Consider the following 57671-nt stretch of genomic DNA (forward strand, 5'->3'; position numbering starts at 1 on the left):
GGCTTGACCGTCTTGTAGAAGGAATCCCCGAACGATAGGGAGGGGAGGAAGTCAAAGCAAAAAGCCACACATTTTTGCATGGCTTTTGTAAAAATACGGTAAGTGTTGATTGAAGTTTACTCTGCGATTTCACCATTCTCATAGCTTGAGATATCGGGGCAAGAACAGATTAAGTTTTTGTCGCCATACACATCATCGATACGGCTCACCGATGGCCAAAATTTATTGTCACGTACATAGGCAAGTGGATAGGCGGCTTCTTCACGGCTGTATGGACGATCCCAGTCACCGGTTACCACTTGCGCGGTGTGTGGTGCGTTCACCAGTGGGTTGTTATCTGCTGGCCACTCGCCGTTTTTAACTTTCATCGCCTCAGCTTTGATTTGAATTAAGGCTGAGATAAAGCGGTCTAGCTCTTCTTTGCTTTCCGACTCAGTCGGCTCAATCATCAAAGTACCTGCCACGGGGAAAGACATCGTTGGCGCATGAAACCCGTAATCCATTAAGCGTTTGGCGATATCAACTTCGGTGATGCCTGTTTCGGCTTTTAGTGGGCGGATATCAATGATACATTCATGGGCGACGCGACCATTTTCACCACTATAAAGTACAGGGTAATGGTCTTTTAATTTCATAGCCGTGTAATTGGCATTTAATAGCGCAGCTTCTGTCGCTTGCACCAAGCCATCACGACCCATCATGGTGATATACATCCATGAGATAGGCAAGATGCTGGCTGAGCCAAACGGGGCAGCCGATACCGCACTCATGCCATCTTGGGCATTGGGTACCGCAGATACGACGTGGTTGGCAATAAAAGGCGCCAAATGTGATTTCATACCGATAGGGCCCATGCCAGGACCGCCGCCGCCGTGTGGAATACAGAAAGTTTTGTGCAAATTCATGTGTAGGACGTCAGCACCGACATCCGCAGGTTGCATCATACTGACCTGCGCGTTCATGTTAGCGCCATCCATATACACTTGACCACCGTGTTGATGAATCAAGTTACAGATATCACGGATACCTTCTTCAAACACACCGTGTGTTGAAGGGTAAGTAATCATCAAGGCGCCCAAATTGTCGCTGTATTTTTCCGCTTTTTCAGTCAAGTCGGCAATATCAACGTTACCACGCTCATCGGTGGCTACCACGACGACTTCCATCCCCATCATTTGCGCCGTGGCAGGATTGGTGCCATGTGCGGAGCGCGGAATCAGACAGATATGACGATTAGGTTGACCTAAGCTTTCATGATAACGACGAATCGCCAATAGCCCCGCGTACTCGCCTGACGCGCCTGAATTTGGCTGCATAGAGATAGCATCAAACCCTGTGATGGCTTTGAGTTGCTCTTGCAAGCCTTCAATCATTTCAATATAGCCGCCCACTTGTTCACGTGGCGCAAATGGGTGCACATTGGCAAATTCATTCCAAGTAATCGGTAGCATTTCGCTAGTGGCGTTAAGTTTCATGGTACAACTACCCAGCGAAATCATACTATGATTCATCGCCAAGTCTTTGTTTTCTAGCTTTTTCAAATAACGCAGCATTTCATGTTCGGTGTGATAACGATTAAAGACAGGATGAGTTAAAATCGCATCGGTACGTAGCAATGACGCTGGCAAAGACAAGCTGATATCATCAGATAATTGAGCGGCTACGCCTGTAAATAACTGCGTGAGTATACCAAAATCCGCTGCGTCACTGGTTTCGTTAAAGGCAATGGCGATATGGTTATCGTCTACTTTGCGCAGGTTATAGCCGATATTGAGGGCATTTTGATAGATTTGCTCAGTTTGACCTTGGGTGTTCACCAACACGGTATCAAAAAACTGCTCATGCACAATCGACATACCAGCTTGTTTGATGGCTTGGGCAAAAGCGCTTGCTAACGCATGAATGCGGGTGGCGATACGTTTGACGCCTTCGGGACCATGATACACCGCATACATCCCAGCCAAATTGGCCAGTAACACTTGCGATGTACAAATATTTGAGTTGGCTTTTTCGCGGCGGATATGTTGTTCACGGGTTTGTAGTGCCATACGCAAGGCTTGTTTACCTTGGGCATCCACTGATACGCCAATGATACGACCTGGGGCAGAGCGCTTGGCACTGTCTTTAAACGCAAAATAGGCCGCGTGTGGACCACCAAAGCCCATCGGCACACCAAAACGCTGGGTGTTGCCGAGTGCCACATCCGCACCCATGCTACCCGGTGATTTGAGAAGTACTAGACTCATCACATCAGCGGCAACGATTGTTTGCGTGCCTTTGGCTTTGACTGCACTGATGATATCAGTTAAATCAACCACATCGCCTTCGCTACCCACGTACTGGAAAATTGCGCCAAAGAAATCGCCATTCTTGGCAACGTCAAAATCACCGACCACTATCTCCCAACCAAAATATTTGGCACGGGTTTTGATGACATCTAAGGTTTGAGGGTAGATACGGCTATCAACAAAAAATTGGTTAGATTTACTTTTACCCACGCGTTTTGCCATCGCCATCGCTTCAGCCGCCGCCGTCGCTTCGTCAAGCAAACTTGCGCCCGCCAATTCAAGACCTGATAAGTCAATACAAACTTGTTGGAAGTTAAGTAATGCCTCTAAGCGACCTTGGGCAATCTCCGCTTGATAAGGGGTGTAAGCCGTGTACCAGCCTGGGTTTTCAAGCACATTACGTTGAATCACCGCAGGTAAGCGAGTCGGATAATAGCCTAAGCCAATATAGCTTTTATTGACCTTGATTTTATCCGCCAACCCACGCAACTTTGCCAAGGCATCATGCTCAGTCATACTGAGGGGCAAATCTAACTCTTTGCTAAGACGTACAGAAGCTGGCACCGTCTGTTCAATAAAGCTTGCCATGCTGTCAGCGCCGACGGCTTGTAGCATTGCTTCTTTTTCATCTTGGCTAATGCCAACATGACGATGAATAAATTCTGATGATTGGAATAAATCAGCAAATGATTGAAAAGACGGTTGACTCATTCAAGTTTCCTTTAGCGTCTGATAAAACATTGAAAAAAATAGCAGGTTTTGCCATGGCTAACATGACAAACATCGGTTGAATGGATAAAAATTACACTTTAACGATATTACACCTTAACGATAAAGCGCTCACGCTCAAAACGGTATTGCTCACTATAGATACCACGCTCGTCGCGCTCACCGGCAGCAATCACCATACAAATATGCTGCTCTTCATTGAGATCAAGCAATTTTTTGAGTTGTGGCTCATCAAATCCCCCCATGGGGCAACTATCAAAGCCGTGTGCACGCAAAGCGAGCATCAAATTCTCAGCTGCCAGTGACGTGCTAATGAGCGCCCAGTTTTTGAGATCGTCAGCATCATAGATGGGGTCAACCATCGCACCTCTGACTTTGCGAGTGGCTTGCGTCAGCGCCCACTTGGCAGGGGTGAACACATTCATCACACCGCGTGTCATGGTCAGCGGAATGAGCTTGCCATAATAGTCTTGTACGGGTTTTGGTACGGGTTTGACAGGAAAATACTTGATATTGTCTTTGGCATGTTGACGCCACGTGTCAGTACGAGCGACCACGACTATCAGCTTATTGGCGGTTTTTGCTGCATTTTGGCTCATACAATAGGTCACAGTTTTTTGGCGTTTTTCTTCTGATTCAATCACAAAAAATTGCCAAGGCTGTAAATTACTTGAGCTAGGCGCTAACATCGCCATATCGAGACAGGCGTTTAGCACCTCATTACTGATGGGCGTTTTGGTAAAGCGTCGTACCGAACGGCGAGTGCTCACCACCTCATAAAAACTGGCTTGTTTTGGGTCAGCAAGCGGGGTAAGTGTTGACATAGCAGCTCTCAAATTAACAAAATAAAGGATGCATTACAGTTAATTGATAGGACAACAGACTAAGGTAATCAAGCGATTACCTTAGTGCTAGACTCTATAACGACGATTGGATAAAAGCGATGCGATAAAAACGATTAAATACTATCTTGGTACTCGTCTGCGTCCATCAAGCCTTGGTAATCATCGGCATTGTCTGGTTTGATTTTAAAGAACCAACCTTCACCATAAGGGTCTTCATTAATGGTTTCTGGGGCATCTACTAAAGCTTCATTGACCGCTAGGATTTCACCAGCGATGGGCGCGTAAACATCCGAGGCAGCTTTCACCGATTCGACCACGGCAATTTCAGCATCCACCTCAACGTGTTCACCCACTTCAGGCAATTCAACATACACGATGTCACCGAGCAAGTCTTGGGCATGGTGAGTAATACCAACGGTGATAGTGCCGTCTTCTTCTTGGCGTAACCATTCATGACTAGCCACATATTTTAAATCTGCTGGAATATTGCTCATAACTATTTTCCTCAAAGCGAAAGTAGGGGTGAAAATAAAAGGCTGTTAGCCAAGCAGTCACACTTGGCGCCTTTTTACTAAACATTTTTAAAAGCCTAGTTTTAAAAGCCTAGTATTTAAAAGCCTAGTATTTAAAAGCTTAGTAATTTAACAAACATAAGTAACAAAAATTTGGTCGATACAATGTATATCGACCAAACTTAAAATAACTTAGCGGTTTAACCCATTCAACAAGTGAATCGGATTAAATAGCATTACACACAAAGTTATAATCACGACCTTGTGAGGTCACGGTTAACGCACCTTGTGCACCTTTAACGCCCCAATCATACATGGTAGTTTTGGTCGCATTTGACAAGGTATAGCGGTTACCCGAGCCTGATACATCTTGTTTTAATACCATCGCCGCTTGGTTTAGACCGAGCATTGGCGAGGTGATTTTTAAATTAGCGACATTGCTGCCGTTTTCTTCACCATAGAATGCCACAACTTCAGTGTTGTTGTCACACTTAAAGGTTTGTGAATTTGCTTGAACTGCCAACACTTGTGACGGACTAGGCTGTGCAACTTGGGTTGAGGTACAGGCCGCCAAGCTTGCCAAAAACGGTACAACAAACAGTAATTTTTTCATGATTTTACCTTCTAAAGTATGATGAATTTATTATCGGTTTTTCAAAGTACGCTGACTAATCATTTGAATATGGTTCATTAATAAGCGCTAAATCCATCATATCATGATAAAATCTTAGTTGAATTGTTTGTTGCCATTTCTAACAAACGGTAACGAAATGATACGTACTGGCGTCGGTGTACCCCGCAAATCAACGGTGGCTGCTGTATCCGTCGTCTTTGGAATACGGGCAATCGCAATCGATTGTTTGAGGCTTGGGCTAAAGGTACCGCTGGTGATTACGCCAGTTTTGCCATTGTCTAGCTTTACCATCATGCCTTCACGCAGTACCCCACGTGACTCTAGCACTAAACCTACTTGCATGACGTCATTACCCTCAGCAATCGCTTGGTCTTGTTTGGCTTGCATAGCCTCACGACCCACAAAATCCCGATCATCTTTTACCGCTAACGTCCACGCCATACCGCATTCATACGGATTGATGGATTCATCCATCTCATGACCATACAAATTCATGCCCGCTTCAAGACGTAATGTATCACGGGCACCTAATCCTGCTGGGGCGATGCCATGGTCTTTGAGTAAGGTAAAAAATGCTGAGGCCTCGGCTTGTGGCAAAATGACTTCAACGCCGTCTTCACCCGTATAACCGGTACGCGCCACAAACCAATCTACGCCTTCAATGTCGGTCAAATCTTTGCCCACAAAGGGTTTTAAGGTAGTTAGGCTATCTGCCCAATTTGGTTTGGCTTGGCTCAGTTTCTGCAGAGCATTGGGGCCTTGTACCGCAAGCATAGCAAGTTCTGGGCGCTCGGTAATGGTGACAGCAAAGTCTTTGGCGATTTTGTCAAACTGTGCCAAATCTTTATCACGGGTGGCAGCATTTGATACAATACGATACTCGGTCTCTGCATCGTTCATCCGGTAAACGATTAAGTCATCAATCACACCGCCGTTTTCGTTTAGCATGGCAGAATAAAGCGCTTTACCGACAAATTTGAGTTTGGCGACATCATTGGCGAGCAGTTTTTGCAGCCAAGCTTTGGCGTCTTTGCCGGCGATGTCAGTCACGACCATATGTGACACGTCAAACATGCCCGCATCCGTACGCACAACGTCATGCTCTTGAATCTGTGAGCCATAATGGATAGGCAATTGCCAACCAGAGAAGTCAACGATTTTGCCGTTGCTATCGATATGGGATTGATAAAAAGGGGTGCGGTTTAAAGGCTTGTCTGTGGCTGACATGGCAAATCCTAGAGTGGATAAAAATCAAATAACGGCTTGATGGTTTATTTGATGTTTTAATAGCGTGGGATAAAACGCTAAAACCAAACATCGCACATCAATAGAGCACTAAAACTAATCCAACTTTATGTCGGTAGCTATCAGCCCTATCTGTCCTGTTACCTGAGATTTTCAATCGGCTTGTCAACTTTTTATAGTCTTATAGTATAGACAGACAAGTCAATCTTTTCCCCTTCGGTGGTATTGCCAAGCAATACACTCTCCAGATTTGTTATATTTTGATGCAGTGCTGAAAATATTGAGAAATTCGCCACTGCCAAAAATTACGATTCCAGTCCTTTTACCTGAGCGATTATAGGGTCTTTACGCCTTCGGTGATGGTTTTGGTATTTCATAATTTGATGAAAAACAAAACAACATTCTCTCCTGAAATCTTCGGCTATTATGCTGGGTTTTTAACTTTTTGACAAGCAAATTTGCACAGATTTTATGACCGCCTGATGTTTTGGCAAGACTGCATTATGAGCATTATTGTGTTATAGCAAATAAAGCCAAAAACAAGTATGATTAAAGCCACTGATTAACATGAAACTTTAAGTATTTGAATAAAGTTAAAGTGTTTAAATAAAGTGCTTAAATAATTTTTGTGGTTTTGGGTTAAATTTTTGTGTGCTGACCCCATTAAAAACACAATAATTTAGCCTTTAACATTTTGAATATCTTTGCATATTAACCCCCAATACCAAAAGTTGTTATTAAAAGTTACTATAAAGGTCAGTGCTAACAGCGCTGAGTAAAAATTGGCTGATTGAGAACTGGTAGATGAGTTGGGTTATTAGCTTATAAAGATGGCATGATAAAAGGAACAAAATAACGATGGACTTGATGAATATTTCGTTGATAGGCATTTTAACCAGTTTGGCCATGGTGGGTACGTTGCCCGATGATAGCAAAACCCAACAGCAAGTGGCGCAAGTGTCGACGCATATTTTGCCAAATATCGCAGGACAGTGGCAGCTGCGACTTGATAAAACCGACGCTGCGCAGCCAAATTGCCAAGAGCGGTATAATTTTGGGCGTGATCAGCAATTTATCGGTTCAAGCGGTCAGGAATTTACGTATGGTAAATACTTGTACGCTGACACAGGGAATGGATTACCAGTACTAGCGATTCAAACCCAATATGATAACAATGCAACAGACTGTTCTGGCAATCGCGTTGACCAGACGGGGGATATTTTGGTTGCTTACGTCAAACAGCAAGGTGAGCAAATGCAGTGGTGCAAGGATAGTAAAGGCACCCAATGTGATATGACATTGCAGCGTGTGTTGCCCTAAATTTTTTTACTTTTTCTCTGTACATCCCATAGCACTTGCAAGAGTTGCCAGTGCTATTATCCTCGTTAAAACTTGCAACTAGTGTCAAATACTTATGATTCCACCTTTTTCAAGTGCCAATTCGCAGCAACGTCTAATTAGTCCGATGGGGCGCTCAGAAGACCAGAATGACAATAATATCCGTCCAGCCTTACTCGCTGAATATATCGGTCAGCCTGTGGTCAAAGAACAAATGGGCGTGTTTATCAACGCGGCATTATCGAGAAAAGAAGCGCTCGACCATACATTGATATTTGGACCGCCTGGACTGGGTAAAACCACACTCGCCAACATTATCGCCCGTGAGATGGGCGGTAATCTGCGCTCAACGTCTGGTCCTGTGCTTGAACGCGCGGGTGATTTGGCAGCAATGCTAACCAATCTAGAGCCGGGTGATGTGCTCTTTATTGATGAGATTCACCGGTTAAGCCCAATGATTGAAGAAATTTTGTATCCTGCGATGGAAGATTTTCAGCTTGATATTATGATTGGCGAAGGACCTGCTGCACGCTCCATAAAGCTTGATTTGCCGCCTTTTACTTTGGTGGCTGCGACCACGCGAGCAGGTTTGTTGACCTCGCCACTGCGTGACCGTTTTGGTATTTTGCAGCGATTGGAGTTTTATAATGTGGAGGACTTAACGACCATTGTCACAAGATCGGCTGGATTACTTAACGTGCCTATGACCAAAGAAGGGGCAGTCGAAGTCGCTAGACGTTCGCGCGGTACACCGCGTATTGCCAATCGGTTGCTACGCCGCGTACGTGATTATGCCCAAGTTAAAGGCGATGGCACCGTCACCGCTGAAATTGCGCATAGCGCACTCGATATGCTCGCAGTTGATAAACGCGGGCTTGATAATCTTGATAGACGTTATCTTGAGATGTTAGAAGAGCGTTTTAATGGCGGACCTGCGGGGGTTGAGTCGATTGCAGCGGCTTTGGCAGAAGATAGAGGCACGCTTGAAGATGTGATTGAGCCGTATCTGATTCAGCAAGGTTATATCGTACGCACCGCACGGGGGCGGATGTTGACTTAATCTTTTGAATTTTTGTAGTGACAAACAAAAACCCCTTACATTGTGTAAGGGGTTTTTTAACGTGTTACAAAAATTATTTAACATAAATTGTTTTTGTAACTGTGTTTGCTGATGGCGCAGGAGTTACAGTTGTGATGCGTATTTCATCGCCAGCTTCACAGTCTTTATAATTTAAAGTATAGCTAACATCACTATTTGCTACTGTGCCATTAGATAAATTTACAATAGAAGGTACAGTTAAGTTTCCATTAGTAAATTCTGCGGTACAAGTTGCAGAGTTGGTGCCACTAGTATTATCTTTGGCGGTCACGCTAATCGATGTACCTGCAGGCATAGAAACTGTTTTTTCACCATTGCCATACATTCTAAAGCTATATATGCTGCTACCTGCTTGTAAGACTCTTACATCCTCTACATAAGTAGGTACATTATTTGCAAGACCTAATACAAACTGATAACGTAATACAGCTTCTAATTGGTTGTCACACTGGTGTGTGACGGTGGATAAGGGATTGACACTTAAAATTTGGGTAACTAAATTTGGTTGACCAAATGAAGAAGTGCCACAAGCTAATGGCGATCCCGTAATTGGACGAATATAAACATACTCACCTAAATCATGAGCGCCATTTTCATTGTCATCACGATAGAAACTGCCAATATTGTGACTTAATGGCTCACCAATATCGAATTTGTTATTTCCATTGCTATCAATATAAGATTTATCACCTTCGACATAAGCTACAACAGACAATCTACCATCACTACGCGGATTTTGAGTAGTAAATGTAGCAGAACAGACACCATCAACGGTTGAGCAGTTAGGTGTAATTTTACCACCTTCAGAAACAAAGCTTACCACCGTACCATCAGGTACTGCATTGCCAACTCTATCAACTAAACGTACCGTTACCTCTGTTGTGTCACCGTCCACGCCAACTGCTAAAGTATTTTTGAGTAGAGAGACACTCATGCCGTTTTGGGTAGCACGCCCTGTCGCAACTGCAACATCTTTAGAGAGTGCAGTGATGGTCGAATTGGTTGCTAAAGTGGCTTTTAACTCAACAGGTCCAGGCAACGCACCAGGATAAAGCGTTACATTAACCTTACCATTACTATCACTTTTTACTGTTTGTGCTGATTGATTGCCAAGTTTAACAAAACTGAAATCGAGTGGAGCATAGGTTTTATTAATGATGACATCTTGGTTAGCGGCAGGTTTACCATTTGAATACACAGTAAATTCGATTTGACCTGATGTTGATGAACCACTATTACTTGCGCCTAGATTCACTGCTCCTGTCGTCGTATAGGCGATAGAGTTGCCGACTATTGGAGTCAAATTAATAGAAGTATTGGCAGAAACACCGGTAGTAGTTGAGACAGTGATAATAACAGACGTGTCTGTACATAGACTACCATCAGCCTTTATAGCAGAGTAAGTAGTGGTTGCTACACCTTCACTATTGGTCATTACTGAATCTTCAGTGAATGTGCCACAATTATTGGTGAAGTTAACAGTGGTATTTGGTTGTACCACACCATTTTCATCAGTCACGATTAAAGAAACATTGGTGGAGCCACCAACTTCTAGTGTAGTATTAGTAGGCACTTCAGTTTTTAACTGTGTAATTTTTAGATTGGTTTTTTGTAATGAAAAGGCGTAAGGTTTGCTAGTTGCAGTGATGCTATTATACGTTGATGTGGCGGTCAGCGTATAAGTACCATTATCATTTATATCTATAGGTTTAACAAAAATAGAAGCGTTACCTTCAGTATCAGTTAATACTGAACTATTAGTGGTACTAAAACTCACGCCGCCACTTGCCGAAAAAGCTACAATAGCTCCAGATATACCCTTACCCGCGGCATCAGTTACTTTGACTTTAGCAGTGGCACCTGTACTAGGAATAAAGTTAGCACTATTCACACCTTCTAAGGAAATCGCACTTATATTGATAGCTGATGTGGGTGTTGAGCCTGTACTATCAGTAGTACCACCGCCGTTTACAGGCGGCGGCAATGTATCATTACCGCCACCACCGCCACAACCAGCGAGGGCAAGTGCGGTCGTCAATGCCGAGAGTTGAAAGGACTTGATTAGGTTGGTAGAGATAGCCATAAAGTTATCCTAGAGAAAGTAAGTAAGGCTGCTAAATAAATCGATAGAGATAAATAGAATCAGAAAAAATTACCAATTTTTCGATGAGCAGAAAATGTTACGTGATTGATGCTAAAATATAATTTTTGATGCTATCTACTTTACTAATTTTGCACAAAAGTTACAACAAATTCTAATCATAATTTGATGAATTTAATCGAATTGAAATTATAAATTATCAACAAGATTTCTAAATTTAACGCTATTTTTTTAGAGGGCGTATAAAGAAGTTGCCCTGCAGCTACGATATTGCTAAAAACTCACTAACCATCCCAATGCCAAAAAATGTAAATTAAGTGACGAAATATGCTGTCAAAAAATCCTTCAACGCCTTTTAATATCATTGACCATATATCGTTATATCATTTTTGGGCAAACACTCTGCCGCCATTGCTACCGATAGTTGCAGATGGGTCGCACATATCAATTTGTTATCTCAAAAAAGTGCTGCCTGAGCTGTTAAAAATCATGCTGTATCAGTTATCGGCAAAAATTCAGCAAAATCCGTCATTAATCCATCAAAATTTGGCGCAGGTAACAGATGAGTATGATTTTGTTTTAGAATTATTGGTTACTTTAGTTACAGAAAATTTCATTGAAAACAGCAGCAATTTTGTAACTCTAAAACAACTGTCTAAAAAAAGCGCATCGATTTTTGAGCAGTTGTTTGATGATGAAACCCAAAAAACCATGATTGCCGGCGTGCTACTGGAAAAAACCCATCTGCCCTCAGATAAGCTGTTAACTATTTGGCAAACCATCACTGCATTGGCGTCGATAAATTTGGCAGATATAATAAGTTCACTACAAAACACCATAGACTCAGGGCAGATTACTGAGTGGCTTGCGATGCAGCCCGTTTTTTTTATGTTGCCAGAAGATACGGGGCTGATGAATGCACTGGGTTTTAGGCGCGCTGTCAGTTTTCAAGCAATGCAGCAACAGCAATTAAAATGGTCAAAAATTCAAAATGTTGCGGACTTGCCTGTCTATCAACAGCATATTATTCAGCAAATGGCTATTTATAAAGCGGCCAATTTTTTTAACATTGCGCCAATAACCATCCCGCATGCTCACTTGAATCAACAGGTGATTTCAACCGGCAACCGCCAAATAAACAAAACCGTGACATCAAACACACAAACAGCCCTTTCGGCCAGCAATATTTTTGCCAAACCGCAAATTCGCAAACCCGCTCATTGGATAGATAAGTTACAAAAAAATTGGATTGCGACCGCCACTGTATTATCTGTCGCCGTTTTTGGCGGAATAGGCGCGTTGGTGAGCGTCAAAGATAAGCCTGCCGCCACCCAACCCTCAGCAAAAATGTCAGTGGCACACCCGGTTTATCACGATGTGGCGATAGTAAAAGTCGCCTCGACACCGAGTACAGTGACCAATGAGATGACTACAGCTGAGCATCGCAAGAAACACGATAAATCTAAGTCATTGGATGAAAAGCCTTCGGTACAATCTGAAAAAGCGCGAGCTATGAAAAAATCTGATAAACAAGAGGAAAGCAAAAAAGCGGAAAGCAAAAAAGACCGCAAAAAAAATATCGACAATGATTTCAAAGCCGATGGTAAGAATGAGGCTAAACAAGACCAAAAGAAAAAAGCTAGCTCATCTAAAGTCGACAGTGGACAATCTGAAAAAACTTCTAGTACCACCAAAAAATCTACGACTAAGGACAAAGCGGTAAAAGAAAAATCGCCAAAAGAAAAAGACAAGTCACCATCATCAAAAACCGCCCCTGACAAAAAATCGGTCAAAAAGCCCGACGATAAGGCTAATAATAAAACAGATAAAAAACCTAGCAATAAATTCAATACAAATTAAGTTGTTTAGCACAACGACATAAATTGACACATTGTTTATGAGTCTGACTAGCTCGAAAATATTTTCATGTCGTTTTTTGCCTAAAACTGCTATGATGCACAAGTTTTTCAACGCTTCAATTATCGGTTTTTGACGTTGTTTTTTTAAGGCACTCTCAAAGCTTTTCGAGGAAATCATGAGCGCAGCGACTGCATCTATCAATACTTTTACTATTACTGCACCTGATGACTGGCATATTCATTTACGGGACGGGCAGGCGCTTGCTACGACGGTGCCACATGCCGCTGCCAATTTTCGCCGCGCCATTTGTATGCCAAATTTGGTGCCACCCGTCAAAACAGCCGCTGATGCTATCGCTTATCGTGAGCGTATTTTGGCGCAAGTGCCCAACGACAGTATCTCCCAGCAATTTGAGCCATTGATGACGCTTTATTTGACCGAGTCACTGACGGCAGAAGACATCGAAGCTGCCGTTGCTTCAGGTGTAGTAAAAGCAGTCAAGTTATATCCTGCAGGTGCGACCACCAATTCTGCGGATGGGGTGAGCCATATCAATCATTGCACCGATGTATTTGCCAAGATGGAAGCGGTGGGTTTGCCGCTGCTTGTGCATGGTGAAGTGACGCACCATCATATTGATATTTTTGACCGTGAAAAACGCTTTATTGATGAAGTGATGGTCAATCTCATTGATAAATTTCCAAAACTAAAAATCGTCTTTGAACACATCACCACCAGTGATGCCGCTGACTTTGTGTTGTCACAGGGCAAAAATGTCGCAGCGACGATTACCCCGCAGCATTTACTGTTTAATCGTAATCACCTGCTGGTGGGCGGCATTAAACCGCATTTTTATTGCTTGCCGATTTTAAAACGCCAAAGTCACCAAAAAGTATTACTTGATGTGGCAACCAGTGGCAATCCCAAATTCTTTATTGGTACCGACTCTGCGCCCCACGCGACGCATACCAAAGAAAATGCTTGCGGTTGTGCAGGCTGTTACAGTGCATCGATTGCGCTGCCTTTGTATGCGCAAGCCTTTGAAAGCGTGGGCAAACTTGATAAGTTAGAAGGTTTTACCAGTATTCACGGGGCAAAATTTTATGGCTTACCTATCAATAGTGATAAAGTGACCTTGGTACGTGAGGCATGGCAAGTCCCCGAGCATTATCCTTATCTTGACGGTAAGGATTTGACCCCGCTGATGGCTGGACAAACGCTGGACTGGAAAGTGATGCCATTTAATTTAGCCGTATGATTGTTCACCCTTTATTTTTCTGTTTTTTCCGCAAGGTAACGTATGACCGCCACAACTGAATCGATGACTATTGCCAACCGTTTTCGCAATTACTTGCCCGTGGTGGTGGATGTAGAGACAGCAGGGTTCAATCCAAAAACCGATGCCTTGCTTGAGATTGCCTGTATTCCAATTTTGATGGATGATACCGGGCGTTTTTACCCAGGTGAGGCGGTCAATGCCCATATTGAGCCGTTTGAAGGGGCAAATCTTGAAGCGCGCGCCCTGCAATTCACCGGTATCAATCCCCACAGCCCGATGCGAAAAGCCATTGCCGAAGATGAAAAAACCGCCATTCGCCGTATTTTTAAATATTTAAAAACGGTGCGTCAATCGACCCAATGTACCAAATGTATTTTGGTGGGGCATAATGCGCATTTTGACCTGAGCTTTTTAAATGCTTTAATTGAGCGTACCAATAGCAAAAATCAAAGCCAATTTCACCAGTTCTCCGTGTTAGATACCGTCACCTTATCCGCGCTTGCGTTTGGGCAAACGGTACTGGCGAGAGCGTGCAAACTCGCTGGACTAGAATTTGATGGTAATGAAGCGCATTCTGCCTTATATGACACCCAAAAAACGGCTGAATTGTTTTGTTATATCTTAAACAATTATCCGCTGCTGACGCCAAACTTAGCGAGCGATGAGCCTAATGATGAGGAGCGTGATGAGCGTCAGGATAGCGATGATGAGGGTGCACTAGTGTCATCTGATGACCCAAATGATGGCTAAATTTTTTGGTAGTTATTGAGATATTTAATCTTGTTTAATCCCAAATCACGTCATTCATCCAAATCTTTAAACTTTAACTGCGACAAATATCAGTATCATTAACACAATCAGCGCCGCAGTTGCAAGCACCATTTTTTTGCCATAGCTAGTATCTTCGCGTTGGGTTTGCTTGAGTAATGACAGGGTGGCAATACCTTGCGAAATGCGAATAGCGTCAGGGTGACCATGTGCCGCAGCCAGCTCTAGCCAGTATTTGCCCATCTCGCTATCTTGCTCGACCCCATGTCCTGCATAGTAGAGTTTACTGAGTAATTTCTCTGCCCGATTGTCATGTTGTGAGGCTGCTTGTTGCAACAGTAGCAAGGCTTGTTGGGAGTTTTGAGAAATCTTGAGTAAGTGATTGCCTTCAAATAGCCACAGCGCTCGACGCAGTAATGCATCCGCAAGACCATTCTTGGCAAATTCATCAATCACTTGTACGGCTGTTGCCAAATTATCTGCTGATATAGGGTTTTCCCCTACATTTTCTGCTGGGACATTTTCTTCGAGTACATCATTTTCTAATAAATTGTTTTCTAATACGTTGCTTTCTAATAAATTGCTTTCTAATAAATTGCCACTTGATTGCGCTGTTTGAATCAGCGCAACCGCTTTTTCATACATTGCTCGGTTTTGCTCAGTCATGTCTGAATCAAGCCATTGAATGGTCTGCAAATCCTGTGTAAGCTCGCCAAAAATCGCATGTTTGTTGACCACTGCCTGTGATTCGGCAATGGATTTTCGCTGATTGAGCAGTCCTTCATGCAGTGTGGGGTTGAGTAGCGCGGCTTCAACTTCTGCCTGATAGCGCGCGATTTCATGTGCTTGGCGTTGCTGTTCTTGTTGTTGTTTTTGCTGTTCAATCTGTTTGGCTTGGGCCCTTGCTTGCGCAATGACTTGGCGATTTGAGCGTGTTTTTGGTGGGATTTTGCTGGTTAGCGATTGAGAAGCAAGGGGGTTTTTGAGCGAAGTGGGCGCCGCCGATGACGCCGTTTGTTGAGACATGTGCACAGGTTTATCAGTAGCAGGGGTGACATTCTCTGATACCGCTTCATGATAATTGCGCTTATCCATCATATTGGGTGCATCAATCACCGGGGTGATTTGCATTACTGTTTGGCTAAAATCTGGCACCTCGGCAAAGTCAAACCGATAAATTTGCGGCAATGCCACACCGTCATCGGCTGTCATCTCATTGGGATATTTACGATCAATCAGCGGATTGTCTTCATCGGTGATAAATTTGGGATGAGAGAAGCGAGATGCAATCATGGTGTTGGATAAATGTTGATAATGATGTCATTATAGAGGACAAATCACCGAAAGTAAAAAAGCCAAAACCATAAAAGACGATAATAAAGGACAGCATCACTGTCCTTTATTATTGTCTTTTTTCACTGTCCTTTTAATGGCAATTTAACGCTGACTTGTAACAGCGCTATTTTACAGTTGCTATTTTGCAGGTGTTATAGTGCAATTATTGTGCAATGGTTACGGGCGTTTTTGATTGTAATTCTTCAAACGTGACACCGTCTGCTAGCTCAACCAGTTTTAAACCGTTATCGGTCACATCCATGATGGCTAAATCAGAGATGATACGATTCACCACTTTTTTGCCTGTCAGGGGGAGCGTACATTCAGCCAATACTTTTGGCTCGCCATGTTTGTTGGTATGTTCCATCAATACAATCACGCGTTGAACGCCTGCGACCAAGTCCATCGCGCCGCCCATGCCTTTAACCATCTTGCCAGGAATCATCCAATTGGCAAGATCGCCACTGTCTGAAACTTCCATCGCCCCTAAGATGGCAAGGTTGACTTTACCGCCACGAATCATGGCAAATGATTGTGAGCTTGAAAAAAAGCTCGCACCCGTCGCTGTGGTGACGGTTTGTTTGCCCGCATTGATTAGATCTGGGTCAACTTTATCAGGTGTTGGGAATTCATCAATCCCAAGCAGCCCATTTTCTGATTGTAGCCAAACGTTGACGCCTTCTGGAATATAGTTCGCCACTAAGGTTGGCAAACCGATACCTAGATTGACATAAAAGCCGTCCTGTAGTTCTTTAGCGGCTCTTTGTGCCATTTGTTCACGAGTCCATGCCATGGTAATCTCCTTATATCCTAGTTTGTCTGTTCTTTGGTCGTCACTTTTTCGATGCGTTTTTCTGGGTTGGCATTGACCACGATGCGATGCACATAAATACCCGGCAAATGAATTTGGTCAGGGTCTAGCTCGCCAGTTTCCACCAATTGCTCAACTTCGACAATGGTGACTTTACCTGCCGTGGCGACATCTGGGTTAAAGTTTCGCGCCGTTTTGTTGAACATTAAGTTGCCCGCTTTATCCGCTTTTTGGGCTTTGACCAGTGCCACATCAGCGACTAATGAGCGCTCAAGGATATATTGACGACCGTCAAATTCACGTTCTTCTTTACCTTCAGCAATTTGGGTGCCTACGCCAGTGGCGGTAAAGAACGCAGGGATGCCCGCACCCCCTGCACGCAATTTTTCTGCCAGCGTCCCTTGTGGGGTCAATTCCACTTCCAATTCACCCGATAAAAACTGACGTTCGAATTCTTTGTTTTCACCCACATACGACGCAATCATTTTTTTGACTTGGCGAGTCTCTAGCAATAATCCTAAACCAAAACCATCGACACCAGCGTTATTGCTGATACAGGTCAAATCTTTAACGCCGCTATCTCGCAAGGCTTCAATTAAAGCTTCGGGAATACCACACAGACCAAAACCACCAACCGCAATCGTTTGTCCATCTTTGATGACGCCTTCAAGTGCCGCAGCTGCACTGTCATATACTTTGCTGGTCATACATTCACTCCTTGTCGCTAACCAATGTTGTTAATATCATTTATCAAAAATAAAAATCACGCTCAAACCTAAAAATTCCAAAACGAAACAGATTGTATCATTATAGAATTTATATAACAAATTTTGTCTTAAGTAAATCACATTGCATGAATTTTTGCAAAAAGTAAACCCAGTTTTTCGCAAAAATAGGGCATAAAAAAAGGCATACTAGGGATGCCTTAAATTTATCAATGTTTAACAGTCAATTTTTTATCCATTGTCTAGTCATCATTGGCAGAGCGGGTGATGCGTTTGGCGTTCGAGTTGACCGTTTTGGCTTGTCCGTCAATGGTCGTGCCAAATTTACCACTGTTGTTATTTTTGCCACCAAAGCCCCCAAATGGACTTTGTCCGCCCATACCGCCAAATGGATTTTGACTGCCAAACGGGTTTTGTCCACCCATACCGCCAAGACCCCCTAAGCCACCCATTTTTGAGGGATCCATACCGCCCATTTTGCTTGCCATCATTTGCATCAATTTTTCTGGGTTTTTAGTGGCATAGTCTTTGGCAAAGGCTTTAAACTTATTTTGTACCGCAGGTAATAACACCACAAGTGCCGCAATATCACTTAAAATACCGGGCAATACCAACAAGATACCTGCCACCGCAAAAGCAATCGCTTTCACCACGGAATTTTCATTGGGACGCATGGCAGGGTTAAGCATGGCGGCTTGGGCTTGTCCAGCCATCGGTTTTAAGGTGGCTATACCTTTTTTAATGAGTGCGGCACCCACAAAGCCAGCCACGACAAACCACAAAAACACCCACCAACCACTGACAAATTGTGCGATTAGATACCAAACCAGCATCTCAATAATCAACCAGACAATGGCAATCCCAACTATATTTCCCATGAAAATACGATTCCTAAATTGTGAATAAACTATAAAGAACAAACGATGAATCATTAACCAATGTAATAATGATGGGGGTAATGCATAAAACTATCAAATAGTTTTTTGAAATTCAGCAATTTTTTCGTTAAATTTTTGATAAATGCTATAATTTGACGGCATTTTTAGCTTCGACGTTTTTAGCTTCGACTGCATTTTTAGCAAAGTTGTTTTGTGGGTATTTTTTTTATGAGCATGTTTTACGAGCATCTTTTATGAGCATCTTTATTGGTATTGACCCAGGCTCACGTCTGACAGGGTATGGCATCATTCGGTTGAGTGGGGATAAACTTGAACATTTGGATGCAGGCACGATTCATGCTTACAGCCAAGGGGAAACCATGCCCGAGCGGCTCAAGCGGATATTTGATGGGATTAGCCGTATCGTTGAGCATTATCAAAAATACACCAATGAACCCATGACCGCTGCCATCGAGCAAGTATTTATGGCATCAAACCCCGATACCGCGCTCAAGCTTGGGCAGGCGCGGGGTGCAGCGATTGCCGCTATGGTTGCCAAAGATTTGCAAGTAGCTGAATATACCGCACGGCAAATCAAACAAGCGGTATGTGGCTATGGCGCGGCAGACAAAGAGCAGATTCAGCTTATGGTCATGCGTTTGTTGAGCCTTGAGATACAGCCGCAAGCGGATGCGGCAGATGGCTTGGCGTGTGCGATTTGTCATGCCTATCATAGTCAGACACTGAATAAATTGCTCGGTGGGGCAGCGGTAATTGCTGGACAAAGCGCAGGTGGACGCTCAAAGAAAAAAGGGCGCTGGCGATTGACCGAAGTTGATTTGGGTAATTTAGGTTAAAATGCAGGTTAAAAGTTAGGTTAAAAAGCAGTGGGGTTCGCCAATCTCAAGAAAATTTTTATATCCAACAAGGCTTTTGACGGGTTTAGACTTCTTTGTCAGCATAAAAATCGCTACAATGGCATCTTTTGAAAATTGAACACAAGAAGTACCTCATGAGCCAACTAGCTACTGCAACCTTATTGATCAAATGCCAAGACCGCGCAGGCATTGTGCAAGCTGTATCCGAATTTTTTTATCGTTATGGCGCCAATATTATCAGCCTTGACCAATACTCGACTGAGCCCGAAGGCGGTCAATATTTTATGCGCCTTGAAATGGCTATCAATGATTTAGACAATATCATCGATAATATGAAAGGCAGTTTTGAGCATACCGTCGCTCGCATCTATCAAATGGAATGGAAACTATTTGACAACAGTAAACGTAAAAAAGTGGCGATTTTGGTGTCCAAATATGACCATGCACTCCTTGATTTGCTATGGCGCTGGCAACAAGGGCAACTAGATTGTGAGATTACCTGTGTCGTCAGTAATCACCATGATTTGCGCCAAGCGGTAGAAAATTTTGGTGTGCCATTTCATCAAGTGACTGTGAGCAAAGACAACAAAGTACAAGCAGAAGCCGAAATTCAAGCGCTGGTAAAAGACTGTGATTTGTTGGTGCTGGCGCGCTATATGCAGATTTTATCGGCTGAATTTACCGCCGCTTGGCACATGAAAATTATCAATATTCACCACTCATTTTTGCCAGCCTTTGTCGGCGCCGATCCATACCGCCAAGCCTATGAAAAAGGCGTCAAACTGATTGGTGCCACCGCGCATTATGTCACAGCCGACCTTGACCAAGGACCAATTATTGAGCAAGACGTGCACCGTGTCAGCCATCGCCACCATGTGGCAGAATTGCGGGCGATTGGGCAAGATGTCGAGCGTAGCGTGCTGACCCGTGCCGTGCGTTGGCATCTACAAAACCGTGTGATTGTTACAGGCAATAAAACGGTGGTATTTAACTAATTTTTCATCCGTTATTTGCTATCATTGCAGTTTATCTTGTTATATGAGGGCGTAGGTTTTACGCCCTTCTCATGACTATAAAAATAATTGACTATAAAAATAATCTACCTGTGGTAGTCCTATGCCGTTATCAAAGTCGCCAGCGCCACCATCCCACACTCATTTGACTCATTATAAAACCTTAGGCTTACTGCTCACCTTATATTTGGCTCAAGGCTTGCCCGCAGGATTTATCACCCAAGCCTTGCCAGCGATTTTACGTGAATACAAAGTCTCATTAGTTGCCATTGGTTGGTCAGGGCTGATTTTGGTACCTTGGGGGCTTAAATTCCTGTGGGCTACTGTCGTGGACGGCTATTATTCACAAAAAATCGGACGCGCCAAAAGCTGGATTTTGCCGATGCAAGGGCTATCGATTGTCATACTGATTGCGGTGGCATTTTTTGAACCGCATAATTTGGCACAAACCCCTTCGGTGATGACATTGTATGGGATGTTATTTACCTTAAGCCTCATTGGGGCGACACACGATGTGGCGACCGATGGGCTAGCAACCCGTTTGCTTAAAGCGGCTATGGCGCCCAAAGAACCGCTGACCCATGATATGCCTGTGCCTAATCTTGATTCGGTGAATCAAACGACCAATCACCATCATCGCCAAAGCCAAGGCAATGCCGTACAAGTCATCGGCTATCGGCTGGGGCTGATTATCGGTGGCGGTGTTTTACTGATGCTGTTAGAACAATGGGGCTGGCGTAATAGTTTTCTTGCCATGGCGGCTTTGGTGGCAATGAATACCGTGCCCATTGTGTTTTTTAAAGAGCACGCCAACACCTCGGTTATACCTTCCAAAAAACAAGTACAGGCAGAAAAATCTGGCAGTTTGAAGGCGCTAAAAAATTACCTGAGCCACCATTATCAATATTTTTGGTCATCGCGGGAGATGCTGGCTTGGCTAGGGGTGTTATTGACCTATAAAATTGCTGATGGCATTTCAAGCGGTATGGTCAAACCGATGATGGTTGATGTTGGACTCAACTTGCAGCAAATTGGCTTTTGGGCAACTATTTTGGGCTCGGCTGCCTCAGTCGCTGGGGCAGGGGTCGCCACAATTTTGATGAAACGACTCACTCGCTTTACGTCACTGCTATATTTTAATCTTGCTCAAGCGCTGACCACAGGGTTGTATGGGTTGGTAGCTTATGGGTTTTATCATCAGTTACTGACTGATTTTTTGTGGCTCTATGTCGTCAATGCACTGGAGCATTTTTGTGCATCGTTGGCGCTGATTGCGATGCTCACAACCATTATGCATTATTCACGCCCTGCCAATGCGGGGAGTGATTTTACCGTGCAGGTTTGTCTGTTGACGGTGTTGGGCGGCTCAGCGCATTTTGCCAGCGGCTATATGGCACATTTTTTGGGCTATCAATGGCATTTTTTGGTGAGTATGCTGATTGGCTTTGTGTGCCTTGCACCAATAATTTACTGGCATAAATTACAAAATAATGAGAAATAATTTCATTTTTAATTGAATTTTAATATTTTTGACCATATTATCTATTTATATGATAAATTAGAAAATATAGATAGAGCGGAGGGGATATGGCGAAAACATTTTGGCTGAACCAAAAATATAATATCAATTTACCCATTTGGACGTTATTGTCGCCAAGTATTGCCGCTTTAGTGCTTGCGGTGCATTTGATTTGGCATCCCTCGGGTATCATCATGAATACCGTGACGGCGATTTTTTTGATGGGGTCAGTTTTTGCTGCCGTACATCACGCTGAGGTGATTGCTCACAAAGTGGGGGAGCCTTTTGGTACGTTGGTTTTGGCATTGGCGGTCACCGTGATTGAAGTGGCACTTATTTTGGCACTCATGAGTAGTAGCACACCCACCGATGCCGCGGTGCTTGCCCGTGATACGGTATTTGCAGCAGTGATGCTGATTTGTAACGGGATTATTGGTATTTGCCTGTTGATTGGTGGTATCAAAAATTACGTACAGCGTTATAGTTTGCATGGCAGTAAAGCGGCAATTAGTGTGTTATTGGCGATTGCATTAATCGTATTTATTTTACCCAATTTTACCACCTCTGCCGCAGGCGGTTTTATGATTGGCGCTCAGCTGCTGTTTGTAGCGATCTGCTGTTTGATTTTGTATGCCGCATTTATCTTTACCCAAACCATTCGTCACCGAGATTATTTTATTGCTGATGGGCAAGAAGACCTGCATCACAGTGATAATGCGCTAACCATGGCGATGAGTGTGGGATTTCTGTTTTTCAGTTTGGTGACGGTCGTAGGTCTTGCTAAAATGTTGTCGCCTGCGATGGAAGCGGCGCTGCTGGCGATGGGTATGCCAAAAATTGTGTTAGGGATTATCATTGCTGCCTTGGTACTGTTGCCTGAATCTATTGCTGCGGTAAAAGCTGCCTACAACAACCAGCTGCAAAACAGTTTAAATTTGGGGCTAGGCTCTGCTTTGGCGTCTATTTCGTTGACAATTCCTGTTATCGCGCTTTATTCAATCTTCACAGCAACGCCCGTCATGTTTGGGTTGTCTGCTAAAGAAGGGCTAATGCTAGTCATTACGCTGATGATAACCATCAATACTTTAAGTACCGGGCGCACCACTTTTTTACATGGCATCATCCATTTGGTCATGTTAGGCACTTTTGTGTTTTTCTCCATTATCCCCTAAAGGAATAAATGGCATAGAAAATTGGCGTAATAAATGACGTAGTAAATGAAAGACTACTTGCAATCAGTAACATTCCTTTACTAAATACTTATGCTCATCAATTTAAGTTTTTGCTAATCTAGAGGGCAACTAGAATAACGCCATCATTAACACGATTATCGTTGTAGTGATTTGAGGTCGTTCTAGTCATTTGAGGTGTTGAAACGATCATTTAAGAGTTTCAACGAACCATACATTAAAAATTGTGCATTAAAATATTACAATATAAGGAAAAACAAATGGGACTATTTAGTTTTGCAAAAGACATCGGTGATAAAATCTTTCATCGTAACAAAGACGCTGCGCCAGCATCGACACCTGCATCAAATGTTGCACCAACCGCAGCGCCTGCGGCTTCTACTGAGCCATCTGCACAAGAGATCGCAAACTTATTGATTCAGCGCATCCAACAAAATGCCAAAATTGACAATCTATCAGTCAACTATGACGGTAACACTGACAAAGTAACTATTAATGGTTCTGCTGCTAACCAAGCAGAGCGCGAAAAAGCCATTCTAGCGGCAGGTAATGTACAGTATGTTGCACAAGTGGAAGACAACATCACGGTTGCGACGCAAGAGCCAGAATCTCGTATGTACACAGTGAAATCAGGCGATACGCTGTCAAAAATTTCAAAAGAAGTGTATGGCGATACCAACCAATACAACAAAATCTTTGAAGCCAACAAACCATTACTCTCTGACCCAAACAAAATCTATCCAGGTCAAGTGCTTCGTATCCCAGCTTAATTTTTACCTTAAGCCTTTTAAAAAACCAGTGACTCCTGTCGCTGGTTTTTTTATAAAAAAATTTGCATATCGATAAATAAAGTTTTAAGGATAAACCATGAAAAACCAAAAACAATTAATTAAATTGGGCGAGCAACTGGAGAAAAATCCGTCAATCGCTCAATCCAATTTGGCTGTTAAACCCCGTAATTACTTGGCGTTAAATCCGCTTTTGCAAAAAGGCGGACTGCATGAAAAAGACGATGTCGAAATCGCCCGCAAAAAACAGCGGCGACAAACCAAGCAGGATTTGCGAAAACAAGTTTGGCGACAGGAAGCGTAATAACCAAACACCCCAGATTTTGGGGTGTTTAGTTGACGCCTATACAATATAAACTTATTCAAATACCACGTCTGCGCCATCGGCTATCGTGCCATACAGACTTAGCGCATCCCAATTGGTCAAACGCACACAACCGTGTGATTTTTGCGCGCTGATTAACTCAGGCTCAGGCGAGCCATGAATACCATAACTCCGTTTTGATAACCCAATCCAAGCACGCCCCACAGGGTTGTTGGGTCCTGGTGGTAGCCACTTTTCTTTGGAAGAAAAATCAGTATTATAGGTGGGGTTTAATACCCGATTTTTAACTTTTAAGGTGCCAGAGGGTGAGGGGGTGTAATTAGAGCCGACTGTTGTCGGGTAGCTTGCAACAAGCTCACCACTAGCAGCATAGGCGTACAAGATATTTTTCTTTTTATCGCTCACAACCTTAGTCACTTCCGTCATATTGGGCTGATAAGGATTGTAGACGGTGATAATATTACCTGCTTTGAGTGGCGTGGTGGGGTTTAATCGACTTACCAGCTTTTGGCTCATATGGAACTTTTCAGCTACTGCTTCACGCGCTGATTTGTATTGCATGTCTCTGGGCACTTTGGTAATCACCAAATCATCGCGCGTTAGCTGATAATTGATAAAAATCGGCTGCTTATTTAACGTCTCGTTGCTGGTTAACGCTGACCAAGTGGCTTCATTCATCGTGGTGGTTACGGGCAGATTGTGTTTTTGCTGAAAAATCTGCATCGCTTTGATGGTATTTTTATTCATTATTCCTGTCAGTGCACCCACACTATGCCCATGCCAGTTAAGCAGGGCTTGGGTCTTAAATACCAGCAGTTCATCAGGTTTAATGGACACTTGTTTTGATGGTAACGCGTCTTTGTTAGCCACGGATGACGGATTGTCATTAGCCGATTGTTTGAGCGCAGCATAGTCAATAGTTGATTGAAAACCCGTCACAGATGGGGTCGCTGAGGCAGGCGGGGTTGATGCGGCTTGTGACGCCACCACCGCAGAGGCAGGCATGGTTTTTAATTCAATAGCGCCTTTGGGTGACCAACTCACTTGGTTTACTTGCTGGGCAACCATCGGTAAATTATCAGTGGTATAGGCAATCTCTGGCAAGGCTTGTTTCAGTCGTTGCTGCACCAAGCTTGCGCCAATAAACTGTTGACTGACATTGGCTTTTAGCGTTGGGGCAGGCGAAGAGGCAGCGACACTTGCGGTTGTACTGGCTGCAGTACTAGTACTAGCTATAGTACTTGCTGTCGCAACTGTGGGTACATCCATCGCTTGATTGGGTGACTGTTGACAGGCAGATAAACTGATAGCAAGCAGTAGGCTTGTAAAGCAAGGTAAGATTTTATGATAAGAAGACATAGTCATTGAATTTTAAGAAAAATTTAGCAAGTGAGGATGGAAGGTCATCGAGGTTTTAGAGAAACGATAATGGCATACTATAATAAAACTCGGTTGAAGATAAGCAGGATTTTACAAATTTTTCAAAAAAATGTTGGCAAAAAATGCTATAAAAAAAGGCAGGTTAGACCAGCTAACACTACCTTTGATGCAGGGTAAAAATTAGGATAATCAAAGATTATAAGTTAGCGATGACCGCATCACCCATGTCTGAACAAGAAACCAGCGTGGTGCCTTGTTCAAAGATATCGCCTGTGCGTAACCCTTGCTGCAATACTTTTTGCACTGCTTGCTCAACTTGCGTGGCACGGGTTTCATCATTGAGGCTATAACGTAACAGCATCGCCAATGACAAAATGGTTGCCAACGGGTTGGCTTTATTTTGACCTGCGATATCAGGGGCAGAACCATGCGATGGTTCATATAGCCCTTTGCCTGTGTCATTTAAGCTCGCGGATGGTAGCATACCAATAGAGCCAGTCAGCATCGAGGCTTGATCTGATAAAATATCGCCAAAAATATTGCCAGTGGCAATCACATCAAACTGTTTTGGGGCTTTAACCAGCTGCATCGCTGCATTGTCGACATACATGTGAGTCAATTCAACATCTGGGTATTCGGCAGCGACTTCAGTGAAAATCTGCTTCCAAAACTCTGTGGTCTCAAGTACGTTGGCTTTATCAACTGAGCAGAGTTTTTTACCGCGTTTTTGCGCCGCTTCAAAAGCGACTTTGGCAATACGGCGAATTTCTGATTCGCTGTATTTCATGGTGTTGTAGCCTTCTTTCTCGCCGTTTTCAAGCGTGCGAATACCGCGTGGTTCACCAAAATAAATATCGCCGGTGAGCTCACGGACAATCAAAATATCTAAGCCAGATACCACCTCAGGTTTTAAAGTTGAGGCATTGGCAAGCTCTGGATAAAGAATGGCTGGGCGAAGATTGGCAAATAGATTTAAGTCTTTACGAATCGCCAGTAATCCACGCTCTGGGCGCACTGAGCGTTCAAGGTTATCATACTGTGGGCCACCGACAGCACCGAGCAATACTGCATCAGCCTTGCGGCACAGATTTTGGGTAGCTTCTGGATAGGGTGAGCCATGCGCATCATACGCTGAGCCACCTAACAGCCCATACTCATAGCGAGCGTCTAATCCTTGCTCGATTAATTTGTCCAATACTTTGACAGCTTGTCCAATGATTTCAGGACCAATACCATCACCTTGTAATACGGCAATTTGTTTTGTCATGTTACTTCCTTCACGTTAATCCACAACTTTTTGCTGACAACGCAGCTTTTAAAATTTTGTTAGTTTCTAAAAAATAATTGAATCAGGCGTTATTGAATGACGCTTTTTTGAGAGGCGCTTTTGCGTGAGGCTTTAAGGTGCATCTATAAAGCCACCTTTACAAATTCATTCGATAAAGCGCCTTGCTGATTGGGTTTTTTACACCATTGATTGGTAAGTTTGGCATTTTCATACAAATCAATACACAGTGGCGTTGGGGCAGACTGCGCTAGCAAACTATAATCGGTCTTTTGAATTTGGCGGTAGGCTTTGAGCTCATAGCGTTTACCGCTTTCAAAACGATGGATAAAACTAAAACTTTCAACTGTCGTCAAATCTTCATCCAAATAAAAACGGGTGGCAACCATGTGCTGACCACTGGGAAAACTTACTAAGTAATTTGGTATAGTAGATTTGCTCTGCGGCTTACTCATCAAAGGTGTGACGGTCACTGGGCTAGTCACTGAGCTATGGTTGCCAAGTGTTGCGCTCGGGGCGTGAGTCGATTGATTGATAATTGACAACTTGCCAATACGATTGATTTCACAGGCATAGATACCCGTACATTTTAGTGTGCTTTTGCCTGTAGCAATCGGTTGCGGCGTTGTTACCACAGAGGGTTTGGCACGTGCGCTTGGCTGCTTCGTCATTGATTGACAGCCGGATAGTGCCACTGCCGAACAAATTGCAATGGCTACAACAGGCAAACAGTCAGGGTGAAAAAAGCGCTTAGTGAACATCATGGTCGTTATTCCCTCAAATCAAAAAAAGCAATTAAAAAATTGCAGTAACAGGGTGCCTGCCATAGTTAGATGATGATAATCATGGCGGATGATGCCATGATTTAAACACAGTCATAGGCAAGCTAAAATGTGACTAACATAACCAATATCCCAACCTTTGTCAAAATGCCTTTTTTATACGCGACTTATACGCAGGTTGGGATAGATGATGAATAAACCATCAATGATAAATCATCAATCATCAATGATGAAACGCTACTGACATTGTACATTTACCTAACCAAGCAGCACCTTAAGCCGCCCCTGTGCCAAATACCCAAGGGCGTGATTGTTTGGCGTTCTCTTCATACGCTTTGATGCTATCAGCTTGCTGTAAGGTAAGACCAATATCGTCTAAACCGTTGAGCAGACAGTGCTTACGAAACTCATCGACGTCAAACGCATAGCTTTTGCCAGAGGGGGAAATCACTTGCTGTTTTTCTAAATCCACGGTTAATTGATAGCCATCTTGGGCAAAACATTCGGCAAACAATTCACTGACCGCATCTTCGCTTAAAATCACTGGCAACATGCCGTTTTTAAAGCAGTTGTTGTAGAAAATATCGGCAAAACTGGGCGCAATCACCGTTCGAAAACCGTATTCTTCGAGTGCCCAAGGCGCATGCTCACGGCTTGAACCACAACCAAAGTTTTTACGCGCAAGCAAAATGTTAGCACCTTGATAACGGGGCTGATTCAAAATAAAATCAGGGTTAATGGGGCGTTTGCTATTGTCTTGACCAGGATAGCCTTCGTCCAAATAACGCCATTCATCAAATAGATTGGCACCAAACCCTGTGCGTTTGATAGATTTCAAAAACTGTTTTGGAATGATTTGGTCAGTGTCCACGTTTGAGCGGTCTAGCGGGCAGACAATGCCTTGCTCAAGGGTATATTTTTTCATAGTTCTACCTTAATAATTTCTCACGTCAACAAAATGACCGGCTAATGCGGCAGCGGCGGCCATGGCAGGGCTGACCAAATGGGTGCGTCCGCCATTGCCCTGACGACCTTCAAAGTTACGATTCGAGGTACTGGCGCAATGTTCTTTTGGCTGCAATTTATCCGCGTTCATGGCGAGGCACATCGAGCAGCCTGGCTCCCGCCATTCAAAACCCGCTGCGGTAAAGATTTTATCCAGACCTTCGCTTTCTGCTTGTTGTTTAACCAACCCAGAACCGGCTACCACAATCGCTTCTTTGACGCTATCTGCGACTCTGCGACCTTTGATAACCGCCGCCGCCGCGCGAATATCTTCAATACGTGAGTTGGTACAAGAGCCGATAAACACCCGATCGACTTTGATGTCAGTGACCGGTTGGCCTGCGGTCAAACCCATATACTCATAAGCGCGTGTCCAAGCGTCTTTTTGGACGTCATCTTTTGCCGCATCTAGGGTAGGGACGTGCGCGCTGATATCCACCACCATCTCAGGGGATGTGCCCCAAGATACTTGGGGTGCGATGTCCGCGCCTGCCATCTCAATGACGGTATCAAACACGGCATCGGCATCTGAGTGTAGGGTTTGCCAGTAAGCCACGGCTTTATCCCACATTTCACCCGTAGGCGCGTAGGGACGACCTTTGACGTATTCAATGGTGGTGTCATCAACTGCCACCATACCAACGCGCGCACCGGCTTCAATCGCCATGTTACACACGGTCATACGTCCTTCCATGCTCATGTCACGGAACACATCGCCTGCAAATTCAATGGCGTAACCTGTGCCACCCGCGGTGCCGATTTTTGCAATAATCGCTAGTACCACGTCTTTTGGCGTGACACCTTCACCCAATTTGCCATCGACTTTGATAAGCATATTTTTCATCTTGGTTTGCACAAGACACTGTGTTGCCAATACATGCTCAACTTCACTGGTACCGATGCCGTGGGCAAGACAGCCTAACGCACCATGGGTTGCGGTATGTGAGTCGCCACATACCACGGTCATCCCAGGTAATACCAAACCTTGTTCTGGGCCTACCACATGCACAATGCCTTGGCGCACGTCATTGATGGTAAATTCAGTGATATTAAATTTGGCACAGTTTTCATCGAGTGTGGCTACTTGCAAGCGAGAGACGTCATCTTTAATACCTGCCACCCCTTCTTTACGTTCGCTTGCCACTGTTGGAACATTATGGTCAGGGGTGGCGACGTTTGCTGACAAACGCCAAGGGTCACGATTGGCTAATGACAAGCCTTCAAATGCTTGCGGGCTTGTGACTTCGTGTAATAAATGACGGTCGATATAGATAAGACTAGAACCGTCGTCTCGTTGATTGACTAAGTGGTCTTGCCAAAGTTTATCATAAAGCGTTTGTGCTGCCATGACACATATCCTATGGTTTTTTTATAAAGGGGCGTAGTAATTGGGTACACAATAACGCCATTATAACAAAGAAAAATGATAATTTTAATTGATGATTTTTATATTTTATAAAAATTTTAGGAATGTATTGGACGATTAAATAAATTGTATTTGTCCATACGTTATCTTATAATCTTATTTAATGTATTTTTTAAAGAATGAAACTTTTATTTATATCAAATGGTAGGATTTTATTGTTGGGGGAAAGATGAATACCACAAATTTAAATACTTTTTTAGCGGTTATGCAAACAGGTAGTATCTCGCAGGCGGCTGATAAATTATTTATTACACAGCCTGCAGTAAGTAAGCGTATCAAAAACTTAGAAGACGAATTTGATGTCACCCTTTTTGATACAGTGGGTCGTGGTATTATCCCAACCCAAGCGGCGCATGACTTGATACCCCATGCCAAACGCTGGCTAGATGATTACGATAATCTAAAAATTAATCTTAAAAACCGCCAGCAAACGGTATCAGGCAAACTGATTATTGGTACCAGTCATCATATTGGCTTACATCATCTGCCAGCTGTCCTCAAACAATTTATCCAAAGCTATCCTGCAGTACAGCTTGAAGTGCATTTTGTCGATTCTGAGCAAGCGCATAAAGCAGTCCTTGATGGCGACTTGTCGTTGGCTTTTTTAACCCTACCCCCTGTGTATGATAAACGTCTAAATTATCATATGCTATGGTCAGATCCGCTGCATTTTGTGACCGGCATTTTATCGCCACTGGCGCATAAAATGAACGTGACGCTTGAGCAATTGGCCAACTATCCAGCGATTTTACCCGCCGCCAATACCTTTACCAGTCAAATCACTTTAGCCGAATTTGCCAAATATAACTTAAAACCGTATGCCACCATGAGCACCAATCCGCTGGAGTCGATTCGTATGTTGGTATCGGTTGGGCTAGGCTGGTCGGTGTTACCGCAGACGTTAGTCAATCAAGATTTACAGCCGATTAATATGGATACACCTGTTGAGTTACAACGCTATTTGGGGTTGGTCACTAACCCCAATATCACGGTATCTGCAAGCATGGCAGCCTTGCTTGACATGTTAGGATTAGAGATGGATGGTAAACATCGCGATTAATGGTTCGACATAAAAAAAAGCCTATCGATGTGATAGGCTTTTTTTATGAGACTTATTTTTTCTGATAAGTTAAACGCAGCCCATAAATCCAAGCATCGTTGTTTTGGAAATCACCCACTAAGTCGCCATTGGGGATTTTTGATTTGGCATCGCCAAACATCAAATATTTCACGCCTGCTGACACGGCGACTTCGGGTGTAACATTGTACTTGGCGCCTAGACCCACATTCCAATGACCTTCGACAGGCCCTAAGGTGGTGGTGGGATCACCCGCGCCGCTATCCCAACCCACTGAGCCTGATACCGCCCATTGATTACTTAATTTTTTACCCAAGCCCACTTCTGCTGCCCAGCCATCATCTGAGTAATCAACCAAGTTTAAACCATTGGGATATAGGGGTTTAAAATCCGCGCCGGTGGCTTTTTTGGTCGTTGCATTATACAAAGGCGGTTTGATTGAAAAATCACTCCAAGGTACCCAGCGCAGTTTTGCGGTCAATAGCGTGGTTGGGTTTAGACCTGTTTGAAAGTCAACATTCACGGATTTTGGGGTAGTGATGGTCATGTCATAACTGCCTGATTCGCCAGTTGCTGGCATGTATTCATACGCTACGGTGTCATGATCAATTTCAGAGCGATAAGTCAACGCCGCTTTAAGCGCAATTTCAGGTTTGCTATAGGCCAAACCTGCCATCCAACCATAACCATTCGATTGGGCAAAGATACCATCATAACCTTGGGTCGAATTGTAGGCTGTACCGCGTAAATGCACTTCACCTTCTAATTTTTGTAATACCGGCCCGCCATATACTTGCCAGTTATTTTTTTCGCCAAATTTGACCCCCACCAAACCCGTGAAGTTTTTACTATCAACGGAGGCATTGGTACCTTCGTTGGGATGCTGAGCGATATTGCTTGCTAGATTGTAGGCTACCCCTGCTTGCTGTGCGGTTTTAACCGCGTTAGCTGCGTTATAAGCGAGTGTTTGGTTGGTTGGATCTGCTTTTGCAGCGGCGGCGGCAGTTTTTGCAGCTGTGGCGGCTGCTAGCGCCGCTTGTCCTGCAGCAGCAACCTGCTGCGCGCTGACTGTACCATTAACAAAGTTATTATTGCCTGTGAACTCAACATCCGCGCCCCACGGTTGGTCAAAAAACACACCCACACTGACTTTATCATTGATGTCTGCTTTTGCCCCATAATTGATAAAATCATAGTTTAGCGCCATGTTGTTGGTATCGCGACCTTCTTCGTACGTGGTTGGCGAAGGGGTGGTGGCCGCATTGTCTTTGCCAGTAATCGATGGGTCAATGGTGATTCGTTCGATGTAAGCAAAAGTGCCATCTTGGGTAAAACCCCAACTTAGCTGAGTTGAGCGGTCGAGCCCTGCGGCATGGGCAGCGCTAGCAAATGGAATGCTGGCAATAGCGAGTGTTAAGGATTGCAATCTTAATGACATGAAATACTCCCTTTTACATGGATATTGATATAGTGCGAATTGGAGAGCTTGCTAAAGGTTGCTAAAAGGCATGAAAAACTTAGACAGGGTAGTGAGGCCTTCCAATGGACCCACAAAGAATAGTTAAAAACTTACGCCTTGACAACTTATGGCTTACAAAAATAGCGCCAATTTCTGACCTGATAAGTCATTAATAGCGTATTTACAATAACACAGAAATAAAAAAACACCGATTAATATAATCGGTGTTTGAGTCAAAACATGACAAAGTATTAATTTACTCTAGCCAGATTCATTTCCATTTTTTTACCATCATTGTTTTGAACGACTTTAACAGGCAGATAATCAAGTTTTGGGGCTAACCAAAAACTGGTTTGACGGTCTTTGTCATCATGCACGCGATCGATACGCACCACGTCAAAAGTACCCGCTGGCACGGTAATGCGAGTCATGGCAGATTTTTTGAAGGGCACCGCTTCAACGGTATTGCGATCTGCCATGTAATAGTTACCACGGAATTTGCCTGCTTTTAAATCTTCCCGAATTTGAATTTCCAAACTTAAATCATCATACGCAGGCTGTGGCAAAGCAATGACTTTATTTTGACCTTTATAATTGGTGACCAGTTGTTTTTTTGCGTTATTAAAGTTCAAGGTGGTAGTTCGACCCGTCCCCAAAATTTTGTATTGGGTTAACGCGCTCACCGGTAAGATAGCGCCATTGGCATTGACAAAATTGGCGGTTTGCTTGGCACTGGCTAATTTACCGACACTTGCATTAACGTTATAAAAATACTGATTGCCAGTTTGGGTCAATACACGGCTTGCGGTGCCATTGTATTTGCCTTCAATATTAAAATTATAGGTTGCATTAAAAGGGGCAACTGCTGCATTCGCCATAGAGGTGATAGCCATCGCTGACACGAGTGAAGTACTTACTAGCAGTTTTTTTACTAAAGAATTTTTCATGTTTCATCCATCAGATAACGTTCATCAGATAAGGTTAAATCTATTTGCTATGCATACAGTAGTATTGACGGCAAGCAAATACAAGCCAGTTAACAAAAGATTGTGGTTGTGCAATAAACGGCAGTCTTTATGCGGTATTTGGGTGAAGGGGTTAAAAAATTGACAACAAATTGCAAAATTTCTCAAATTTATGCTTGAACAAATTGGCATACATCCCCACAGTATAGACAGTGAATTGATAACATGTGATAAGCATATGATTATTTATGCAAACAGATAGTTATCATCTTTTTGTGGTCGGCAAAATAGCGGTGGTCTTTTGAGCTAACCTCTGAGCTGATCACAGCTTTCAAAGCTAACTACGGCTTTCAAACAATAATTTAACAGTTAATTTATGGAGTAGATTATGGCAATTCGTCCTTTACATGATCGTATCGTGGTGCGTCGCAGCGAAGAAGAACAAAAAACAGCTGGCGGTTTATTACTAGCAGGCGGCGCCCAAGAAAAACCGTCTCAAGGTGAAGTGATTGCAGTAGGTAATGGTCAAATCCGTGAAAACGGTGATGTACGTGCGCTCGATGTCAAAGTCGGCGACAAAGTACTCTTTGGTCAATACGCCGGCTCAACGGTTAAAGTAGATGGTGAAGAATTATTGATTATGAAAGAAAGCGATGTATTGGGTGTGATTGAAGGTTAATCAGTCACTGTTTTAAACAATCGTTTTTTACCTAAAAGCTAATTTACTTAGTCTTAATTTACCTAGCGTTAATTTACCCAGTGTTACTCTAACTGGTTAAGTGCTTGGTAAAGTAATTGATAGCAACCGTGGTAGCAATTTGACTACCTTATAATACAAATAAAAACTTATAATTTGGAGAATTTAACATGGCTAAAGATGTAAAATTTGGTATTGATGCCCGTGCAAAAATGATTGATGGCGTCAACGTATTGGCAAATGCGGTTAAAGTGACATTAGGCCCGAAAGGTCGTAACGTGGTTATCGACAAATCTTTTGGCGCACCCACCATCACTAAAGATGGCGTATCAGTGGCTAAAGAAATCGAACTTGATGACAAATTTGAGAACATGGGTGCACAGCTGGTCCGTGAAGTTGCAAGCAAAACCAATGATGTTGCAGGTGACGGTACTACCACAGCGACTGTTTTAGCCCAAGCGATTTTGCAAGAAGGCATGAAATCAGTTGCCGCTGGCATGAACCCAATGGACTTAAAACGTGGTATCGATAAAGGTGTACGTGCTGTTGTTGAAAAAATCCACGCGTTTTCAACCCCAGCCAATGACACCAAAGCCATCGCACAAGTCGGCTCTATCTCAGCTAACTCTGACCAAACTATCGGTGACTTAATCGCTCAAGCGATGGAAAAAGTGGGTAAAGAAGGCGTGATCACGGTTGAAGAAGGTTCAGGCTTTGAAGACACCCTTGAAGTCGTTGAAGGTATGCAGTTTGACCGTGGCTACATCAGCCCATACTTTGCCAATAAAGCAGATACGTTGACCGCTGAACTAGAAAACCCATTAATCTTGTTAGTCGACAAAAAAATCAGCAACATCCGTGAATTGATTCCACTGCTTGAAAACGTGATGAAATCTGGTAAAGCGTTACTTATCATTGCTGAAGATGTTGAAAACGAAGCCTTGGCAACTTTAGTTGTAAATAACATGCGTGGCGGTTTAAAAGTTTGTGCTGTCAAAGCCCCTGGTTTTGGTGACCGTCGTAAAGCGATGCTTCAAGATATCGCTATTTTAACGGGCGGTACGGTTGTATCAGAAGAAATGGGCATGAGCTTAGAAACTGCAGACTTATCAGTATTAGGTACTGCCAAAAAAGTGACCGTTGGTAAAGAAAACACCGTGATTGTGGACGGTGCCGGTCAAAAAACTGAAATCGATGATCGTGTTGCCTCTATCCGTCGCCAAGTGGAAGAATCAACCTCTGATTACGACAAAGAAAAACTACAAGAGCGTATTGCCAAACTCGCAGGCGGTGTGGCAGTTATCAAAGTCGGTGCGGCGACTGAAACTGAAATGAAAGAGAAAAAAGACCGTGTGGATGATGCTTTGCATGCAACTCGTGCTGCTGTCGAAGAGGGTGTTGTAGCAGGTGGTGGTGTGGCATTGGTTCGTGCTATCTCTGCGCTTGATAATATCAAAGGTGACAATGACGACCAAGCCGCGGGTATCAACATTCTACGCCGTGCGATGGAAGCACCACTTCGTCAAATCGTGACCAATGCAGGTGATGAAGCATCTGTGGTGGTAAACCAAGTCAAAGGCGGTCAAGGTAACTACGGTTACAACGCAGCGACTGGTGAATACGGCGATATGCTAGAAATGGGTATCTTAGACCCAGCCAAAGTCACTCGCTCAGCGCTTGAAAACGCAGCATCTGTCGCAGGCTTGATGCTCACCACAGAAGCAATGATCACTGACTTGCCAAAAGACGACGCTGGCGCTGCTGCTGCCATGGGTGGTATGGGCGGAATGGGTGGTATGGGCGGCATGATGTAATCGAAAGATTATATCCCACTCAAGCCATCTAGCTAAAATCAAAACCCTATTAAACTTCAGTTTAATAGGGTTTTTTAATTAGGGGAATTATCACAACCATGACGATGGCACTATCGACCGCTTTACTACCACAAGGCAAAACTATCGGTGTATTCAATAAAAATGTGTTAAAAGATAGTATGAGTGGGGATTTATGGGTGGATATTTTTTGTTAAATGGCGGCGCAGTTAATCATTATCCCGTCTAAAAACATACTCAGTTGAGCTGGAAGCATTTTCAATGAACTGATAGCCTTCCAAGTTAAAGTCTTTTAACTGTTGCGCGGTTGTCAGCTGATTTTCAGCCGCAAAACGCACCATCAACCCGCGCGCCTTTTTGGCATAGAAACTTACCACTTTATATTGACCATCTTTGCCGTCTTCAAAACGGGGCGTGATAATTTCTGCGTTGATTTTTTTGGGGTTAATGACTTTAAAATATTCGTTGGAAGCGAGATTGATTAAGGTTGTTTGTTCATTGTCTGCCATGCGTTGATTGATTAAATCGGTAATCGTATCGCCCCAAAATTGATACAAATTATCGCCTCTGGGATTTTTTAGCTTTGTGCCCATTTCCAGGCGATAAGGTAGCATCAAATCAAGCGGTTTTAACAAGCCGTACAACCCAGATAAAATACCTAATCGCTCATTTAAATAATGGACTTGCTGCTTAGTCATTTGCTGCGCTGCCAAACCTGTATAGACATCGCCATCAAATAAATACAGCGCCGCTTTAGCAGGTATGTCAGCATGATTGGCACTAAATGGCTGGGTAGTATCCCATCGCCAATTTTGGTTGCGCACGGCATTTAATTGCCCAAGTTTACCTGAGATACTCATCAACGCCGACAAATCGGTTGGCGCTAATGTTTTTAATTCACCCATCAATTCGCAAGCGTGCGCCATCAGAGCAGGCTGGGTATAATGCTGACTAAAATCAAAAGGTAAATCATTTTTTTCATTCAAATTTTTGGCAGGCGAGAGCACAAAGTACATGGCTATGTTCCGTTTACTTTATCGGTTAAGAATTAGAGTAGTTAAGATAATGATAATGATAATGACAGAGCAGGGCGCAAAGATAACGCCCAGATCACATAGATTAGGCGAGTTTGATTTTATCGGTTAACAAAAATTCCATCAGCGCTTTTTGGGCATGCAGACGATTTTCGGCTTCATCCCATACCACAGCGCGCGGATCCTCTAGCAAATCATAGGAGATTTCTTCGCCGCGGTGAGCAGGCAGACAATGCATAAATAATACGTCTGGATCGGCTTTATCCAGTAATGAGCGGGTCACCATATACTGGGCAAATCGCCGCGCACGAGTATTTTGCTCGCTCTCTTGCCCCATACTTGCCCATACATCGGTGGCAACCAAATGCGAGCCTTTGACCGCTTCATTAACATCTTCGACCAGCTCAACACAGTGCGAATACTGCTTGATGAGGTCGGCATTGGGTTCAAACCCATAAGGGGCAGAAACCCGCAGTTGAAAGCCAAATTGATGCGCGGCATGGATAAAAGAAGCGCACATATTATTGCCATCCCCAATCCAAGTCACTGTTTTGCCTTCGATGCTGCCACGGTGCTCCATAAAGGTTTGGATATCGGCTAGTAGCTGACAAGGATGCTGTTCATCGGTGAGTGCATTGATAACAGGCACTTGCGAATACTGGGCAAATTTTTCAACAATACTGTGTTCAAAGGTGCGAATCATGACAATATCGACCATGCGTGAGATAACACGTGCTGAATCTTCAATCGGTTCGCCACGACCAAGCTGGGTATCGCGAGGTGATAAAAATATGGCATGACCGCCAAATTGTCCCATCCCTGTTTCAAACGAAATACGGGTACGGGTACTCGATTTTTCAAAAATCATACCCAAGGTACGACCGACAAAAGGCTGATAAATAACCCCTGCATGCTGCATCAAACGCAGTTCGCTACCGCGTTTAATCACTTGCATTAATTCTTCTTTGCTAAAATCCAATAACGTCAAAAAATGGCGGGTACTCATTGCCTGTCCTACATCCCAATTTTGTCAATAAACATTACAGTAAACTATCAGTATAGCGGATTTATCCAAACTGTCTAGCAAATTGACGCATTTGTGTCACTTTAACATCCGTCACATAGTTAACAGTTACGACTGATAAATCCACGTTGGACGTCGGGTGACCACGCTTAACAGCTCATAGCTAATGGTATCATTCCAGCTACCCACCTCATCAATGCTCGGTGCGTTACCCCAAAGCTGGACAGGGCAGTCAAGGTTTACCTCAGTAGTATGGGTTAAATCAACCATCAACATATCCATCGCCACGCGACCGATGATAGGCGCCTGTTGACCTGCGACGACGACATACGCATCATCGCTAATCACCCTTGGATAACCATCAGCATAACCCACACTGACAATGCCGATGCGCGCTTGGGCTTGGGCAGTCCAGCGACTACCATAACCCACGCTATCGCCCGCTTTTAGCGTATGAATTGCCATGATACTGGCATTAAAATGCATGACAGGTTGCAGGTTTAGCTGTTTGGCAGTGGCATGATTTACAGGTGTTGCGCCATACAAGATAATGCCTGGGCGCACCCAATCGTAATGGCGGTCTGACCAGTTCACAATCCCAGCTGAATTACACAATGAGCCTTTAATTGCTGGGTTGACTTGCTCACGTAGCATTTGTAGGGTTGAATCAAATAATTCAAATTGTTGTTGGTTATTGGGATGATCGATGACATCAGCGTTGGCAAAATGGGTGGTCAAAACAATCTCGTAGCCTGCCTCAGTTAATTGCTGGGCGATTTTCTTGATGTCACCCGATGTAAAGCCAAGGCGGTTCATGCCAGTGTTTAGTTTTAGCCAGACGGTTGCGCCCGTTTTAGCAGGCTGCTGCAACGCCCAGTCTAATTGGCGTTGGTGGTGCACCACGCATTCGATTTGATGCGTTATACAATATTGCCATTCTGCTAATGAAAACGCGCCTTCAATCACTACCATTAATTTTTGCCAGCCAGCCTGTTGTAGTTCTATCGCTTCTTGCAAACAAGCGACACCTAAGGCATCGGCTTGTGCGACGGCGGGTAAACAGTTGACGGCGCCATGCCCGTAGGCATTGGCTTTGACCATGGCTAATACCTTGGCGGTCGGGGCATAATCTTTGACGCGTTGTAGGTTATGGCTAAGCGCTGCTAAATCGATGGTGATGCTGGTTTGACGCACAATCTTGACCTTGTTGCAGTAAAATTTTTATTCATCAGGTTCGCTAAAGGAAGCGGTTTGGTAAAATTCAGGGGTTAAGTTACCAAAACGGGTAAATTGCCCTTCAAAGGATAGGCGCACTGTCCCAATAGGTCCATTACGCTGTTTACCGATAATGATTTCAGCTGTGCCTTTAGCATCGCTGTTTTCATTATAAACCTCATCCCGATAAATGAACATAATCAAATCGGCATCCTGCTCAATGGCACCCGACTCCCGTAAGTCCGACATAATCGGGCGTTTGTTGGGTCGATTTTCTAAACTTCGATTCAGCTGTGATAACGCAACCACAGGGCAATTCATCTCACGCGCAAGTGCTTTTAAGCTTCGTGAAATCTCCGAAATCTCACCCACACGGTTGTCGCCTAAGCCTGGGACTTTCATCAATTGTAGATAGTCAACCATTACCATCCCAAGTTTGCCATCATTGTCTTTGGCAATACGGCGACAACGCGAACGAACCTCAGATGGGGGTAGCGCGGTACTGTCATCGATATACAGTTTTTTAGCATGCAGATGGGCGATGGCATTGGAGAGTTTACCCCATTCATCTTCGTTCATTTGACCTGAGCGCAAATGCGTTTGGTTGATAGCCCCCCAAGAGGACAATAGACGCATCACAATTGACTCGGCAGGCATTTCCATTGAAAACACCACCACAGGTAAATCGGTATGAAATAAAATACTCTCTGCCAAATTCATCGCAAATGTGGTTTTACCCATCGAAGGACGCGCTGCCACGATAATGAGATCGCCCGCTTGTAGCCCTTGGGTTTTGTTATTGAGTTCTTCAAACGGGGTCTTAAGCCCAATCATACCTTCAGGATGGTCTTTAAGTTCTCGGATATTATTGACGACATTGGTGATAACATCGCTTAGTTGGGTAGGACCCTTGTGTTTTGACTGGCGGCTATGGGTTTCATTGATGGCAAAAATTTCGCTTTCAACGGTGTCTAAAATATCACTGACACTTTGATTTTTTGGGTCAAAGGCAAGCTCTAGCATATGACTGCCGGCTTTGATGATTTGGCGTAAAGTCGAAAATTCCCTGACCCGCTGCGCATAAGCAGTCAAGTTAAACAGCGTCGCTGGGCTTTGTGATAGGATATCGCCTAGATAATCGCTACCCCCCGCAGGCTCAAGCAGTTTTTGCATGTCGAGCCAGTCCATCACCATGGTGGCATCATACGGCTCATTGGCATTGGCAAGATGAGAGATGGCATCAAAAATATATTGATGGCGCTGTGCATAAAAATCATATTTGGTAATAATATCTGAGATGCGATCAAACGACTCTTCAAGGCTCATCAGTGACGCCAGGACGGACTTTTCTAAATCCATACTGTGCGGTTGGTGCTGCGTCAGCGAAGTATTCTTAAGATCGTTCTCTTTGGTTTTATCGTCTGCCATGATGACCTGTGATAAAGTTATTTTAAATAGTTTGAAAGGGCAAAATTTTGCTAAAAGTTATCGGTTGCAAATTGTGAGTCTAACACACGCATCAAAATAGAACAGTCAATATACCGAAAAAACCATCCAAATTCTAATGAGAAAAATATAAAAAAACGGCAATTTTTTTGAATGAAATCAGCTTGAATTTTAGGCTTTTTTGTTAATTTTTTAAGCCGCAAACAATAAAAAAAGAGACAGCAAAGCCATCTCTTTTTGATAAGTCAACAATCAATTAAACAGCTGAATCTTCTGCCAAGATAGTGACTTGGATGTTGGTCATTACATCGTGATGTAATTGGATATCAACATTATATTCGCCAATTTGACGTAATGCACCTTCAGGCAATTTAACTTCTGAACGGTCAACAGGTAAACCAGATTTGGTTAAGGCATCGGCGATATCGCGAGTACCGATAGAACCAAATAGTTTGCCTTCATCACCTGATTTTGCACGGATGATAACATTGACGTCTTGTAGCGCTTCAGCACGGGCATTAGCAGCCGCTAATTCATCCGCTTCTACTTTTTCAAGTTCTGCACGGCGTGCTTCAAATTTTTCGATGTTAAAAGCAGTGGCTGGTAATGCTTTACCTTGTGGTACAAGGAAGTTACGACCGTAACCTGCTTTTACATTAACAGTATCGCCTAGTTTACCTAGGTTAGCGATACGTTGTAATAAAATAACTTGCATATATCACTCCTCGGTTTATTTTTGGCTGTCAGTGTAAGGAACCAACGCAAGATAACGTGCTTGTTTGATTGCTACAGCCAATTGGCGTTGATATTTATTTGAAGTACCAGTGATGCGGCTTGGTACGATTTTGCCACTTTCAGTGACATACTGTTTTAGGATTTCGATATCTTTATAATCGATATGGGTAATGCCTTCAGCAGTAAAACGGCAAAATTTACGGCGGCGATAAAAACGTGCCATGATTAGTCTCCTTAATTATTCGTCGTTGTTGTCTTCAGCATCAACTTCTGACTCATCATCATTTGATTGATAGTCATCTTGAGCTGTATCGTTACGGCGTGAAGCTTTACGAGCACGTTTTTCTTCAGCACTTTTTGCTAATGGTGATTCTTCAGTAATCGCTTCGTCACGACGGATAACTAAGCTACGGATGATAGCATCGTTATAACGGAATAATTCTTCAAGCTCATCAAGCGTTTGTTGACCCGCTTCAATGTTTAATAGCACATAGTGCGCTTTGTGAACTTTGTTGATTGGGTAAGCTAATTGACGACGACCCCAATCTTCTAGGCGATGGATAGCACCACCTTGTTCTTTTACTAAGTTGATATAGCGCTCAACCATGCCAACCACTTGGTCGCTTTGGTCTGGGTGAACCAATAATACCAGTTCATAATGTCTCATAAAGACTCCTCACGGATTAAACAGCCGTTGACCCCGTGTCAACAGCAAGGAGATTGAATGCACCTAAGTTAGAATCATCTAACTATATTGGTATAAACAAGGTGCGCTATTATATAGTAGCGCACACTCAGTAGCAAGTTAATATTTACTTAACAAATTCGCCCACGCATTGCTGTAAGGTATTCGATACCGCACGCGCCACAATGACATTGCGCGCGGTCGGGTCAACCGCTGCGGTGGTCAAATCGACAATGGTGACGGACTGCGGGGCTTTTTCGCTGACGCAGCCACAGACATTGCTCGCTACCTCTGCTTGCTTGTCGGAAGTCATCAATACGCTGCCCAAGCGCCAGTATTGGTTATTTTGTAATTGAGTTTGGCATTGTTGATTCACCGCGGCTTTAAATATCGCCATGCCGACATTGTTGGCAGCGCCGATGGTGCTATTAGCATCCATCACGCCGTTACCTGTGGTAGAGGCGCAACCGCCCAAGGCTAGGGCTGAGCCAATTACTGCAGCGGCACTTCCTATGCGTTTAGTAGCTTGGCGTTTAATAGCTAGGCGTTTAGTAGATAGCTTAATAGCGGCAAAAAAAGAAAATTGTTGGTGCATGCTAAATACTCCTGTCCTTTATTGTGTTAAACAATTGATAAACACCGCTAACATAGCAGATTATAGAAAATTTTTTTACCCAAATTTTTTAACCAAGCCCTGTTATTGGGTCATGGTTACTAAAAAATGTGCCATTAAACTTAAAAAACTGCGTGGGATTTTTTTTCATCAATGTTTATAAAGCCAATTAAATTCCTCGATATCGATGATATTAATCGGAAAAAAACGCGAGTTTTTTAGATTTCTCAATAAATTTGATTCAAATTAAACCTTACTAAAAATGTGGAATTGATAACCAATTGTTTTAGGTTGTGCATTTGTTTAATCTTTTTTTTCCTTGTTTTGAGTGTGGAATTGGACTATAACTATACCTAACAAATACATCTATTTACGCAATGATAAGGAGTTGTTATGAACTGGCAATTATTTAGCGCAATTTTTACAATCGCTTCTGGTGTGACTATCGGTGTTCTAATGACAATTGCGTTGGTAACTGGTTTTGACCAAATTCCACACATTATAGCCACAGCGATTGTTGGCTTAATCCTATCTATCCCAATTGCATGGATTGTCGCCAAAAAAATGCAAACACTGAATATTGCCAAAACCCCAGTAACCCCAGTTGCGCGATAATAAAGTACGCTAGATAAATAACTAAAATCACTAAAACCGCTTAACTAATAATAGCTAAGCGGTTTTTTTATGGCTAATAAAGTTAAAAGTGTAGCACTCACGCTAGACTACGGTGCTAAACGCTGTAGCTCAACAGCTACTGTAAATCTACCTTGGTACCTGTATCAACATTGGCATACACTTCAAGCACATCCCAGTTGGTTAAGCGAACACAGCCGTGCGAGGCTTGACGGCTAATGCCTTCAGGAACGGGCGAGCCATGAATGCCGTATGAGGGTTTACTCAGTCCCATCCATACCACACCGACTGGACTGTTGGGTCCTGGCGGCAACATAAACACTTTTTTATCTTTGCCTTCACCGCTAGTGGCGCGGTACCAAGGGTTTTTAACACGATTGACAATACTAAAGGTACCCGTAGGAGACGGTGTATCACTACTACCGACCGTGGTAGGATAAGTGGCAATTAATCTATCGCCATTATAAGCGTACAAGATATTGTCGGCTTTTTTGGCAACCAAACGGGTGATTTTCTCATTGAGCGGCGCGCCTGGGTTAAAGACGGTGATGGTTTCACCCACGGTGAATTTTTTATCGCTATTAAGCTTTTTAAGATAGCGAATATCCATGTGGAAACGTTCAGCCAACATTTCTTGGACGTCTTGATAGTATAGACCTTTCATTTTAGATTTGGCTTCACTACCACTCGGTGTTGGCTGATACGGACCTTTAATATCTTCTTGCGTCAAGGTATAACCGACCAACACAGGCTGATTGGCAGGAATTTTTTCATTTAACAGTTTCCAAACTTCCGCGCTCATACGACCATCTTGGGGTAGTCCATGCATGGCTTGGAAATTTTTGAGCGCTTTTTTGGCATTCATACCCCAGCCGCCATCAATCGGACCCGGTGAAGCATGATTCCAATCTAACAAGGCTTGAAGTTTTAAGGTCGTTGCTGAGTTAACATTTTGACCAGGTTTCCAGTCGGCACTATTGACTAGCTGTGCGTAGTCAGACAAATTTAGGGTAGAAAAACTGGCAGGTGTTGTTGCTGTTTTATTGTTACCCACTGTTGTCGGGTCAAAATTTGGCGCAGCCGTTGTGGTATTGTTGACTTCTTCAGAGCTCGCGCCTGCGACACCTGCACCCGAAGTATAGTCACTATCGATACCTGTTTGGGTGGCATCTTCTTTAATGCCTAATGCCGTGGTGGTGGCTGGGATTGCGGTCAAAGGGATATCGGTTGCTGCTGGCGTTGGTTTTGCCGCCGTCACCGCAGTAGCCGAGGCGAGTTTCGGCGTGGTGGTAGATTGTGTGACGCTAGCTGCGGACTTGGCTGGTTGCGATTTTTTAGCAGTAGCAGTCGCGGTTTTGGGTTGCGGATTTTTAGCCGTTTTACTATCGGTAGTAGTTTCTTTAGCAGTCGCAGCTGCGGTAGAGGCGCTGGCCGCTTTAGTTGTGGCAGTTTTAGTTGTGGCAGTTTTAGTCGTTGTCGTTGTTTTGGTAACAGCTTTGGTGGCGGGTGCCGTTTTGGCGGTAGTGGTGTCTGAGACCGTGTTGGTGGCTGCAAATGCTTGATTGGCAATCAGACAAGCTAGGGTAGATAATACAAATTTTTTCATAGATTGACTCAATAATCGGCAATAACAAATAAAAATAAGGGACAATATAAATAACGTACAATAAAAGCATAAATTGGCAGTAATTATACTATAAAAACCAACTTTTCAGGCAATGGCTCATTTGTTGGCAGCACGACAATCTAAGTAGCGTTTGCCAAGGCGTTTAACAACCTTGCGCTCTGAAACCTCGCTACACACTTAATTTTTACGCCGTTAAATTGTTGTATAGATAAATTGTCCCAGAGGCGAATTTACATGCTTTAAGTCTAACATTAACAAATCGCATCATAGACAATGGTAAAATTTTTTAACCAAGCGGTATTTTTATAGCAAGGTTAAGGCAAAAAAGGGTTTAAAATGTTTTGCACTGTTTGCAATAGGCATGCTTGCAATGTTTATTGGATAACTCAATGATTAAACATTCAACGGTGCAAATCTGTGACCCTTTAGCTTGTTAAATAACTTTAGCTCGTTAAATAATTTGTAAAAAAATCAAAGTATATTATAATTTTAATTCAAAATTTTTTAGGTTAACCACTATGTCATCATCGCCATTTGCATCAGCCAATGTTTCTCACACGCCATCTTTTGACCAACGTCAAGATTCACAAAATTTTGATGACTTGCAAATCGATTTGCAAGCACTTGATATGGATAAAGAAACTGAGTCAGATGACATCTTTGACACTATGCAGCAAGAGTTTGCTGAAGCCCACCAAACCCTAAAAACGATTCGCGATTTTATCCGTTTTGGAGTCAGTAAATTACGCGAGCATGATGTGGTAGTCGCGCAAGGTACCACAGATGAGTTTGCTGAAGCTTCTGCCATTGTGCTACAAACCTTGTCGCTTGATTGGTCTGCCGATGAGCAAATTTTAGATTGTCGCCTGACCAATAGCGAAAAATCAGAAGTATTGACATTGTTGCAGCGCCGTATCGTTGAACGTAAACCTTTGAGTTATTTAATTAATTTGTCTTATTTTTGCGATTTGCCATTTTATGTGGATGAGCGGGTATTGATTCCACGCTCGCCCATTGCTGAGCTGATTCGCCAGCAGTTTTATCCCTATTTTGAGCCGAATGATTTGGTTGAAAAAATCAGTGGCCCTACTAATGACAAAAAATTTCATGACCACGGATTGTATGATAAACAATTAGCACAACCAGAGCGTATGCTTGATTTGTGTACAGGGTCAGGCTGTATTGCCATTGCCTTGGCAAGCCGTTTCCCTGATGCAATGGTCGATGCCAGTGATATCGACAAGAACGCGCTAGAAGTGGCAGCGGTCAATGTGGAACATCACCACATGAACCATCAGGTCAATTTGATTGAGTCAAACTTATTTGAAAAAGTGCCTGCAGAAAATCAATATGATTTGATTGTGACCAACCCGCCGTATGTCGATGCGGCAACGATGGCAGATTTACCACCCGAGTTCTTGCATGAGCCAGACCATGCGTTGGCAGCGGGACAAGATGGCTTGGATTTGGTGCATCATATTTTATACAACGCCCCAGATTATCTGACTCGTGACGGCTTGCTGGTGTGCGAGGTGGGGGATAGTGAATGGGCACTACGCCAAGCCTATCCTGAAATTCAGTTTGATTGGTTAACCTTTGCGCATGGCGGACATGGGATTTTTGCCATGGATTATGATGAATTGATGGAAAATCGGGCATATTTTGAGCAGTATGTGAGTGTTTCTTAGTAAGCGGTTGTTTAGGGTTGCTATCTTTAACTTGTTGATTTAATGAGTTAGATATTGGCTAAAAAAACAATATATGAACAGGGTGCAACAAATCTATTATTTTATTTGCAAGCATTCATGAAATAGTAAGCGGAGCGTAAATGGCAGGCAATACCATCGGGCAAGTTTTTACCGTCACCACCTGTGGCGAATCACATGGTGCAGGACTCATGGCAATCGTTGACGGTGTGCCACCAGGGTTGCCTTTAACCGAAGCAGATCTGCAAATTGACTTGGATCGTCGTAAGCCCGGTACTTCAAAATTTGCGACCCAGCGCCGTGAAGACGATGCAGTTGAAATTATCTCTGGCGTGTTTGAGGGTAAAACGACAGGCACTTCTATCGGGCTGTTGATTCGCAATACCAACCAAAAATCCAAAGATTATAGCGATATTAAAGACACCTTTCGTCCCAATCATGCCGATTATACTTATAGCATGAAATATGGGTTTCGCGATTATCGTGGCGGTGGTCGCTCATCAGCGCGTGAAACGGCAATGCGAGTGGCAGCGGGCGCGATTGCCAAGAAATATTTGAAACAACGGCTAGGGGTAGAAGTTCGCGGTTATGTGACCCAGATTGGTAATGTGGTTGCCAAACAGATACCTGAAAATACGATTGATTGGGAATTTGTCAACAGCAACCCATTTTTTTGTGCGGATATAGACGCCTTACCAAAGTTTGAGCAGCTGATTACCCAATGCCGTGAGCAAGGAACAAGCTGTGGCGCAAAGCTTACCATATTGGCATCGGGTGTACCGGTGGGATTGGGTGAGCCTGTGTTTGACAGGCTTGATGCGGATATTGCCCATGCGATGATGAGCATCAATGCAGTCAAAGGCGTTGAAATTGGCGATGGCATGGCAGTGGCGGGACAGTTTGGGCATGAATCTCGCGACGAGTTAACCTTGGACGGCTTTAATGCCAACCATGCCGGGGGAATTTTAGGGGGGATTTCATCGGGTCAGACGATTGTAGTAAGTATTGCGCTAAAACCTACTGCCAGTATCACCACCCCGGGTCAAAGTATTGATATTCACGGCAATGCAGTAGAGATGCTAACCAAAGGGCGGCATGACCCTTGTGTCGGTGTGCGTGCTACGCCGATAGCAGAAGCCATGCTTGCCATTGTGCTGTTAGACCATTATCTGCGTCATCGTGGGCAAAATGCAGATGTCACTGTGCCGCTCACCCCGATTGTATAATTTTTTAATAGGGGTATTTGGTTGCCATAAGGTTGCTATAATCCGTTGCCCCATTCAACTTGAGTTAACATTGGTATGACTGTATCTGACCTTACCCTTGATGAGCAGCAGTACGATGCCTGGCAAAGCGAAATACTGGCGCAGATGGGTGTTACGCGTTGGGTGCGCCAAGATTGCCCTGTCAAAACGTTTGATAATCTAGAAGATTTTGAGGTTGTTTCTTCCTATCAAGCGGTTGAGACCCTTGCTGCCATGCCACAGCAGTTACAACCATCTCAAACTGGGTCAACTAGCGAACTTGCGCCCATTGAAAAAACCCCAGACATCAATCATCCTGTTATTGCGGATGATGCCATTGAGAGCGCAGTAAAATTACCGCCAGCGAGTCTGGCAGATTTTCACCCGCATGATGTACCTTTACCCAACGATTCATCTTTACCCCATTATTCACCTTTAAAAAGCGACCTTGCGCCAAATAATGATAGGTACAGTAATCCCGGGCAGAGTGATGAGCTATTCAATAATGAACAGATCAATGATGAATTGCTCACTGCCAGTTTTGATGTGCAGGCGATAGTGGGGGGTGAGTGGACACTGGTGGTTGACAGTCATTTTTTGCAGACGGACAGCCGCCAACAGCAGTTATGGCAACAAATCATCAGTGGGTTAAAAGCATCAGTGCATTTTTTTAACTTTCCCTTGCTTACCGATAGCCAGAATTTACCCAAAGCCACGGTGCAATTAATGAGCAGCTACCCGATGGCAGTCGCAGGGTTTTCAGGATTTTTATATCGTATTAATCAAGGCAATCCCAAGGTGGGGGCATTGACGCCATTGCCTGACTGTCTAGATGAACAACCGATACAGCGTCTGCCGTATCTAGTAGATATGCTCGATGATTATCGCCTAAAACGCCAACTTTGGCAGTTGCTAGCCCGTTAAACCCAATGAGCTGCCGATTGATGACTTATCTTTATGATTCATCGACTAGCCATATTGTGGTAAAGTATTTTTTTATTTCATTTCACACGATAACATTTCACACGATAAAAAGGAACGTGCTATGAGTGTCAGCTTTGATCAACGTGTTGCTAACTTTTGTGCAGGCCCAGCATCTATGCCGACTGCAGTGCTGCAAAAAGCGCAAGCCGAATTGTTAAATTGGCAGGGCTCAGGCATGTCGGTGATGGAGATGAGCCACCGTAGCAGTGAATTTGTGGGCATTGCCTCAAAAGCCGAGCAGGATTTGCGCAAGCTGATGAACATTCCTGACAATTATAAAGTGCTATTTTTGCAAGGTGGCGCAAGCTTGCAGTTTTCAGCCATTCCATTGAATTTACTCAAAGGGGAGGCTGATTATTTAGACACCGGCATTTGGTCTAAAAAAGCCATCAGCGAAGCCAAACGCTATGAGCAAGCGGGGCTAGGCAAAATCAATGTCGTCGCTTCTGCCAAAGACAGCAACTATACTATTGTCCCTCCACGTGATAGCTGGCAACTTAATGACAACGCCGATTATTTCCATTATTGCCCCAATGAGACCATTAATGGCTTGGCGATGTTTGATGTGCCAGCGGTCAATGTACCCATCGTGGCGGATATGTCATCTTGCATCCTATCTAGCCCAATAGATGTATCAAAATTTGGACTGATTTATGCAGGTGCACAAAAAAATATCGGTCCTGCGGGTTTGACGCTTGTGATTGTCCGTGATGATTTGATCGGTCATGCCAACTTAGTTTGCCCAAGTATCTTGGACTATAAAAACCAAGCCGATAATGATTCGATGGTCAATACCCCAGCAACTTTTTCTTGGTATTTGGCAGGTTTGGTGTTTGAGTGGTTACTTGAGCAAGGGGGTGTCGAGGCAATCTATCAACAAAATTTGTTAAAAGCGCAAAAGCTGTATGAATTTATCGACCAAAGCGATTTTTACCAAAACCCTGTCAACAAAGACAACCGCTCAATCATGAATGTACCCTTCACCTTGGCAGATAGTCAACTTGATAAAACCTTCTTAGCTAAAGCCGACGAAGCCGGATTGTTGAATCTTAAAGGGCACCGTACAGTGGGCGGCATGCGCGCCAGTATTTATAACGCGATTGATTTGGCGACCATTGAAAAGTTAATCAAATTTATGCAGCAGTTTGAACAAACTAGCGTATAAAAAGATTTAATAATCGTGCTACATTAAGACTTAACATAAAATGCTTGTTAAGTCTTTTTTATAGTTAGCGGGTGTGGGGCATATGAGAGATAACAGCTAGCAATACCAAGGGTTTTTGAAAAATAGTTGAAGGGGTCAGGGGGATGCAAGTGAAAAAAGACAGGGCGATAAAACCAGCCCACTGGATGAGGGCAATCACTCGCCAGACATTTGGCAAAAAATGCTGGGTGCTGGGCTTATTAGTGGTAGCCTCTGCTGCCAATACTGCTATCATCACTGGCACATCTATCGCTCACAACAGCACCGCACAATTTGCCCATGTCTCTCATTTACCCTATGCCAATCCCAACGCCCCCAAAGGCGGTGTGTTGAGCCTATCTGCCATCGGCACCTTTGACAGCATTAATAAATGGATTGATGTCGGTACCCCTGTGACCGGCACCGATTATTTGTTTGAAAGTTTGATGACAGGCTCGCTCTCTGAAGCGTTTGTGCAGTACCCACTACTGGCGGATAAAGTCACTTATGACCCAGATGACCCAAGCTGGGTTATCTATCACATCAACCCTAAAGCCTATTTTTGGGATGGCACGCCTGTGACTGCGCAAGATGTCAAAGCCAGTATGGATGCACTGCTCACAAAAGGCGTGATGAGTATGCGTAGCTATCTATCCGATGTCAAAGAGACCCAAGTGATAGATCGACAAACCGTCAAATTTATTTTTAAATCTAAAGACAACCAAGAAATCAAACTGACCGTGGCGCAAATGCCGATTTGGTCAAAAAAATCGATTGATGGCTATTTTGATAAAGTCGGACTGACGCCACTGATGGGCAGTGGCGCGTATAAAGTCGGCACAATCGATGCAGGACGCGCCATTACCTATGTGCGCGACCCCAATTATTGGGGCGCCAAACCTGACGCAGGCGTGGTGGTGAATGTCGGTCGTTATAATTTTGACCAAATTAAGTATGTGTATTATCAAAACCCCGAAGTGGCATTTGAAGGCTTTAAATCCGGCGAATATTTTTTCCGTGCCGAAAACAAAGCGCGGACATGGGCAACGGGTTATAACTTTCCTGCCGTCAAAGCAGGCATGATTACCAAAGCGCAAATCGCCAATAACAACCCCGTACCGATGCAAGCGATTGTGATGAATTTGCGCCGACCGATTTTTCAAGACATTCGGGTGCGCCAAGCGATGACACTGGCGTATGATTTTGAATGGCTCAATAAAACCATGTTTTATGGGCAGTATGAACGCTTGCAAAGCTTTTTTCATGGGTCAGCGCTTGCCGCCACCGGCACGCCAACGCCCCAAGAGCTGGCGGTTATCAATCCGCTATTATCTGACCTTGAGCCTATTCAAAGACAGGCTGTTTTAAGCGATTGGCAAGCCCCCAAATCAACTGGCGATGGCTTTAATCGAGAAAATTTATTAAAAGCGCGTGAATTGCTGCTGCAAGCAGGTTTTAAATACCAAAATATGAAACTGTATCAGCCCAATGGTCAGCCCGCCAAACTGGAATTTTTATCCGCCGATGACAAGAATGCGCGCATTGTGCTACCTTTTTTACGTAACCTGCAGCGGCTCGGGTTTGAAACAAGCTTTCGCCAAGCCGATGTGCCCCAGTACCTAGAGCGCACTCGCAGATACGACTACGACATGATTATCGATATGTTTGCCCAAAGTTTGTCACCTGGCGCCGAGCAAACCTATATGTGGGGCTCACAAGCCGCAGACGAAAAAGGCAACCAAAACTCGGCGGGTATCAAAAACAAAGCCATTGATGCGGTGATTGCCAAACTCATAGTGTCAAAGAATCGTGACGATATTGTGCTATACAGCAAAGTATTAGACCGTCTGCTACGGGCGGGCTATTATGTCGTGCCAACTTATGGCAAGCATACTGACAATGTGGCGTATTGGAAATTTTATGAGCATGCGCCGCTGCCAAGCAATGCCATCGGCATCGATTATTGGTGGGCGAACAAAGACAAACAAGCACAAGTCATGCAGTATTTAGGAAAATAATAAGGAATAAAACCATGCTAAAAATCCACCCAATCCCAGCTTTCACGGACAACTACATTTGGGCGATTATCAATGATGAAACACAAGAAGTGATTATTGTTGATGCTGGCGATGACAAGCCTGTTTTAGAGTTTGTAAACCGTGAAAATCTAACCATCACCCAAATATGGGTAACCCATCATCACAGCGACCACATCGGCGGCGTCACAGCATTGGCAAATGCGTTTCCAAATGCCCAAGTTTTTGCCCATGCCAATATTCACCCGCTAATCAATGCCACGCATTTAATCCCTGTCGCTGAAGGGCTCGAATTAACCGCTTGGGGCAGTCCTGTGCAGGTGTGGCAGGTGGCAGGGCATACCGAAAATCATTTAGCGTACTTAGTGACGCTTGATAACCGTCTGCATATTTTTTGTGGAGATACACTATTTCGGGCAGGGTGTGGCCGTGTTTTCACAGGCACGATTGAGACGTTGTTTGAAAGCTTTGACCGTTTTGCACAGTTACATGACGATGAAACGCTATTTTATCCTGCCCATGAGTATACCTTATCAAATCTTAACTTTGCTCAGTTTATCGAGCCCAATAACCCAGCCATTGCACAGGCAATAGCGCATGACAGTGAGTTACGCGAGCAAAATACGCCAACCTTGCCAACCTCGTTAGCCGATGAAAAAGCCATCAATCCATTTATGCGTGCGGTGATTGCACCCAGTGATGAAATGATAAAAACCGTACAAACGCAGACAGGAATTGAGGATGACAGCCCGTTTGAGATATTTAAAGCCTTACGTCAAATAAAGAATAACTTTTAAGGCTAACAATTGAGGCTAATAATGAGGGATAACCATGGGCAAATATATTCTTAAACGGCTGTTGTTAATCATCCCCACCTTGTTTTTGATTCTGCTCACCAATTTTGCCATTGTCCAATCTGCCCCTGGCGGTCCTGTCGAGCAAAAAATATCCCAAATTGAAGCAGAACAAAAACAGGGCGCCACCCAAACCCAACTGTCAACGACCACTTATCAAGGCAGTCGCGGTTTATCGCCCGACATGGTCGAGGCTATCAAAAAACAATACGGCTTTGATAAATCCGCGCTCGAGCGGTTTTGGCTCATGCTGACAAGCTATGCCAAGGGCGATTTTGGTACCTCATTTTTTAAAGGCAAACCGGTGGGCGAGCTGATTTTGGATAAAATGCCCGTGTCGATTTCGCTAGGGCTTTGGAGTACGCTACTGATTTATCTAATCGCTGTGCCGCTTGGGATTGCCAAAGCCAGACGCCATAATTCACTGATGGATAAAACCACCGCGTTGCTGCTTGCGGTGAGTTATGCCGTGCCTGTGTTTGTGCTTGCGGTGGTGTTACTGGTGATGTTGGCAGGGGGAAGTTATTGGCAGATTTTTCCGCTACAAGGCTTGGTGAGTGAGAATTTTGATAAGCTGTCCACGTTTGGCAAAATCAAAGATTATTTTTGGCATTTGGCATTGCCCATCACGGCAAGCACGATAGGCGGGTTTGCGGGACTGGCGTATTTGACCAAGTTTAGTTTTATGGAAGAATTGAACAAACAATACGTGTTGACTGCTCGCAGTAAAGGGTTAAGCGAAAAAAAAGTGCTATACGGTCATGTATTTCGCAATGCGATGATGATTATTATTGCAGGCTTGCCGTCGGCGATTGTAGGAATATTTTTTACCGGCAATTTTTTGATTGAAGTAATTTTTAATTTGGATGGTTTGGGACGACTGGGGTTTGAAGCGATTGGGCAACGCGATTATCCGGTGATTTTTGGCACGTTGTTTATTTTTACCTTGATGGGGCTGATTTTGCAGTTGATAAGTGATGTGACTTATCATCTCATTGATCCCCGTATTGATTTTGAGGGTCGCTAATGCTGATAAAACATCCTGTTTGGCAAGCACGCATTCACCGCTTTCGGCGTAATCGGTTGGGATTTTTTTCGCTCATCATGTTTAGCCTGATTTTCCTTGCCTGCATGGGGGCAAACCTTATCGCCAATGACAAGCCGATACTGGTTAATTATCAAAATCAGTGGTATTTTCCCATCGTCAAGTCTTACCCCGAAACCACCTTTGGCGGTGTGTTCGAAACCGAAACCAACTACCAAGACCCTGTAGTCAAAGACCTAATCAACCAACATGGCTATATGATTGAGCCTATGATACCGTTTGCCGACCAAACGCCAAGTGTCATGCGCTCGGTGCCTTTTCCTGCGCTGCCCAATGCCCAAAACTGGTTCGGTACCGATGACCAAGGTCGAGATGTGCTGGCAAGGGTATTGTATGGTTTGCGTGTATCGCTATTATTTGGGTTGGCGTTGACGGTGGCAGGGTCAATTATTGGCATTGCGGTGGGGGCGGTGCAAGGGTATTTTGGCGGCTGGACAGATTTGGTGGGTCAGCGGTTGATGGAAGTGTGGGGCGGTTTACCACAGCTGTTTATGATTATTATTTTGGTCAGTCTGTTTAGCCCAAGCGTGTTTGTGTTGTTTGGCTTAATGCTGCTCTTTGGCTGGATGGGGCTCGTTGGTCTGGTGCGTGCTGAGTTTTTGCGAGCGAGAAATTTTGATTATGTGCGGTCGGCAAAAGCGATGGGGGTTTCAGATGCCAAAATTATGTTTCGCCATATTTTGCCCAATGCAATGTCGTCAAGCCTGTCGCAGCTGCCGTTTATTTTGACGGCAAATATCACGGCACTCACCACGCTCGATTATTTGGGCTATGGCTTGCCTGCAGGGTCGCCGTCTTTGGGGGAGCTAATCTCACAGGGAAAAGATAATTTGGATTCACCGTGGCTCGCTTTGGCAGGGTTTTTTAGTTTAACGATTGTGTTGTCGCTGCTGATTTTTATTGGGGAAGCGCTGCGAGATGCGTTTGACCCACGGCAGTCTTGAATTAACTAAAATTCAATGCAGCAATCAACCCAAAATGCTGAGTAAACGGAATAAAATCCCTATCGCAAAATAACAGGGGTAATTGATGTTCAACGCAAAAACTAGCAATCATCACATCATTGGCTTTACGAATGGTAATGCCTTGCTTGCGTAATTGGCGGTAATAATCAGCGTATTTAATCGCATTTTGTTGGTTTAAAATATCGTAACATAATAAACTATCAAGGGCATTTTTGGCTTGATTGTAGTCTGTATCAAGGCGAAAACCTTGCAAAATTTCCATCAAAATCACGTCAAAAATCGCCACATTACTTGCCTCAAGCTGCGTGTCCAAAAAATCGGTGTGAGGTGTTGAATGACCGTTAAAATAGTCTATCCAAACGCTAGTATCAGCGATGATAGGCAAGTTCACGCTTCGACACCTGTTTTACGTATTTCGGATAAGTCGCCTTCCCAATGCAGTTTGCCCCGTAAGTCACGGATTTTTTGTTGTTGGCTTTTTTGCAAGAGTAGCTTTAGCCCTTGTTCGACGGCTTCTTTTTTAGTTTTAATGCCTGTGGCTTGTAGGGTCTGTTGCATTAGATTGTCATCTATTATGATGTTAGTTCGCATATCATTTCGCCTTTGTGTATGATTCTTTGATATTATACACATTTTAATAAATAGTTAAAAGGATAAAAATATGAGTTCAGGTTTTGTGGCGGGGACGCTCGTGCATACGGATAAAAGTTTAACCATTCAAGGAAATGATAAATGAACGAGTTACTCAAAGTCAAAAATCTAACCATTAAATCCGCCACCCAAACGCTGGTCGATAACCTATCCTACACCCTGCACACAGGCGAAACCCTCGCCATTGTTGGCGAATCAGGCTCGGGCAAATCCCTCTCAAGCCTTGCCTTACTCGGACTTTTACCAAATAGCCTCAGTATCACAGGACAAGCCATTTTATTTGACCAAAAAAAAGAACAAGAAGTCATTTTACCGATTGAAAAAAATAGCCTAAGCAATAAAAATGAGACCAAACAAAACGAAAATATCTTTCGCCAAATCCGTGGCAAACGCATCGGCATGATTTTTCAAGAGCCCATGACCGCCTTAAACCCCTTGCACACGGTGGGCAAACAAATCGCCGAATCGTTAAGTCTAGCTGGCGTGGCAAAAAAACACTGGCGACAGCATACCCTAGAGCTGCTTTCCCAAGTCAACATTGCCAACCCTGAAAGCAAACTTGCCCGCTATCCGCACGAGCTCTCGGGTGGACAACGACAGCGTATCATGATAGCGATGGCACTGGCGCAAGACCCTGACATTATTATCGCAGACGAGCCAACCACCGCCCTAGATGTGACTTTACGCCATGAGATTTTGGGTTTACTGCATCGGCTAAAACACGAGCGCGGCATGGCGATGATTTTGATTAGCCATGATTTAAACCTTGTCAAACGCTACAGCGACAACCTCATCGTCATGCAACAAGGCAAGGTGATGGAACAAGGGCAAACCCAAGCGATTTTTGACCAGCCGCAACATGACTATACGAAATCTTTGATTTATCAAGATTTTGGACAAAGCTTGCCAATCGTTGCCAATTCACCCAGTGTTTTGGAAGTTAAAGCGTTAACCATTGCTTTTCCCCAAAAAAACAACATATTGGGTCAAACCACCCAATGGTTTGAGGCGGTTAAAGGGTTAAATTTGACCCTTACGCAAGGTCAATCCTTGGGTATAGTGGGCGAGTCTGGTTCTGGCAAAACCACCACGGCTTTGGCACTCATCAAATTATTGGCGAATGCTGCCAAGGTGCAAGGTCAGATTTTGCTGTCAGCCAATGCTCACATGACGGACGTTTTAGCGTTGTCGAATAAAGCCTTTTTGCCGTATCGCTCAGATATTCAAATGGTATTTCAAGACCCGTATGCCAGTATCAATCCACGATTTAGTGTGTTTGAGATAATTGAAGAAGGGCTAACCATTCAAGGTATGGCAAAAACGGAGCGTGAACAAGCCGTGTTAGCAGCCTTAGACACGGTGCGGTTGCCACGAGATTTTATCAGTCGTTATCCGCATGAGCTTTCAGGCGGTCAGCGTCAGCGGGTGGCACTCGCGCGGGCATTGGTGATGAAGCCCAAAATTTTGTTACTCGATGAGCCCACATCGGCGCTTGATAGCAGCACCCAAGTCGCAATGGTCAAGTTATTACGAGATATTCAAGCAAAATTTGGCTTAAGCTATATTTTTATCAGCCATGATTTGCAGGTGGTTAAGGCATTGTGCCAAACGATACTGGTATTGAAAAATGGCGAAACACAAGCGTATGATACGACAGACAATATCTTCAGCCAACCACAGAATTACTATGTAACTGCTCTAATTGCGCACAGCGGTAAAAACTAGCGGGTTTGCTGTCAAAACATTAGAAAGTTAACAATTATCGTGAACCACGTTGTTATATAAGTTTGCTTGGTTATAGCCAATTTACCCTACTCATTTAACCCTAGTGATTTTATTACAAGCACTTATACAGCGACTTG

At 43.8% G+C, this 57671-nt stretch carries 52 protein-coding genes and 2 riboswitches; of the genes, 24 read left to right on the forward strand and 28 right to left on the reverse strand.

What is annotated here, in order from left to right:
- Window positions 1-116 precede the first annotated feature (116 nt).
- From gcvP to gcvT, 5 genes are all read right to left on the reverse strand, one after another.
- Window positions 117-2999 carry an aminomethyl-transferring glycine dehydrogenase gene (gcvP, locus tag RTN07_RS07935; protein WP_312177228.1) on the reverse strand — a complete coding sequence of 961 codons (2883 nt, stop codon included), beginning with the start codon at window positions 2997-2999 and terminating at the stop codon, window positions 117-119.
- 107 nt (window positions 3000-3106) lie between these two features.
- Window positions 3107-3841: a nitroreductase family protein gene (locus RTN07_RS07940; RefSeq protein WP_312177231.1), complete on the reverse strand. Its 735-nt coding sequence runs from the start codon at window positions 3839-3841 to the stop codon at window positions 3107-3109.
- Between the two features lie 134 nt (window positions 3842-3975).
- Window positions 3976-4356 (reverse strand): glycine cleavage system protein GcvH, encoded by a 381-nt coding sequence (gene gcvH, locus RTN07_RS07945; RefSeq protein ID WP_036604652.1) that lies wholly within the window; start codon window positions 4354-4356, stop codon window positions 3976-3978.
- A gap of 244 nt (window positions 4357-4600) precedes the next feature.
- Window positions 4601-4987, reverse strand: a complete 387-nt coding sequence (locus RTN07_RS07950; protein ID WP_312177233.1) for an MliC family protein — start codon at window positions 4985-4987, stop codon at window positions 4601-4603.
- A gap of 114 nt (window positions 4988-5101) precedes the next feature.
- Window positions 5102-6235, reverse strand: coding sequence for a glycine cleavage system aminomethyltransferase GcvT (gene gcvT / locus RTN07_RS07955; protein WP_144917883.1), 1134 nt, complete (start codon window positions 6233-6235; stop codon window positions 5102-5104).
- A 140-nt stretch (window positions 6236-6375) separates the two neighbouring features.
- Window positions 6376-6511: riboswitch (glycine riboswitch) on the reverse strand.
- Between the two features lie 46 nt (window positions 6512-6557).
- Window positions 6558-6674, reverse strand: a riboswitch (glycine riboswitch).
- Window positions 6675-7111: 437 nt separating this feature from the next.
- Between gcvT and RTN07_RS07960 the strand changes: the two genes are divergently transcribed.
- Complete coding sequence (locus RTN07_RS07960) at window positions 7112-7573, forward strand: hypothetical protein (RefSeq protein WP_312177238.1); 462 nt, start codon at window positions 7112-7114, stop codon at window positions 7571-7573.
- Window positions 7574-7667: 94 nt separating this feature from the next.
- A complete protein-coding gene (gene ruvB / locus RTN07_RS07965) occupies window positions 7668-8651 on the forward strand; it encodes a Holliday junction branch migration DNA helicase RuvB (RefSeq protein WP_409455554.1) in 984 nt (327 codons plus the stop codon).
- 73 nt (window positions 8652-8724) lie between these two features.
- Here ruvB and RTN07_RS07970 read toward each other — a convergent pair whose 3' ends face one another.
- Window positions 8725-10773 carry a hypothetical protein gene (locus RTN07_RS07970; protein ID WP_312177240.1) on the reverse strand — a complete coding sequence of 683 codons (2049 nt, stop codon included), beginning with the start codon at window positions 10771-10773 and terminating at the stop codon, window positions 8725-8727.
- Window positions 10774-11118: 345 nt separating this feature from the next.
- Between RTN07_RS07970 and RTN07_RS07975 the strand changes: the two genes are divergently transcribed.
- The 3 genes from RTN07_RS07975 (at window position 11119) to rnt (ending at window position 14680) form a co-directional block, all read left to right on the forward strand.
- Complete coding sequence (locus RTN07_RS07975; protein ID WP_312177241.1) at window positions 11119-12651, forward strand: hypothetical protein; 1533 nt, start codon at window positions 11119-11121, stop codon at window positions 12649-12651.
- A gap of 175 nt (window positions 12652-12826) precedes the next feature.
- Complete coding sequence (pyrC, locus tag RTN07_RS07980) at window positions 12827-13909, forward strand: dihydroorotase (RefSeq protein WP_312177243.1); 1083 nt, start codon at window positions 12827-12829, stop codon at window positions 13907-13909.
- Window positions 13910-13951: 42 nt separating this feature from the next.
- Complete coding sequence (gene rnt / locus RTN07_RS07985) at window positions 13952-14680, forward strand: ribonuclease T (protein WP_096489150.1); 729 nt, start codon at window positions 13952-13954, stop codon at window positions 14678-14680.
- Window positions 14681-14746: 66 nt separating this feature from the next.
- On the opposite strand, the gene RTN07_RS07990 is transcribed toward rnt, so the two are convergent.
- The 4 genes from RTN07_RS07990 to RTN07_RS08005 form a co-directional block, all read right to left on the reverse strand.
- Entirely contained in the window at window positions 14747-15991 is a 1245-nt protein-coding gene (locus tag RTN07_RS07990; RefSeq protein WP_312177245.1) for a hypothetical protein, read from the reverse strand.
- 205 nt (window positions 15992-16196) lie between these two features.
- A complete protein-coding gene (locus RTN07_RS07995; RefSeq protein WP_050325035.1) occupies window positions 16197-16826 on the reverse strand; it encodes a 3-oxoacid CoA-transferase subunit B in 630 nt (209 codons plus the stop codon).
- A 17-nt stretch (window positions 16827-16843) separates the two neighbouring features.
- A complete protein-coding gene (locus RTN07_RS08000; protein ID WP_007114900.1) occupies window positions 16844-17551 on the reverse strand; it encodes a CoA transferase subunit A in 708 nt (235 codons plus the stop codon).
- A 260-nt stretch (window positions 17552-17811) separates the two neighbouring features.
- Window positions 17812-18447 carry an FxsA family protein gene (locus RTN07_RS08005; protein WP_312177251.1) on the reverse strand — a complete coding sequence of 212 codons (636 nt, stop codon included), beginning with the start codon at window positions 18445-18447 and terminating at the stop codon, window positions 17812-17814.
- A gap of 254 nt (window positions 18448-18701) precedes the next feature.
- Here RTN07_RS08005 and ruvC point away from each other — a divergent pair, with 254 nt between their 5' ends.
- The 6 genes from ruvC (at window position 18702) to RTN07_RS08035 (ending at window position 24139) form a co-directional block, all read left to right on the forward strand.
- The gene (gene ruvC / locus RTN07_RS08010) at window positions 18702-19304 is read left to right on the forward strand and encodes a crossover junction endodeoxyribonuclease RuvC (protein ID WP_065252964.1); all 603 of its coding nucleotides are present in this window, start codon (window positions 18702-18704) and stop codon (window positions 19302-19304) included.
- 155 nt (window positions 19305-19459) lie between these two features.
- On the forward strand, window positions 19460-20320 hold the full coding sequence (gene purU, locus RTN07_RS08015; RefSeq protein WP_065252963.1) for a formyltetrahydrofolate deformylase: 861 nt from the start codon (window positions 19460-19462) through the stop codon (window positions 20318-20320).
- Between the two features lie 121 nt (window positions 20321-20441).
- On the forward strand, window positions 20442-21839 hold the full coding sequence (locus RTN07_RS08020) for an MFS transporter (protein ID WP_312177253.1): 1398 nt from the start codon (window positions 20442-20444) through the stop codon (window positions 21837-21839).
- A gap of 86 nt (window positions 21840-21925) precedes the next feature.
- Complete coding sequence (locus RTN07_RS08025) at window positions 21926-23029, forward strand: calcium:cation antiporter (RefSeq protein ID WP_312177254.1); 1104 nt, start codon at window positions 21926-21928, stop codon at window positions 23027-23029.
- A 278-nt stretch (window positions 23030-23307) separates the two neighbouring features.
- Window positions 23308-23817 (forward strand): peptidoglycan-binding protein LysM, encoded by a 510-nt coding sequence (gene lysM / locus RTN07_RS08030; RefSeq protein WP_007114907.1) that lies wholly within the window; start codon window positions 23308-23310, stop codon window positions 23815-23817.
- 97 nt (window positions 23818-23914) lie between these two features.
- Window positions 23915-24139 (forward strand): hypothetical protein, encoded by a 225-nt coding sequence (locus tag RTN07_RS08035; RefSeq protein ID WP_050325040.1) that lies wholly within the window; start codon window positions 23915-23917, stop codon window positions 24137-24139.
- Window positions 24140-24193: 54 nt separating this feature from the next.
- Here RTN07_RS08035 and RTN07_RS08040 read toward each other — a convergent pair whose 3' ends face one another.
- The 5 genes from RTN07_RS08040 to leuC all read right to left on the reverse strand — a co-directional run bounded on the left by RTN07_RS08040 (window position 24194) and on the right by leuC (window position 29960).
- A complete protein-coding gene (locus tag RTN07_RS08040) occupies window positions 24194-25519 on the reverse strand; it encodes a L,D-transpeptidase family protein (protein ID WP_312177256.1) in 1326 nt (441 codons plus the stop codon).
- A 217-nt stretch (window positions 25520-25736) separates the two neighbouring features.
- Complete coding sequence (gene leuB / locus RTN07_RS08045; RefSeq protein WP_312177259.1) at window positions 25737-26807, reverse strand: 3-isopropylmalate dehydrogenase; 1071 nt, start codon at window positions 26805-26807, stop codon at window positions 25737-25739.
- Between the two features lie 143 nt (window positions 26808-26950).
- Window positions 26951-27589, reverse strand: coding sequence for a hypothetical protein (locus RTN07_RS08050; protein ID WP_312177260.1), 639 nt, complete (start codon window positions 27587-27589; stop codon window positions 26951-26953).
- Window positions 27590-27881: 292 nt separating this feature from the next.
- The gene (gene leuD, locus RTN07_RS08055) at window positions 27882-28532 is read right to left on the reverse strand and encodes a 3-isopropylmalate dehydratase small subunit (RefSeq protein ID WP_007114912.1); all 651 of its coding nucleotides are present in this window, start codon (window positions 28530-28532) and stop codon (window positions 27882-27884) included.
- Between the two features lie 9 nt (window positions 28533-28541).
- Window positions 28542-29960 (reverse strand): 3-isopropylmalate dehydratase large subunit, encoded by a 1419-nt coding sequence (gene leuC / locus RTN07_RS08060; RefSeq protein ID WP_065252956.1) that lies wholly within the window; start codon window positions 29958-29960, stop codon window positions 28542-28544.
- A 247-nt stretch (window positions 29961-30207) separates the two neighbouring features.
- Between leuC and RTN07_RS08065 the strand changes: the two genes are divergently transcribed.
- Complete coding sequence (locus RTN07_RS08065) at window positions 30208-31098, forward strand: LysR family transcriptional regulator (RefSeq protein ID WP_060994372.1); 891 nt, start codon at window positions 30208-30210, stop codon at window positions 31096-31098.
- 52 nt (window positions 31099-31150) lie between these two features.
- Here the strand turns inward: RTN07_RS08065 and RTN07_RS08070 are convergent, their stop codons facing one another.
- Both RTN07_RS08070 and RTN07_RS08075 read right to left on the reverse strand, forming a co-directional pair.
- The gene (locus tag RTN07_RS08070) at window positions 31151-32554 is read right to left on the reverse strand and encodes an outer membrane protein transport protein (RefSeq protein ID WP_312177265.1); all 1404 of its coding nucleotides are present in this window, start codon (window positions 32552-32554) and stop codon (window positions 31151-31153) included.
- A 272-nt stretch (window positions 32555-32826) separates the two neighbouring features.
- On the reverse strand, window positions 32827-33522 hold the full coding sequence (locus tag RTN07_RS08075; RefSeq protein ID WP_203172094.1) for a DUF3108 domain-containing protein: 696 nt from the start codon (window positions 33520-33522) through the stop codon (window positions 32827-32829).
- A gap of 403 nt (window positions 33523-33925) precedes the next feature.
- On the opposite strand from RTN07_RS08075, the gene RTN07_RS08080 reads away from it, so the two are divergent.
- Together RTN07_RS08080 and groL are read left to right on the forward strand one after the other, a co-directional pair.
- Window positions 33926-34219 (forward strand): co-chaperone GroES, encoded by a 294-nt coding sequence (locus RTN07_RS08080; protein WP_197931485.1) that lies wholly within the window; start codon window positions 33926-33928, stop codon window positions 34217-34219.
- 188 nt (window positions 34220-34407) lie between these two features.
- On the forward strand, window positions 34408-36051 hold the full coding sequence (gene groL / locus RTN07_RS08085) for a chaperonin GroEL (RefSeq protein WP_312177268.1): 1644 nt from the start codon (window positions 34408-34410) through the stop codon (window positions 36049-36051).
- Window positions 36052-36278: 227 nt separating this feature from the next.
- Here groL and yaaA read toward each other — a convergent pair whose 3' ends face one another.
- The 8 genes from yaaA to RTN07_RS08125 form a co-directional block, all read right to left on the reverse strand.
- Window positions 36279-37085 (reverse strand): peroxide stress protein YaaA, encoded by an 807-nt coding sequence (yaaA, locus tag RTN07_RS08090; protein ID WP_312177270.1) that lies wholly within the window; start codon window positions 37083-37085, stop codon window positions 36279-36281.
- 103 nt (window positions 37086-37188) lie between these two features.
- Complete coding sequence (gene argF / locus RTN07_RS08095) at window positions 37189-38109, reverse strand: ornithine carbamoyltransferase (RefSeq protein ID WP_312177272.1); 921 nt, start codon at window positions 38107-38109, stop codon at window positions 37189-37191.
- A gap of 126 nt (window positions 38110-38235) precedes the next feature.
- Complete coding sequence (gene alr, locus RTN07_RS08100; protein ID WP_312177273.1) at window positions 38236-39321, reverse strand: alanine racemase; 1086 nt, start codon at window positions 39319-39321, stop codon at window positions 38236-38238.
- A 27-nt stretch (window positions 39322-39348) separates the two neighbouring features.
- Window positions 39349-40770 carry a replicative DNA helicase gene (gene dnaB, locus RTN07_RS08105; protein WP_312177274.1) on the reverse strand — a complete coding sequence of 474 codons (1422 nt, stop codon included), beginning with the start codon at window positions 40768-40770 and terminating at the stop codon, window positions 39349-39351.
- 274 nt (window positions 40771-41044) lie between these two features.
- Window positions 41045-41503 carry a 50S ribosomal protein L9 gene (rplI, locus tag RTN07_RS08110; RefSeq protein ID WP_312177276.1) on the reverse strand — a complete coding sequence of 153 codons (459 nt, stop codon included), beginning with the start codon at window positions 41501-41503 and terminating at the stop codon, window positions 41045-41047.
- 15 nt (window positions 41504-41518) lie between these two features.
- Window positions 41519-41746, reverse strand: a complete 228-nt coding sequence (gene rpsR, locus RTN07_RS08115; protein ID WP_036594162.1) for a 30S ribosomal protein S18 — start codon at window positions 41744-41746, stop codon at window positions 41519-41521.
- Between the two features lie 15 nt (window positions 41747-41761).
- A complete protein-coding gene (gene rpsF, locus RTN07_RS08120; RefSeq protein WP_007114929.1) occupies window positions 41762-42190 on the reverse strand; it encodes a 30S ribosomal protein S6 in 429 nt (142 codons plus the stop codon).
- A gap of 145 nt (window positions 42191-42335) precedes the next feature.
- Complete coding sequence (locus RTN07_RS08125; protein WP_312177278.1) at window positions 42336-42803, reverse strand: hypothetical protein; 468 nt, start codon at window positions 42801-42803, stop codon at window positions 42336-42338.
- Between the two features lie 411 nt (window positions 42804-43214).
- Here RTN07_RS08125 and RTN07_RS08130 point away from each other — a divergent pair, with 411 nt between their 5' ends.
- Entirely contained in the window at window positions 43215-43436 is a 222-nt protein-coding gene (locus RTN07_RS08130; protein ID WP_099808263.1) for a hypothetical protein, read from the forward strand.
- A 136-nt stretch (window positions 43437-43572) separates the two neighbouring features.
- On the opposite strand, the gene RTN07_RS08135 is transcribed toward RTN07_RS08130, so the two are convergent.
- Window positions 43573-45060, reverse strand: a complete 1488-nt coding sequence (locus RTN07_RS08135; protein WP_312177282.1) for a L,D-transpeptidase family protein — start codon at window positions 45058-45060, stop codon at window positions 43573-43575.
- Between the two features lie 650 nt (window positions 45061-45710).
- Between RTN07_RS08135 and prmB the strand changes: the two genes are divergently transcribed.
- The 8 genes from prmB (at window position 45711) to RTN07_RS08175 (ending at window position 55137) form a co-directional block, all read left to right on the forward strand.
- Window positions 45711-46769 carry a 50S ribosomal protein L3 N(5)-glutamine methyltransferase gene (gene prmB / locus RTN07_RS08140; RefSeq protein WP_409418180.1) on the forward strand — a complete coding sequence of 353 codons (1059 nt, stop codon included), beginning with the start codon at window positions 45711-45713 and terminating at the stop codon, window positions 46767-46769.
- Window positions 46770-46909: 140 nt separating this feature from the next.
- Window positions 46910-48013 carry a chorismate synthase gene (gene aroC, locus RTN07_RS08145; protein WP_312177285.1) on the forward strand — a complete coding sequence of 368 codons (1104 nt, stop codon included), beginning with the start codon at window positions 46910-46912 and terminating at the stop codon, window positions 48011-48013.
- A gap of 75 nt (window positions 48014-48088) precedes the next feature.
- Entirely contained in the window at window positions 48089-48955 is an 867-nt protein-coding gene (locus RTN07_RS08150; protein ID WP_312177288.1) for a hypothetical protein, read from the forward strand.
- Between the two features lie 121 nt (window positions 48956-49076).
- Window positions 49077-50180, forward strand: coding sequence for a 3-phosphoserine/phosphohydroxythreonine transaminase (serC, locus tag RTN07_RS08155; RefSeq protein WP_312177290.1), 1104 nt, complete (start codon window positions 49077-49079; stop codon window positions 50178-50180).
- A gap of 143 nt (window positions 50181-50323) precedes the next feature.
- Window positions 50324-52216: an extracellular solute-binding protein gene (locus tag RTN07_RS08160; protein WP_312177292.1), complete on the forward strand. Its 1893-nt coding sequence runs from the start codon at window positions 50324-50326 to the stop codon at window positions 52214-52216.
- Between the two features lie 14 nt (window positions 52217-52230).
- Window positions 52231-53031: a hydroxyacylglutathione hydrolase gene (gloB, locus tag RTN07_RS08165; protein WP_312177294.1), complete on the forward strand. Its 801-nt coding sequence runs from the start codon at window positions 52231-52233 to the stop codon at window positions 53029-53031.
- Between the two features lie 34 nt (window positions 53032-53065).
- Entirely contained in the window at window positions 53066-54115 is a 1050-nt protein-coding gene (yejB, locus tag RTN07_RS08170) for a microcin C ABC transporter permease YejB (protein ID WP_312177296.1), read from the forward strand.
- Complete coding sequence (locus RTN07_RS08175; RefSeq protein ID WP_312177298.1) at window positions 54115-55137, forward strand: ABC transporter permease; 1023 nt, start codon at window positions 54115-54117, stop codon at window positions 55135-55137. The genes yejB and RTN07_RS08175 overlap by 1 nt, the downstream gene beginning before the upstream one ends.
- A gap of 1 nt (window position 55138) precedes the next feature.
- Here the strand turns inward: RTN07_RS08175 and vapC are convergent, their stop codons facing one another.
- Together vapC and RTN07_RS08185 are read right to left on the reverse strand one after the other, a co-directional pair.
- Window positions 55139-55549, reverse strand: a complete 411-nt coding sequence (gene vapC, locus RTN07_RS08180) for a type II toxin-antitoxin system VapC family toxin (protein WP_007114941.1) — start codon at window positions 55547-55549, stop codon at window positions 55139-55141.
- Window positions 55546-55749 carry a type II toxin-antitoxin system VapB family antitoxin gene (locus tag RTN07_RS08185; RefSeq protein WP_060994389.1) on the reverse strand — a complete coding sequence of 68 codons (204 nt, stop codon included), beginning with the start codon at window positions 55747-55749 and terminating at the stop codon, window positions 55546-55548. Before RTN07_RS08185 ends, vapC begins: the two co-directional genes overlap by 4 nt.
- Before the next feature lie 141 nt (window positions 55750-55890).
- On the opposite strand from RTN07_RS08185, the gene RTN07_RS08190 reads away from it, so the two are divergent.
- On the forward strand, window positions 55891-57534 hold the full coding sequence (locus RTN07_RS08190; protein ID WP_312177300.1) for an ATP-binding cassette domain-containing protein: 1644 nt from the start codon (window positions 55891-55893) through the stop codon (window positions 57532-57534).
- Window positions 57535-57671: the final 137 nt, after the last annotated feature.

Origin of the sequence: Moraxella sp. CTOTU46934 (genome assembly GCF_031979465.1) — a bacterium.
Classification (GTDB): Bacteria; Pseudomonadota; Gammaproteobacteria; order Pseudomonadales; family Moraxellaceae; genus Faucicola; species Faucicola tetraodonis.

Coding starts and splice junctions, on each gene's coding strand:
- gcvP (WP_312177228.1), bottom strand. CDS start 2,999: ATGAGTCAACCGTCTTTTCAATCATTTGCTGATTTATTCCAATCATCA.
- RTN07_RS07940 (WP_312177231.1), bottom strand. CDS start 3,841: ATGTCAACACTTACCCCGCTTGCTGACCCAAAACAAGCCAGTTTTTAT.
- gcvH (WP_036604652.1), bottom strand. CDS start 4,356: ATGAGCAATATTCCAGCAGATTTAAAATATGTGGCTAGTCATGAATGG.
- RTN07_RS07950 (WP_312177233.1), bottom strand. CDS start 4,987: ATGAAAAAATTACTGTTTGTTGTACCGTTTTTGGCAAGCTTGGCGGCC.
- gcvT (WP_144917883.1), bottom strand. CDS start 6,235: ATGTCAGCCACAGACAAGCCTTTAAACCGCACCCCTTTTTATCAATCC.
- RTN07_RS07960 (WP_312177238.1), top strand. CDS start 7,112: ATGGACTTGATGAATATTTCGTTGATAGGCATTTTAACCAGTTTGGCC.
- ruvB (WP_409455554.1), top strand. CDS start 7,668: ATGATTCCACCTTTTTCAAGTGCCAATTCGCAGCAACGTCTAATTAGT.
- RTN07_RS07970 (WP_312177240.1), bottom strand. CDS start 10,773: ATGGCTATCTCTACCAACCTAATCAAGTCCTTTCAACTCTCGGCATTG.
- RTN07_RS07975 (WP_312177241.1), top strand. CDS start 11,119: ATGCTGTCAAAAAATCCTTCAACGCCTTTTAATATCATTGACCATATA.
- pyrC (WP_312177243.1), top strand. CDS start 12,827: ATGAGCGCAGCGACTGCATCTATCAATACTTTTACTATTACTGCACCT.
- rnt (WP_096489150.1), top strand. CDS start 13,952: ATGACCGCCACAACTGAATCGATGACTATTGCCAACCGTTTTCGCAAT.
- RTN07_RS07990 (WP_312177245.1), bottom strand. CDS start 15,991: ATGATTGCATCTCGCTTCTCTCATCCCAAATTTATCACCGATGAAGAC.
- RTN07_RS07995 (WP_050325035.1), bottom strand. CDS start 16,826: ATGGCATGGACTCGTGAACAAATGGCACAAAGAGCCGCTAAAGAACTA.
- RTN07_RS08000 (WP_007114900.1), bottom strand. CDS start 17,551: ATGACCAGCAAAGTATATGACAGTGCAGCTGCGGCACTTGAAGGCGTC.
- RTN07_RS08005 (WP_312177251.1), bottom strand. CDS start 18,447: ATGGGAAATATAGTTGGGATTGCCATTGTCTGGTTGATTATTGAGATG.
- ruvC (WP_065252964.1), top strand. CDS start 18,702: ATGAGCATCTTTATTGGTATTGACCCAGGCTCACGTCTGACAGGGTAT.
- purU (WP_065252963.1), top strand. CDS start 19,460: ATGAGCCAACTAGCTACTGCAACCTTATTGATCAAATGCCAAGACCGC.
- RTN07_RS08020 (WP_312177253.1), top strand. CDS start 20,442: ATGCCGTTATCAAAGTCGCCAGCGCCACCATCCCACACTCATTTGACT.
- RTN07_RS08025 (WP_312177254.1), top strand. CDS start 21,926: ATGGCGAAAACATTTTGGCTGAACCAAAAATATAATATCAATTTACCC.
- lysM (WP_007114907.1), top strand. CDS start 23,308: ATGGGACTATTTAGTTTTGCAAAAGACATCGGTGATAAAATCTTTCAT.
- RTN07_RS08035 (WP_050325040.1), top strand. CDS start 23,915: ATGAAAAACCAAAAACAATTAATTAAATTGGGCGAGCAACTGGAGAAA.
- RTN07_RS08040 (WP_312177256.1), bottom strand. CDS start 25,519: ATGTCTTCTTATCATAAAATCTTACCTTGCTTTACAAGCCTACTGCTT.
- leuB (WP_312177259.1), bottom strand. CDS start 26,807: ATGACAAAACAAATTGCCGTATTACAAGGTGATGGTATTGGTCCTGAA.
- RTN07_RS08050 (WP_312177260.1), bottom strand. CDS start 27,589: ATGATGTTCACTAAGCGCTTTTTTCACCCTGACTGTTTGCCTGTTGTA.
- leuD (WP_007114912.1), bottom strand. CDS start 28,532: ATGAAAAAATATACCCTTGAGCAAGGCATTGTCTGCCCGCTAGACCGC.
- leuC (WP_065252956.1), bottom strand. CDS start 29,960: ATGGCAGCACAAACGCTTTATGATAAACTTTGGCAAGACCACTTAGTC.
- RTN07_RS08065 (WP_060994372.1), top strand. CDS start 30,208: ATGAATACCACAAATTTAAATACTTTTTTAGCGGTTATGCAAACAGGT.
- RTN07_RS08070 (WP_312177265.1), bottom strand. CDS start 32,554: ATGTCATTAAGATTGCAATCCTTAACACTCGCTATTGCCAGCATTCCA.
- RTN07_RS08075 (WP_203172094.1), bottom strand. CDS start 33,522: ATGAAAAATTCTTTAGTAAAAAAACTGCTAGTAAGTACTTCACTCGTG.
- groL (WP_312177268.1), top strand. CDS start 34,408: ATGGCTAAAGATGTAAAATTTGGTATTGATGCCCGTGCAAAAATGATT.
- yaaA (WP_312177270.1), bottom strand. CDS start 37,085: ATGTACTTTGTGCTCTCGCCTGCCAAAAATTTGAATGAAAAAAATGAT.
- argF (WP_312177272.1), bottom strand. CDS start 38,109: ATGAGTACCCGCCATTTTTTGACGTTATTGGATTTTAGCAAAGAAGAA.
- dnaB (WP_312177274.1), bottom strand. CDS start 40,770: ATGGCAGACGATAAAACCAAAGAGAACGATCTTAAGAATACTTCGCTG.
- rplI (WP_312177276.1), bottom strand. CDS start 41,503: ATGCAAGTTATTTTATTACAACGTATCGCTAACCTAGGTAAACTAGGC.
- rpsR (WP_036594162.1), bottom strand. CDS start 41,746: ATGGCACGTTTTTATCGCCGCCGTAAATTTTGCCGTTTTACTGCTGAA.
- rpsF (WP_007114929.1), bottom strand. CDS start 42,190: ATGAGACATTATGAACTGGTATTATTGGTTCACCCAGACCAAAGCGAC.
- RTN07_RS08125 (WP_312177278.1), bottom strand. CDS start 42,803: ATGCACCAACAATTTTCTTTTTTTGCCGCTATTAAGCTATCTACTAAA.
- RTN07_RS08130 (WP_099808263.1), top strand. CDS start 43,215: ATGAACTGGCAATTATTTAGCGCAATTTTTACAATCGCTTCTGGTGTG.
- RTN07_RS08135 (WP_312177282.1), bottom strand. CDS start 45,060: ATGAAAAAATTTGTATTATCTACCCTAGCTTGTCTGATTGCCAATCAA.
- prmB (WP_409418180.1), top strand. CDS start 45,711: ATGGATAAAGAAACTGAGTCAGATGACATCTTTGACACTATGCAGCAA.
- aroC (WP_312177285.1), top strand. CDS start 46,910: ATGGCAGGCAATACCATCGGGCAAGTTTTTACCGTCACCACCTGTGGC.
- RTN07_RS08150 (WP_312177288.1), top strand. CDS start 48,089: ATGACTGTATCTGACCTTACCCTTGATGAGCAGCAGTACGATGCCTGG.
- serC (WP_312177290.1), top strand. CDS start 49,077: ATGAGTGTCAGCTTTGATCAACGTGTTGCTAACTTTTGTGCAGGCCCA.
- RTN07_RS08160 (WP_312177292.1), top strand. CDS start 50,324: ATGCAAGTGAAAAAAGACAGGGCGATAAAACCAGCCCACTGGATGAGG.
- gloB (WP_312177294.1), top strand. CDS start 52,231: ATGCTAAAAATCCACCCAATCCCAGCTTTCACGGACAACTACATTTGG.
- yejB (WP_312177296.1), top strand. CDS start 53,066: ATGGGCAAATATATTCTTAAACGGCTGTTGTTAATCATCCCCACCTTG.
- RTN07_RS08175 (WP_312177298.1), top strand. CDS start 54,115: ATGCTGATAAAACATCCTGTTTGGCAAGCACGCATTCACCGCTTTCGG.
- RTN07_RS08185 (WP_060994389.1), bottom strand. CDS start 55,749: ATGCGAACTAACATCATAATAGATGACAATCTAATGCAACAGACCCTA.
- RTN07_RS08190 (WP_312177300.1), top strand. CDS start 55,891: ATGAACGAGTTACTCAAAGTCAAAAATCTAACCATTAAATCCGCCACC.